Genomic DNA, 56,852 nt, shown 5'->3' on the forward strand with positions numbered 1-56,852 from the left:
ACCACCGGGTGGCTTTGCTCGGCGACGTTGGGGCCTTGACCACCGATGGCTCCGACCCCGTACTGCAGTTGCTCGAACAATGGCAGCAGGAAGCCGGCCCGGACGGAACGGTGGTGCTACTCGGCGACAATATTTATCCGGTGGGGCTGCCGGCTCCTTACGCCTCCGGCCGGGCTGCTGCCGAGGCCCGCTTCAATGCCTTGTTGGCAGCGTTGGGCCGGTTCGAGGGCCGGGTAGTTATGCTTAGCGGCAACCACGACTGGAACAAGGGCCGCTCTGATGGCTGGGAGTACCTGCGCCGCCAGGAGGCCTATGTACGCGAGCATCTACCTACGGCCCACTACCTGCCCGTTGATGGTGCCCCCGGCCCGATAAGCCTGCAGCTGGCCGAGGGCCTGCTTCTTATTGTGCTCAATACCCAGTGGTGGGTGCAGAACGGTCCCCGGCCGGCGGCCGATGCCTGGCGGCCTTTCCGCCAGCTACGGGCGCTGCTGCAGGCCAATCGGCACCAGCAGGTGCTGGTGGCCGGGCACCATCCGCTCTACTCAAATGCGCTGCATGGGGGCAAGTTTACCGCCAAGCAGCACGTGTTTCCACTCACTACGGTTAATAAGCGGGCGTATGTTCCGCTGCCGTTTATTGGCTCGCTGCTGCCGCTGTACCGCAAAACAGTGGGCGCGGCCGAAGACATGGCCCACCCCCGCTACCGCCGAATGCGCCGCCGGCTGCTGCGGGTACTCCACGAATTCCCCGGCGTTATCTATGCCGCTGGCCACGACCATAACCTGCAGTATTTTGAGCGTTGCGGGGGCCACTACCTGGTGAGCGGGGCCGGCAGCAAAACGGCCTTTGTGCAGGCTGGGGGCCAGGCTACGTTTGTACACGAGCACCAGGGGTTTTTCGGGCTTGACTTTTATGGCCCCCACGAAACCTGGCTTCGTACCTATGAGCCGCCCACTGGCACGCCCGAGGTGTTCCGGCTACAGCTCAGCCCCGGTTCGAGCACTGCCCCCGAACCAGCGGCCGGTGCTACAGACGCGGCTGAAGTACCGCGGCCGTAGCGGGCGGCACCAGCACCAGCAAGCTGCGCGGCTGCAGGCTGATTTCGACCGGACACGGGAGCATGTACGGCTCGCCATCCAGCTGCACCAGCACTTCGCTGGCACCGGGCACCGTAATGCGGGCACGGTGGCAGCTTAGGCGGCGGGTGTAGTCCGAACTATCGAAGTCGCTGGTGTACAGGCGGTAAAGCAGGCCAGGGGCTGCTCTTCCCGGGAAGGGCGCAATCAGGCATATTTCGAACTGGCCATCGTCCAGCTCCCGGTTGGGGTTGATAACCACGTTGCTGCCAAAGGTATTGGCGTTGGCAATGGTGAGCATAAAAGCTTCACCCTGCCAGTTTTCGTGCTCGGTTTCGATGTGGTAGGTACCGGGCTTGTAGCCGGTATACTCCTGGGTGGCAATGCGCACGTAAGCGCCGGGGCCACGCACGTCACCATCGGCAAAGCGCTTTACCACGCAGGCATTAAAGCCCATATCGGCTAAGTGTATTGTAAACCGCCCTCCTACCCGCAGCGTGTCCAGCTGCCGGATGTCGTGCTGCCAAGTGAGGGCCAGCGCTTCATTTAGGGCGAGCGGAATAGCCAGGTCTTTAGCCATTCCGTTACCCGAACCCAAGGGCAGAATACCCAGCGGCACGGTGCTGCCCGCCAGCGCCTCGGCTACCATACTCACCGTGCCGTCACCACCGGCGGCAAACACGGCATGGGGCGGCGGGGTGGTATCCAGCAGGTCGCGCAGGCGGTCCAGGTCCTGCTCGCCGGTCGTATCGAAAAACTCGGCCTGGCGGCCCCGCTCGGCGCAATATGCAGCAATGGTATCGCGAAGCTGGGTCTTGTTGATGTCGCCCGATATGGGGTTGAGCACGAACAGCAGCCGCTGCAACGGATCCGAATAGGCAGTTTCCATAGCGTACAGGTAGCAGAGGCCGCTGGCAGATACCAAGCGGCTGTTGGCTTATATGCACATAGCCGGCTAGGCTGCCGGCTATGTGCATATCAAGTAGAAAAGAGCAGTGGGCGCGCCGTATTAGGGCTTGAGGCCGGCCGGCAGTCCTTGCGGGAAATCGGCCTCAATATCGCGCTGAATTTCCTGGATGCGGTTGCCGGGGTTGGGGTGGGTGCTCAGGAACTCGGGCGGGTTGCTGCTGCCGTTTCCGCGGTCCAGCACTTCCATTACCTGCAGCATGGCGCGTGGGTCGTAGCCGGCGGCAGGCGTGAAGTCTACGGCCAGCCGGTCGGCTTCCAGCTCATCTTCGCGGCCGTAGCGCATCGTCAGCAGCTTGCCCACCATGGCAGCAGCGGCGGCGCTGGCAGCCGTGCCGGGCCGCTCGGGGTCGTAGAGGCCAATGGCGGCGGCGCCGGTCAGACCGTTTGTCAGCTTCGATTTGGCTACCTGCTCGGCCGAGTGCCGGGCCACTACATGCCCTATTTCGTGGGCCAGCACCCCGGCCACCTGGCCTTCAGTGGTCAGGTTTTTCAGCAGGCCAGCCGTAATGAAGATCTGGCCGCCGGGCAGGGCAAATGCGTTGATGGTCTTCTCATCGGCAAGCAGATGAAACTTGAACTGATAAGGCGTCTGGCGGGCCTTGGTACTCTGCACAATTTTCTGCCCGATGCGCTCCACTGCGGCGCGGGCCTCCTGGTCGGGGTGCAGGCCGCCGTACTGGGCGGCCATTTCGGGAGCAGCCTGCAGGCCGAGGGCAATTTCCTGCTCGGCCGACATATTAACGTGCTGCACCTCGCCGGTCACCTCGTTTTTCTGGGTGTTGCAGTAATAGGGAATGAAAGCAAATGCGGCCATCAGCAGGGCCAGCAGGTAGCGGATGTTACCACGCATAGCAGGAAGGAAAAAGGAATGGAAGAAAGGGAGGTTGTTGGCGTTTCGTAACGCGGCCGCGCGGCTAGGGTTGCGCCCCTGGCCTAAACCTTATACTACCCGGGCCACGTATCAGGCTCCGTACCGACCTCTCTCCCGTTCGGGTTTCCCCTCCTTCACCCTTCTTCTCCCCGATTATGAATCAGAAACGCACTTTTGGCACCATTCTTACCATCCTGGGCATCGTTGGCATTATCTGGGCGGCACTGGCTTTCCTGCAGATCGGGGGCATGGGCCTGAGCAAAATGAATTCACTGGTACCGTTTGTTGTGGGCCTTATTTTCTTCTTTGCCGGCATCAACCTGGTACGCACAACCAGCGACCGGGCCTAAGCAGCCGCACGTCGTTCAACATAAAGCCCGCCGCCGGTACATACCAGCGGCGGGCTTTGTGTTGAGGAAGAAACTTCATCAACTGCTTCGGTCGGGGTTAGCCCGGCTGCGAAGTCAGGCGCTGCTGCCCACGGGCAAAAGCCATCAGGGCGGCATCCAGCTCCAGCAGCGCCGAGCGGTAACCAACCTGCGCCGGCCCGTGAATGTAGAGCACCGTGCCATTCTTTATGGTCCGGATAATAGCGGCCGATTCGGGAGCCGGTAGCGCCGGGCAGCCTTGGCTGCGGCCCAGCCGGCCGTGTCGGCTCACAAAAGCCTTGCTCACGTAGTCGGCCCCATGCACTACAATGGCCCTGGTGCGGGCATTGGTGTTGTAACCCGCATCTACGCCTCGCAGCCGCAACGACAGGCCGTGCTTGCCTTGGTAGGTGGGGCCAGTAACGTAGAAACCCAGGCTGCTTTTCTCGGAGCCTTCTACGTTGGAGAAATTGCGGGCGAATTCTTCTCCTGTGTTCTTGCCGTGTGCCACCAGCGTGTGGTGCAGCAGCCGGCCTTCGGTTACATCCACCACCCACAGCCGCTCGCGGTTGCTCGACTGGCTGAAATCGGCAATGGTGAGGGTGCGGGTACCGGCCTCAACATGGCCCTGCTGCTGCAGGTTATAGAAGCCCAGCAGCGCCTGCCGGTACACGGGCAGCGGCAGTGCGGCCCCCGTAAGCCCGGCCCGGACGTAGGTGTGGGCTACATACTGCTCAAACGCCGCCAGGTAGCTTGTGCGCTCAGCCGGCGTTAGCAGTGCCAGTACCGGCAGCCCGGAGCCGGCGGGTACCGTAGCCACAACTTCGGCAGGCGCAACGCCTAGCCCGATTAGGACCCGCCCGGCGGGGGTAAAACTGCTAAATAAGGTCAGGATAAATCCGGCGGTCAGCGTCGGCAACTTCGTCATGGGCCTACAGTAAGCGTTACGGGAAGCAGAGATTTTGGCGGTACCTTGCAAGGGGCTTCAGTTGGGGCCAGACCAAAATTAGCATTTTTTCCGCAGACCCACCACCAACCGCCTGGCTTTCCTGCTCATGAACATCTCTGCTTCACGCTTATCCTGGCTGCTTTTCCCAGCAGCCATGTTCGCTCTTTCGGGCTGTGGCCACGCGCTGCCAAGCCTGCCCGGTTTCGATACGGCTGTTTGGCGGGCCGACCCTTATGGCTGCCGTGGGCAGCGGGCTACGCTTGTACCAATCCTTGAAAAGCACCGCTCCGACCTGTTTGAGGCACGTATCAATGATATAACAGAGCTTCTGGGCCATCCGGATGAGGAGGAGCTGGGCGAGCAGAGCGACAAAATATATATCTATTATGTAGCCCCGGGCGCGCAATGTGCCTCCGGCAACCCGCGGGCCACTACTAACCGCGTAATGTTGCGTAGCGGCGCTACCGGCACTGTTACGGAGGTTATACTGCCAGTGCACCTCCAATAGCCAAACTAGACTATTCTTCTACGGCGCCCCCACCCTGCCGTTGCCCCGAACAATGCCGGGCCAGGAGTTCGCCTCGCTACGTACACCAAAACGAACTCGCAACATCGCTGTTAACCACACTAGCAAACTGCCCATTTTACGCCCAACGCCATTCCGGCCGCTCCTGAGCTAAATCGGGAGCGGCCGGAATGGCGTTGGGCGTAAAATGGGTAGGCTACTGCCGGGCTTATGTTTAGCCGAGCCCGCCTTCGGTATCTGGTTGCGGTGCCGGGGTCGGCTGCGGTCCACGCATAAGGCTAAGCTGCGTAGGCGTCAGGATGCGGCTGCACTCGGCATCGTAGTGCGACTGCAGCTCCGAGAGGGCCTGTTGCATCCGCATGGGGTTTTCGTGATGCTGCCACTCAATTTCGTCGGCCTGCGCTACTTTAATGCTATTAACTTTATATAGGCGGACTATCTGGCCTTCGTTCAGATGCAGTTGTTCTGTCATCTGCCGGGTCAGCGCCTCAGCCTGCACAGCCGTCCGGTCGATTCCATCGGGCCGTTCGGCATGGTGCTCTTGCTTTTGGGCCTGTGCTACCAAGCTCAGGCTACCGAGGAAGAGGAGAGTGAAGAAGAGCGCTTTCATGGTTGGTGCTTGCTATACTGCGGGGAGGCTGATGAACCCAGTTGACAGCAGAACCAATCGATTCTGCGGAAAATTCCATCAACCCCATATCCATCATACAATAATATAAAAAAAAAGCCACATTAGCGACTTGTAATATCATTTTAAGCAAACTATATATTAGAATAATGTATTTGTTATATCTTCCTGTAATAACCCATTATGCTGTTTCTGCCAGCGTCTGACCTGCATCAAACAGAATACAAGGCCCTGTAAGTCAATTCATTAAAATAAAAAAAGGCAATACAAGCCATTGCGCACAGCTTGCATTACCCGCTTTGTATGAACACCGGCCTACTCCAGGCCCGTCATAGGTTGGTGTTCGGGGCTTTTGAAATACTGCATAGCAATAAGCGAGATAATCATGCCCGACATGGCTCCCTGCAGGATGATGGCTAGGAATGCAATGGTTACCGACAGGTCGTAACCGAACAGATCCTGGGCCTGCAGGCCATCCATGATGCCGGGGTTGATAACACCGGCGTACACGATGAAGAAGAAAGCAAAGGCGACAGAAGCAATAAGTGCCGTGATAATACCAGTACCGAAACCCGCCAGATAAGCCATCCGGCCGTCGCGGCTACGTTTGAAGCGCGCAATGGAAAAGCACACACCTACGGCCAGTATCAGGCCGTTCAGGAAGCTGAATTCGATGCGTTCGGTCAGGTTGAAGAAGGAGGCGCCAACGAAGTACACCATCATGCCGACCGATGTATAGAGGCCGTAACGGACGCCATTGGTTTCGGGAGTAATCGTGGAATCAGCCATAGATGAAGCTTAAAAAAGGGTGGATGTATCAACAGGACCAGCAGACTTTGATAAGGCTGCGTCGGAACCAGTCGGACCGGGCGGCGTGTTGGCCTCCTGCAGCCCGTAAGGCCCTGTTTCACTTTATACAAGCTTGTAGGGCGGCTGGTTGTCATTTGTCACACTTTTTTGTCCTATCTGCTACGTCGTGCTACTTGCTAGTTCAACGGCGAGGGCAATTTCCGTACTTTTGCGGCCGGCTACGCGGCACCCAGTGCCACAGACCGCTTGTTGCTTTCTTTTTTGCCTACTTCTCTCTATGATTAGCACCTCCAACGTAAGCCTGCGCTACGGCAAGCGCGTTTTGTTTGAAGACGTTACCATCAAATTCATGCCGGGCAACGTGTACGGCCTCATCGGGGCCAACGGCGCCGGCAAGTCCACGTTTCTGAAAATCCTGTCGGGCGAAATCGAGGCCAACACTGGCTCGGTGGACATGCCCAAGGGTTCGCGCCTGTCGGTGCTCCGGCAGGACCAGTTTGCGGCCGACGCCTTCCCGGTGCTCCAGACCGTGATTATGGGCCATACCCGCCTCTGGAAGGTGATGGAGGAGAAGGATACGCTGTATGCTAAAGCCGACTTCTCGGACGCCGACGGCGAGCGGGCCGCCGAGCTGGAAGGCGAATTTGCCGACCTCGAAGGCTGGAACGCCGAGTACGAGGCGGCCGAGCTGCTCTCGGGCCTGGGCATTGCCGAAAACAAGCACCAAACCCTGATGGGCGACCTGGGCACCTCCGATAAAGTGCGGGTGCTGCTGGCCCAGGCCCTGTTTGGCAACCCCGACGTACTGCTGCTCGACGAACCTACCAACGGCCTCGACGCCGAAACGGTCTTGTGGCTCGAAAACTTCCTCGACTCGTTCCAGAACACGGTGATTGTGGTTAGCCACGACCGCCACTTCCTCGACGCGGTGTGTAACTACATGGCCGACGTTGACTTCTCGAAGATCACCATGTACCCCGGCAACTACTCGTTCTGGTACGAGAGCAGCCAGCTAGTACTGCGCCAGCGCCAGGACGTGAACAAGAAAACCGAGGACAAGCGCAAGGAGCTGGAAGAGTTTGTGCGCCGCTTCTCGGCCAACGCCTCGAAAAGCAAGCAGGCCACCTCGCGCCAGAAACTGCTCCAGAAGCTCACGCTGGAAGAAATCAAGCCCAGCTCGCGCAAGTACCCCTACATTGCGTTCAAGCCCGAGCGCGAGGCCGGCAACCAACTGCTGACCGTGGAAAACCTAAGCGCCAAGGTGGATGGGCAGACCATCTTCCGCAACGTGTCGTTTATGCTCGACAAGGGCGACAAAGTGGCCCTGGTGAGCCGCGACGACCGGGCCGCTTCCCTCCTCTTCGACATCCTGTTCGAGCAGGTGAAACCGGCCACCGGCAGCTTCGCGTGGGGCACCACCATTACCCCCAGCTACTTCCCTAAGGAGAACACCGAGTTTTTTGACACCGACCTGAACCTGGTGGACTGGCTGCGCCAGTACAGCACCGAGAAGGACGAATCGTTTATTCGCGGTTTTCTGGGCCGGATGCTGTTTTCGGGCGAGGAGTCGCTCAAGAAAAGCAACGTGCTGAGCGGCGGCGAGAAAGTGCGCTGCATGCTGAGCAAGATGATGATGGAAGGCGGCAACGTGCTCACGCTCGACGACCCGACCAACCACCTCGACCTGGAAAGTATTACCGCCCTCAACAACTCGCTGCAGGAATTCAATGGCACGCTGCTGTTTGCCTCGCACGACTTGAAGGTGATTGAGACCGTGGCCAACCGCATTATCGAACTCACGCCCGGCGGCGTTATCGACCGGCGCATGACGTACGAGGAGTACTTGGCCGACGACAACATCCGCGAGCAGCGCCGGCGCATGTACCAGCTGGTTTCGTAGCTTTAGCAGCTTTCAGTTTACATACGGGAAAGAGGAAATGGTGCGTTATTGAATAGCAGTGACGCACCATTTCGCATTCTTGCCCGTTGCCGGTTACCTACTCTCCTATCTATTTCAAAACATGAAACGATTTCTGTTTTCGCTGGTGCTGGGCGGAACCGGCCTCGCGCTGGTTCCGGCCGCTGCCCGCGCCCAGACGACAACGCCGACCGACACGGTTCGTACCGTGAAGCCGCAGCTAAACACGGCTCCTCCCGGCTCGGCACCCGCCCGACCCCGGCGCGAGCCCGCCACGGCCCCCAACGAGCCGCAGCCAGCGCCCACCACGCCGCCCGTGTACCAGCCCGCCCCCAACGTACCGGCCTCCAATGCCCCCTACGACCCCAACCGGCCTTCGGGCATGGATTTACCCCAGCGGGCGGGTGTGGCACCGCCCCCACCGCCGCTGCGCAAGTACTTTCTGTATACCAACTTCGGGTTGGGCTACAGCAGCTACGCCGGCGACGGCCAGTTTAATGCGAGTATTGCCCCGGCCATTGGCTACCGGGTAACGGAGAAGTTCGCCATCGGACCGGGCATCAGCTACTCATACATCAACGTGAGCTATTCGCCCTTCAACCAGCAGTTCGGCTACCCCGAAAAAATCCGGTACAACAACCTTGGGCTGAAGGCATTTGCGCAGTACATGGTGTACAAGCAGTTTTTTGTACACGCCGAATACGAGGTGACCCGCTTGCGGGGTGAGGCTACGTTTGCGCAGGGCAATATGATAACCAGCAATACCACAGCCACCACGCCGCTGGGCGGTGCCGGCTACCGCAGCCAGTTTGGCGAGCGGTTTGCCGCCGATATTGTGGTGCTCTATAATTTCAACGATGGCATCGACAACCAGGGCAACCGGAAGTCGCCTTACGGGCAGCCGGAAATACGCTTCAACTTCCTTTTCGATCTGAAGTAGGCCCTCGGTTTGTCCAGGCCACAACCACAAAGAAGCCCCGCTCAATTGCTTGAGCGGGGCTTCTTTAGTTTTTTCGGAAAGCGTATGTTTCCAGCTGGCTGAGTGCCGGGCGGTACTTATACCGCGCTACCGCCTCGAATGACGCGCAGCAGCACTACGATAATGGCAATTACGAGCAGGACGTGAATGATGCTGCCGGAGAAGAAGCCGCCGAAGAAGCTGATAGCCCAGATGATGACCAGAATGACGGCGATAATGTACAACAGATTACCCATGATTGAAAAGGAAGAGAGTGGGGAAAAAGGGGAGAGAGAAAACAGCGTTTCCGGTTCGCAGTTAAAGATTAGCGGGGCCGGAATACACTCTGCGGGTTTGTACGCGCACCTTCACCCAAAAGGTTTTATTAGGCTTCATCTATTTTTCATACTTCGGCAAAAAAACGGCCTTCTGAGGTTCCTACACCACATTTAGGCTACACAAAAAAAGCGCGTTACCCAGCCCATCCGTGTTTGCCCGATTGGGCGGGGCCGGGTTTCGGTGTAGCTTTGCCAAGGCCTGCCCCCACCCCGGATTTGGCGCGCTTTCGTTTCTTCCCACCCTGTTTTCACTTACTTCTATGAACGTTGCCGTTATTGGCTCGGGCACGATGGGCAATGGTATTGCCCACGTATTTGCCCAGCACGGATTCGCCGTTGCCCTCATTGACATCAACCAGCCGGCCCTCGATAAAGGCATGGCGACCATCGGCAAAAACCTCGACCGGCAGGTGAGCAAAGGCAGCCTGGCCGAGGCCGACAAAACGGCCACCCTGGGCCGCATCACCACCTACACCAGCCTTTCGGAGGGAGTTCTGCAGGCTGATCTGGTGGTAGAAGCCGCCACTGAAAACGTGGAGCTCAAGCTCAATATCTTCCGCGAAATCGACCAGTACGCGCCCGAGCAGGCCATTCTAGCCACCAACACTTCCTCCATCTCCATTACCCGCATTGCCGCTGTTACCAAGCGCCCCACCCAGGTTATTGGCATGCACTTCATGAACCCGGTGCCGGTAATGAAGCTCGTGGAGGTGATTCGTGGCTATGCCACCTCCGACGAGGTAACGGCTAAAGTGATGGAGATGTCGCGGCAGCTGGGCAAAACGCCCACCGAAGTCAACGACTACCCCGGCTTCGTGGCCAACCGCATTCTGATGCCCATGATCAACGAGGCTATCATCTCGCTGCACGAAGGTGTGGCCGGCGTGGAGGAAATTGATACGGTGATGAAGCTGGGCATGGCCCACCCTATGGGTCCGCTACAGCTGGCCGACTTTATCGGCCTCGATGTATGCCTGGCCATTATGCGGGTGCTGCACGACGGCCTGGGCAACCCCAAATACGCCCCCTGCCCGCTGCTGGTAAACATGGTAACGGCCGGCCGCCTGGGCGTAAAGTCGGGCGAAGGCTTCTACTCCTGGACTCACGGCACCAAAGACCTGGTGCTGGCCGAGCGGTTCCGCAAGTAGAGTACAGCGTATGCGTTGCAGCTGAAAGGGATAACGCCAACTGGTTCTGGGTGGACAATGCCACCTGCTGGCTTTATGCCGGGGTTTGTGAACAGCTACCGGCCCTAAAGCGTTATAAGAATAACGCGGGACGAATCTGCGTTATCCCTTTCATCTGCAACATCTGTGATTTTATGGAACAAGCTACATTTGGCGGCGGCTGCTTCTGGTGCACCGAAGCCGTATTTCAGAATCTGAATGGCGTCGAAAAAGTAGTATCGGGCTACACTGGCGGGCGCATCGCCAACCCGACCTACAAGGAGGTTTGCAGCGGCCTGACGGGCCACAACGAGGTCATCCAGGTCAGCTACGACCCTACTGTTATCAGCTACGAGGACTTGCTGGAGGTGTTTTGGAAAACCCACGACCCTACCACCCTCAACCGCCAGGGCAACGACGCGGGCACCCAGTACCGCTCGGGCATCTACACCAACTCCGATGAACAGCAGCGCCTGGCCGAAGCCTACAAGCAGAAGCTTGCCGATGCCAACGCCTTCGATGGCCCTATTACCACCGAAATCCTGCCCCTGCCGACGTTCTATCCTGCCGAGGCTTACCACCAGAACTACTACAACCAGAACCGCAGCCAGCCCTACTGCCAGTTTGTAGTCAAGAGCAAAGTGGATAAGGTAAAATCGGTGTTCGGCGACAAGCTGAAAAGCGAAGTAGCATAGTTTAAAAGCGAACAGCAACAGAAAAGCGGTCATCCTGAGCTCAGGATGACCGCTTTTCTGTTGCTGTTCGCTTTTGTGCTTATCCCTGCTGCACGCCCATTTCAATTTGGAAAGGGCCCTGGTCGCGGCCGAGTGCATAGAACGTAGCCACCTGGTTCATCAGGGTGCGGGTATAGAGGTCGAGGTCGCGGGTTTCGATAATCTGGTCGTTGCGCACGATGATGAAGCTCACCAGCTCGCCGGGGTAGGCCCCGTCTTCGCCTACTTCGGGCAGGGCCTCGAAAGGTGAGTGCGAGCGAACCGGAATGAACTCCTGCTTGGGCAGCGTCATCAGGGTTTTGTCGCCGAAAGGCACGAAGCCTTTAACGGCCGAGTAGTAGTAGTGCGGGTTCCAGACCCAGCTGCCGTTGAAGATATAGTACTCGTCGGTGCCCAGGCGCAGGAACTCGCGCAACGAAACATTGACGGCTACACGCCAGTTGCTGCGCTCCTGCAGGCTCTGCTTGATAACGGCCAGCCGCGTGGGGTCGGGCACATCGGTAAGCGTTTGCGTGAGGCGGGCATGCACGACCAGCTCGCAGCCGGCGTACAGGTTGAGCAGCTGCTGACGCCAGGCATTTTGAGCACCCAGCTGATACGCATCGGCACGGGTAAACTCGAAAAAGTTGTGCGTGTAAGGCCCGGCCAGGGCTACACCATCGCGGCCGTTGGGCTCGGCCCACTCCACCAGAAAGCAGGGCCGGGTGCGGCCATCTACCCAAGGAAGCTCGCGGTTGAAAACAACGCGGGTCTGAACAGTTTCAGGTTCGAGGCTCAGCTCCTGGGCCACATAGTCGCGCACTTCCTCGCGGGCCTGCGCAGCCGATACTACATTCTTAATCACGGATGTTGCTGATGTTGCCGATAGCGCAGATTCGTTCTGGGCTTCAGATGAAAAGATGATTTGATGATGCAGCTTCCTGACATGCCCTCCAGCTACTGAATTGTTGCATTGGCATAGAGGCAGGCAGGAACTAGTTCATCAAAACTACCCAAATATAGGAGGCCAGCCAATAAGACAGTCATCAGCCTACCCAACTGACTTTTTCCAACCAATCCACGTCATCCAAAACCCGGAAAGAACCCTCTGTATCGGCAACATCAGCAACATCTGTGATTAGATGGCCACGTTGTGCTCGCGCAGGGCGTCGTTGAGGCTGGTTTTGAGGTCGGTGCTGGGTTTGCGCTGGCCGATGATGAGCGCGCAGGGCACCTGGTACTCGCCGGCCGCGAACTGCTTGGCCACCGTGCCCGGAATCACCACCGAGCGGGCCGGCACATGGCCCCGGTACTCCTTGGGCTCGGCGCCCGTTACATCAATAATGCGGGTGCTGCCCGTGATGGTAACGCCGGCCCCGATGACGGCCTCGCGGCCCACAAAGCAGCCTTCTACCAAAATGCTGCGCGAACCCACGAAAGCACCGTCCTCGATAATAACCGGGGCGGCCTGCACAGGCTCCAGCACCCCACCGATGCCCACGCCACCGCTCAGGTGTACGCCGGCCCCTATCTGGGCGCAGGAGCCCACAGTGGCCCAGGTGTCTACCATCGTGCCCTCACCTACCCAGGCGCCGATGTTCACATAGCTGGGCATCAGGATAACGCCCGAGGCGAGGTAGGCGCCGTAGCGGGCCACGGCGGGCGGCACCACGCGCACGCCCTGCCCCTGGTAGTCGGTTTTGAGACGCATTTTGTCGCGAAATTCGAAGGGGCCGACTTCGATGGTTTCCATCTGGCGGACGGGGAAATAAAGAATCACGGCCTTTTTCACCCAGTCGTTCACCAGCCAGCCGCCCTCGGCGTTGGGCTGGGCTACGCGCAGGCGGCCCTTGTCGAGCTCTTCGATAACGTGCTCAATGGCTTGCAGCGTGGCAGGCTGCTGCAGCAGGCTCCGGTCGTTCCAGGCAGCTTCAATCAGTGGTTGCAGGTCGGTCATTGGGGTGTTGGTTGCTGGGGTTGATTTGAGGCTTAAAGGTAATGGATACCGGCTGAGGGCACGATTACACCGCTCGTAATTACACTCCACCGAAATTGAAACCCACCTTTGAAGAGCTAAAAAACCGCATCTTCGCCCCCGCTATGCCGCCTACCATCACCATTCTACTGGCCTCCGCACTAAAGCCCCTCGATGATACGCGGATGCTGGGCAAGTTCGGGCGCACGCTGGCCCGGCGGCCCGGCACCCAGGTGCACGTAGCGGGCCGCGCTGCCCCCCGGCCACCCGATTTGCCGCCCAACCTGCAGGTACACGAGTTGCTGCATGGCTCCCGCCTGAGCCTGGCGCGGCTACGGGCGCAGTGGCGCTACTGGCAACTGCTGCAGAAGTTGCAACCGTCGGTGGTATTTGTGCATGCCCCCGAGCTGCTGCCTGCCACCGTGCTCTGGCAGTGGCTGGGCCGGGGCCGCCGCTTTGTATATGATGTGCGCGAAAACTACGCCCTCAACATCCGGACGCAGGCCGTGTACCCGCCCTGGGCGCGTGATGTGCTGGCCGGCCTGGTGCGCCGCCTCGAAACGCTGGCCGCCGCCCGCGCCACTGCCATACTGCTGGCCGAACGCAGCTACGCCGCCGAACTGCCCTTCGCGTCCGGGGCTTTGGTTTCCGATGCAGTGCCCACTACCGCCGGAGCCTCCACTCCTTTCCGCTCCAAAAACCACAAGCCAAAAACCACAAGCCAAAAACCTGTCATCCTTATTGAAAACAAGTACCAGCCTTATGATGCAGTGCCGGCCACCTGCCCGCGGCGGCTGCCCAACATTTCGGAGCCGCTGCTACTGGTGTATTCGGGCACCATTTCGGAGCTGAACGGGGTGTGGGAGGCATTACGGTTTGCGGCTCACCTGCGCACGGTGTGGCCTCTGGCCCACCTGACCATTATTGGGGCATGCCAGCAGCCGGCGCTGCTGGCGCGGCTGCAAGCGGCCGTGGCCGCAACCAATGGGGCCGTTACGCTGGTGGGCGGGGCGGCGCTGGTACCCCACGCGGCCGTGGTGGCCGATCTGCGCCGCAGCCACCTGGGGCTGTTGCCCTACCGGCCGCACCCCAGCACGGCCCGCTGCATACCCACCAAGCTGTTCGAGTACCTGGCCCTAGCCCTGCCGCTGGTGCTGCCACCCAACCCGCTCTGGCAGCCGCTGGCCGAAACTGCCGGTGCCGGTCTGGCCTTCGACTTTCAGCAGGCCACCTACCCGCCGGCCGCCGAACTGGCAGCAGGGTTGCAGGCGGGCGTATATTACCCGCAGGGTCCACCGCCGCTGGCCTTTTGGGAGCCGGAAGCCAAAAAAATAGTGGCACTGCTGGATTCTATCGGGTAACTACCGACCTTAGCAGCCCGTTTACGGAACCGGCACCGTTTTTCTTTACCTTCGGCGTCTGCTATATTTTGCACTGCTCCGCAAATCCCTCCCCCGATGAACAACTCTCTCCGCAACTCTGAAATTGCCGGCGTCGGCCATTACGTGCCCGAGCGCGTGGTTACCAATGCCGACCTCATCACCCTGATGGATACCACCGACGAGTGGATACAGGAACGCACCGGCATCAAGGAGCGGCGCTGGTTCACCGAAGGCGTCGATACGACCTCCAATATGGGAGCTAAGGCGGCCCGCCGCGCCCTCGAAATGGCCGGCCTTGAGCCCGACGACGTGCAAATGATTGTGTTTGCCACGCTTTCGCCCGACTATTTCTTTCCCGGCTCGGGCGTACTACTGCAGCGCGAGCTGGGCATCAAGGCGCCCGTTCCGGCCTTTGATGTGCGCAACCAGTGCTCGGGCTTCGTGTACGCGCTGAGCATGGCCGACCAGTTCATCAAAACCGGCATGTACGACAACGTGCTGGTGGTAGGCTCCGAAATTCACTCTTCGGGCCTCGATATCAGCACCCGCGGCCGGGCCGTGTCGGTTATTTTTGGTGATGGCGCCGGAGCCGTGGTCATGCGCCCCTGCACCCGCGAGGGCCATGGCGTGCTGAGCACCCACCTGCATTCGCAGGGCGAACATGCCGAGGAGCTGATTGTGAAGGAGCCCAGCTCGAACCGCCAGGACCGGACCGCGTTTATCCAGAACCTGGAGAATGAAGTTGAGCTCTACCCCATCATGAACGGCCAGAACGTGTTCAAGCATGCCGTGGTACGCTTCCCGCAGGTGATCAAGGAGGCGCTGGATGCCAACGGCTACCAGCCCCAGGACCTCGATATGCTCATTCCGCACCAGGCCAACTTGCGCATCACCCAGTACGTGCAGCAGAAAATGGGTCTCCCGGACGACAAGATATTCAGCAACATCCAGCGTTACGGCAACACCACTGCCGCCTCCGTGCCCATTGCCCTGAGCGAAGCCGTGCAGGAAGGCCGCATCAAGCGCGGCGACCTGGTGTGCCTGGCCGCCTTCGGGTCGGGCTTCACCTGGGCCTCGGCGCTCATTAAGTGGTAGATTCCAGAGTGAAGTAAAATCTAAAAAGCCAAAGGGTAGAAGCCCGCTACTTCGGTTGAAGCAGCGCAACTGGCTTCGCACTTTGGCTTTTTATCTTTGACTTTTGACCTTCAACACGCATGCCGAGCTTCACTGAGGAAAACTATCTGAAAGCCGTTTACAAACTCTCGGAGTTTCAGCCGGGTACGGAAGTGAGCACCAACAGCGTAGCCGAGGAGCTACTTACCCGGCCCGCTTCGGTAACTGATATGCTGCGGCGCCTCGGCGAGAAGGGCCTCGTCAACTACACCCGCTACCGGGGCGTCACGCTCACCGAGGCCGGGCGGCGGGTGGCGCTGGCCACCATCCGCAAGCACCGCTTATGGGAAGTGTTTCTGGTTCAGCACTTCGGATTTCACTGGGATGAAGTGCACGATGTGGCCGAGCAGATGGAGCACATCGACTCCGAGCTGCTGGTGCGCCGCCTCGACGAGTTCCTGGGCTTCCCGCAGCTCGACCCCCACGGCGACCCCATCCCGACGGCCGACGGCGTGTTGCACCGCCCCGAGCACCGCCTGCTGGCCGATCTGCGCCCCGGCGAGCAGGGCCGCGTGGTATCCGTCCGGAACACCTCCGCCCCCTTCCTGCAGTACCTCGACAAGGTGGGTGTGGGCCTAGGCACCCATATTGAAGTACTGGATAAAGCCTTGTTTGATAATTCCCTGGAAATCAAAATAAACCAGGAAGTAGTCAAGCTAATTTCGGCCGAGGTAAGCCGCAACCTGATGCTGACGGATTGACGTTGACAGTCGAAGAACTGTCCTTCTGACGAAGAAGGAATCTAGGGTAAGGACATAGGACGATTCTGTTCAATAACCTGCCCCGGATTCCTCATTCGTCGGAAGGACAGTTCTTCAACTTTATGGCCGAGGCTCCCTGCCGTACCTTTGCGGCCCTATCACACCCAACCGCCGTGGCCGCCAACCTGCCCCTCTCCCTTTCCGATACTATCGTTGCCCTGTCCACGCCGCCCGGCGCCGGGGCCATTGCCCTGGTGCGCCTTTCGGGGCCCCGTGCCATTGCCATCACCGATGAGGTGTTTGCCGGCAAGCGCCTAGCCGAGCAGCCCGGCCACACGCTGCACTACGGAACGCTGCGCGACGACGCGCAGATTCTGGATGAAGTCGTTGTGTCGCTTTACCGCGGCCCCAACTCCTACACCCGCGAAGACGTGGTGGAAATCAGCACCCACGGCTCCGACTACATCGTGCGGCAGGTGCTGGCGCTGCTGCTGCGCCACGGTGCCCGCCTGGCCGAAGCCGGCGAGTTCACCAAGCGCGCCTTTCTGCATGGCGCCCTCGACCTGGCCCAGGCCGAAGCCGTAGCCGACCTGATTGCCGCCGACTCGGCCCTGAGCCACCAGGTGGCGCTGCGCCAGATGCGGGGTGGCTTCTCGCGCGAGCTACGGGAGCTGCGCGGCCAGTTGGTGCATTTCGCAGCGTTACTGGAACTGGAGCTGGATTTTGGGGAAGAAGACGTAGAGTTTGCCGACCGGACCGGGCTCGTAGTGCTACTGCAGGAAGTGCAGGCGCTGGTGCGCCGGCTGCTGCGCTCCTTCGAACTGGGCAACGTCATCAAAAACGGCGTGACCACCGTTATTGCAGGCCGGCCCAACGCTGGCAAAAGTACCCTGCTCAACGCCCTGCTCAACGAAGACCGGGCCATCGTATCGGAGGTAGCCGGCACCACCCGCGACCTGATAGAAGACGAGGTGAGCATCGAGGGTATTCGCTTCCGGTTCGTGGATACGGCTGGCCTGCGCGACACCACCGATGTGGTGGAAGCCCTGGGCGTGGAGCGCACTCGCCAGCGGGTGCAGCAGGCCGCGCTGGTTGTGTATCTGTTTGATCTTTCGACTACTTCAATTACTGAACTTCAAGCGGAAATTGAAGCGCTAAACCTACCTGCTGGTGTGGGCGTGCTGGCCGTGGGCAACAAGCTCGACCTGGCTTCCGAAGCCCAGGCCGCTCCCTTCCGGGCCCGGCCCGATACGCTGCTGCTGGCGGCTGGCCAGGGTGTTGGCATCGAGGAGTTGCGCGCCGCGCTGCTGGCCCGCGTCCGCCTCGACGGCCTCGACCAGACCGGGGCCAGCACCATCGTCACCAACCTGCGCCACGCCCGCAGCCTGGAGCAGGCCGACCGCCACCTCGACGCCGTACTGGTGGGCCTGAGTACCGGCGGCGGCACCGAGCTGCTGGCCGCCGACCTGCGCCATGCCCTGGGGGCGCTGGGCCAGATAACCGGCGAAATCAGCTCCGACGACCTGCTCACCAGCATCTTCACCCAGTTCTGCATCGGCAAGTAGGAGCTGCGGGCCTAGCGGTGCTCCTGATACGTGTTGGCCGGCGCGGCCTGCAGCAGCTCTTGGCGGGCATCGGGCGGCAGCGGCGCACTACGGGCCAGTTGCAACGCCTCGGCTAGTTGCGCCTCGTTCCGGATGCCGAGTATGGCGGCCGTTACACCTGGCGTATCGAGCACGAAGCGCCCGGCCACCTCGGCGGGCGGGCGCTGCAGGCGCTTTGCCACAGCGGCCACGGCAGCAGCTACCGCCTGAACGGTCCCGGCCGGATGGCCCAGGTACTCGCGGGCAGGCTTGCCGGCCAGCAGGCCTTGGGCCAGCGCCCCACGGGCCAGCACACCTACCCCATGGGCATCCAGTTGAGGCAGCACGGCTTCCAGGGGGCGCTGATCGAGCAGGCTTAGCTGCAGCATTATGCTACTGAGGCCGGTTTCGGGCACGTAGCGCCGGATGACGTTGGGCCGGATGGAGGAAATACCGTAGTGCCGGATTTTACCCTGCTCCCGCAGCCTCTCGAAGGCTTCGACTACCTCATCAAGCGGGTCGTCAATAGTGCCACCATGCAATTGGTACAGGTCGAGGTAGTCGGTTTGAAGGCGACGCAGGCTGGCCTCGGCAGCCTGGCGGATGTAGGCACCCGAGGGGTTCCAGTCCCAGCCCTGGCCATCGGGCCGCCGCTGGTTGCCTACTTTGGTGGCCAGTACCACCTGGGTGCGGCAGTGGCGGAAGGCAGCCCCCAAAAGCTCCTCATTACGGCCGTGCTCATACAGGTCGGCCGTATCGAAAAGGGTGATGCCGCCGGCCCGCGCCGCATCAAGTAAGCGGCGGTCGGCAGCCACATCAGCCCCCAACGACATACCGCCGAAACCCAGGCGGCTCACTTGCAAATCGGTAGTATCCAGGTAAGCGTAATGCATAGCGTGCGGAAGTAGATAGATGGCGCAGTTTGGGCGTCATGCTGCGAAAAAAAGGCCAGACAAGTCGTAAAAAAACGGGCTTTATATCGCACTTAAGCGCCTCACGGCGTTTCTTTGCGTCAGGTGAAATGGCAAACAACCGCCCTACCCGGTTTGTACTATAGCCAGTAACCACCGGTCGGGTTGCCCGCTTGCCGGTTATTATCTTTAAATTCGCCCTGTACCCCCACTTTTCAACCTACGCTTTATGGCAGAATCTGCTGAACTGACGCTCAACGGGCAGTCGTACACACTCCCCGTAATTGAAGGCACTGAGCACGAGAAGGCCTTCGACATCAGCAAGCTCCGCGACCAAACGGGCTACGTAACCATCGACCCCGGCTACAAGAACACGGGAGCCTGCAAAAGCGCCATCACCTTCCTCGACGGCGAAGAAGGCATCCTGCGCTACCGCGGCTATCCAATTGAGCAGCTGGCCGAGAACTCCACTTTCATCGAAGTTGCTTACCTGCTGATTTACGGTAAGCTGCCTACCCGGGCCGAGCTCGATACATTCAGCGAGAAAATCACGCAGCACACGCTGGTGCACGAAGACGTGCGTAAGATTTTCGACGGCTTCCCTTCGGCGGCCCACCCGATGGCCATCCTGAGCTCCCTTATCTGCTCGCTTACCGCTTTCTACCCCGAAAGCGTTTCGCCCGACCTGAGCAAGGAGGAAACCGACCTGAATGTTATCCGGTTGATGGCCAAGATTTCGACCATCGCGGCCTGGACCTACAAGAACAACATGGGTCACCCGCTCAACTACCCGCGCAACGACCTCGACTATTGCTCCAACTTCCTCTACATGATGTTCAGCTTCCCCACGGAGAAGTATGAAATCAACCCCGTGGTAGTAAAGGCCCTCAACAAGCTGCTCATCCTGCACGCCGACCACGAGCAGAACTGCTCCACCTCGACGGTACGCCTCGTAGGTTCGGCCAATGCCTCGCTATACGGCTCGGTTTCGGCTGGCATCAACGCCCTGTGGGGTCCGCTGCACGGCGGTGCCAACCAGGAAGTGGTGGAGATGCTCGAAAGCATTGAGCGCGACGGTGGCGACACCCAGAAGTGGATTGACAAAGCCAAGGACAAGGACGATTCGTTCCGCCTGATGGGCTTCGGCCACCGGGTGTACAAGAACTTCGACCCCCGCGCCACCATCATTAAGAAGGCCGCCGACGACGTGCTCAAGGCCCTGGGCCTCGAAGCCAGCCCCCTACTCAAGATTGCCAAGGAGTTGGAGCAGGCTGCCCTCACCGATGAGTACTTCGTACAGCGCAAGCTTTACCCGAACGTAGACTTCTACTCGGGTATTATCTACAAGGCCATTGGCATCCCTACCGAGATGTTCACGGTGATGTTCGCTCTGGGCCGCCTGCCCGGCTGGATTGCCCAGTGGAAAGAGATGCGCACCAACAAGGAGCCCATCGGCCGCCCCCGCCAGATTTACGTGGGCGAAACCGAGCGCGACTACGTGGCCATCGACCAGCGTAACGCCTAAGCTACAGTGTTGCAGGCCGGCCCAGCCGGTTTGCAATGCCTGTACTATCGCAATAAAAAAGCCCGCATATGCGGGCTTTTTTATTTTCAATCAATTCGAGTGTTACCTAAAGCAACACCTGATAATAAGCTGTCAATCAACGAATATTGACGGCTGTGAATTCGGATTTAAGACCATCGTAGACGGCGAGTTGCTTGGGTTGCAGCAAGGCTGCTACATCCCATTCGTAGCGCTGTAGCAAGTCGGATAGCGCTTGGTCGAGGTTTGCAGGCTCGGCCTTAAGCTGGTTACGTAGCGCGGCCATCTCGGAGAGCAGCCCCACGTTGAGGCGGCGGAGCTTGATGTACTGGCCTTCGCTGAGCTGAGTGCGCTCAGCAATGCGCCAGGTCATGGCCGTAGCCCGCTCGCCCATCGTTGTCCCCCCGCCATCGGCCTGGGCCGCAGTAGGAGTTCCAGAGGACATGAGTAGTACCAGACCGAGTAGAGTAAGCACGTTTTTCATAGTTGTAGGAGGTTTGGTGGAAAAATCAGCACCCATCCAACTTCACTGTCCAAAATTGTCTTATCAAGATACTAAACAAATATGACATAAGCAATATTTGTTTTATTTCGGATGCTGTTGTCAGCTTAGCCCACGGCCCAACTCCAGGGAGTCGAGCCGTGGCAGCTCAAACTTACTATTTCGACAGCGTACCCATAGCTGTCATGCTGGCGCGGTGCTGGTCGAACAAAGACCGTTGGGCGGGCCGCAGCATATCAAGCAGGGCCATTTCGTAGTAGAGCTGGGCATCGGCCAGGCGCTGGTCGAGCATTGGCTGCTCAGCGGCGAAACGGGACTTCAACTCCTCCTGCTCGCTCAACATACGGATGTTGAGTTGCTTGAGCCGCAGGTACTGGCCTTCATCGAGCCGGATACGGTCGGAAATGGCGCGGGTGAGGGCCGTAGCACGGGCCGTAATGCTGGTGGGGTTGTCGGCGCGCGAAGCGGCCAGGATAACACCTGGAGCGGCAATAAGCAGGCAAACGAAAAGTGCAACTTTCTTCATGGTAAAAAGGGAGAAAGGGTTGGAAGATGAATGATTAGGGCTGTTAGTAGCGGCCTGTATCCTATTAAGGGGTGATACCACTACTCCCGCAAGCGCCGTTTGCTTTGTGGGAATAATCAAATGTACACCGAATTATTAAACTATAAAATGTTTTTTTATCACTATTCTGATCAATAGCTTTTATGAATATTGGTTAAATATCTCATTATCAGATTAATGATCGTACTATAAAAAAGAAAAACTCCAATCAAAAAAAGTGCAATTACTCGCGTAATTATCCTTTTTTTGATTGGAGTCGGGGGCAAAAACGGCTGGCGGTGGCCAGTTGCGCGGGCCTGCTACAGAATCCGTAGCTCGATGCGGCGGTTCTGCTGGCGGTTTTCTTCGGAGTCGTTGGGAGCCAGCGGCCGGGCCTCGCCGTAGCCTTTGTAGCGCAGGCGGGCCGCCTCAACGCCCTGGCTCAGCAAGTAGCGGTAGACTGATTTGGCCCGGTTCTGCGACAGCACCAGGTTGTCATCATCGGAGCCCACATCATCGGTGTGGCCCGATACTTCTACCTGAATGGTAGGGTACTGCTTCATGAAGCTCACCAGCCGCTTGAGCTCGGTGCGCGACTTGGGCTTAAGCTCGTACTGGCTCACATCAAAGAACAGATTGTTGAGCACTATGCTGCGCCCCGCACCCACCGGATCGAGGTAGAGGTCGAGGGTGAGCGGGTTGAAGCTGCGGCGGCTGCTGTAATCGAAGCTCAGGCTACGGAGCAGGTATTTGTCGGCGGCGGCGTACATGGCGTACTGGCGGCCCTCGTTGAGCACCACGGTATAATCGCCGGTTTCGGCATCGGAGTTCACGTACTGCACCAACTCGTTGGTATTGAGGTCGTAGAGCTGCACGTCGGCGGCAATGGGCTTTTTGGTCACGGCATCGAACACCCGGCCCTGGGCGTACGTGCTGGTTTCGCGGGCACGAATGCTGGCAGGCGTCTCAAACGAGTACAGCTCTACCGGCTGGTCGCGCTGGCGCTTCACGCCCGGCTCGGCCGTACGCCAACGCGAACAGAAGCCCCGGCGGTTGTCGGAGCTGATAAATAGCGACGCTTCGTTCTCAAACGTATTGAGCGGGTAGCCCAGGTTGCGGGGCGCGTCCCATTTACCATCGGACGACAGTTCGCAGCGGTAAATGTCGAGCCCGCCCATGCCTACCAGTCCGTCGGTTACATAGTAGAGCGTAGTGCCGCTGGCATGGATGAACGGGGCCATGTCTTTGCCGGGCGTGTTCACGGGTGTGCCCAGGTTGCGGGCAGGCGTCCAGTTACCCTGCTCGTCGAGCGTTGTTATATAGACATCCTCCTGGCCCTGCCCGCCGCGCCGGGTGCTGGTGAAATACAGTGTGCGGCCATCGGCCGAAAGCGTGGGCTGCGAGTCCCATTCGGGCGAGTTTACGTTGCGGCCCAGGTTTTCGGGCTTGCTCCAGGCATTGCCGGTGCGCCGCGAGATGTACAGGTCGCAGTTGCCCACCGAGTTGGCCCGGTCGCAGGAAGCAAACACCAGGGTTTTGCCGTCGCCGGAAATAGCCCCGGCCCCCTCGTTGAACGAGGTATTGATGGCCGGCGAGATAGAGGCCGGCTCGCCCATGGTACCATCGGGGTTCTGGCGGCTCACATACAGGTTTTCGTCGCTGGCAGCCGTGGGGCGGCCGGTAAAAAGCAGAAAGCGGCTGTCGGCCGTGAGTACCGGGAAGTACTGAAACCGGTAGGTATTGAGCGGCTCGGGCAGCCGGGTTGGCTCGGGTCCGGTGGGTGCGGCTATGGCCTCGGCAGCAAACGCGCAGTTGAGCAGCTGGCGCTTGGCCTGCGGAATGTTGCGCTGGCCTTTAGGAGCCGTTTTAATAAACTTCGGGTACGCATCGGCCGCCGTGGTGTAGTCGCCGAAGCTCATGGCCAGCTCGCCCAGCATAAAGTAGTCGTTGCTCCGGGCCGCATCGACGGGCAGCTTGGGCAGGCCCGTCCGGTAGGCCTCGAAAGCCGCCTGGTTTTCGCCCATAGCCTTGAGCAAGGAGCCCCGCAGCAGGTACGGCTCCCCCAGCGACGGGAATTTCTGCGTGAGCTGGTCGAGCGTTTCGAGGGCCTTGGTGAAGTCGCGGCCCTTGGCCTGCGCCTGCGCTTTATCCCACAGCCCACGGGCCTTGGTATTGGAAGAGCTAAGCTGCGCCTGAGCAGCTGCCGGCCGCGGCGAAAGGCTACCAGCGGTTAGTAGCAGCACCAACGGCACGAAAAGCGAACGACGCATACAGAACGGGCTAAAAGGTGAAGACGCTAGGGAATATCGAGGTACTTATGGGTCTGCAAGGACACCTGCCAGCGCGGGTTAGCCTTCACGTACTCCACAATAAGCGGGGTCATGCGGTCGGCCTTACTCCACTCGGGCTGCAGGTAAAGGCGGCACTCGGGCCCTACCTGTGCGGCATGCTCTTCGGCCCAGGCAAAGTCGCTTTTATTGAACACCACAATTTTCAGCTCGTGTGCCGCGGCCAGCACCGCAGGCAGCGGCGCCTTGAACTTCTTAGGCGATACGCAAATCCAGTTCCAGTTTCCGCTGAGTGGGTAGGCGCCGCTGGTTTCAATCCAGGTTTGGCAGCCGGCCTGCTGCAACGCGGCCGTAAGCGGGCCCAACTCGTGCATAAGCGGCTCGCCCCCGGTTACCACCACATTGCGGCCCGGATGCGCCGTTACAGCCATTACCAGGTCGGTAAGGGCGTGGCGCGGGTGGGCATCCAGGGGCCACGACTCCTTCACATCGCACCATACGCAGCCCACGTCGCAGCCACCGAGGCGGATGAAGTAGGCAGCGCGGCCGGTGTTGTAGCCTTCGCCCTGAATGGTATAAAATTGCTCCATCACGGGCAGCGAAGTGCCGGCCGGCGTAGCTGGAGTAAGCGGAAGTTGGTGTAGCAAAATGGGTAACCTTCTGAAAAAAAACAAGTCGGGCCGCCGGGAAATCCAACTACCGCAGTAATTGGTGCTTTTCCCGGCAGACCGACTTTAAAAGTACTACAACGTGCCTGATTCTGAAAGCCCGGGCAAGACTAATTGGACTTTAGAGTTTTACATGCCCGGTCCTCGACTAATACACCTCCCCTTTTGCGGCTCGCAGCGTGTTCAGCAGTAGCATGGCGATGGTCATGGGGCCAACGCCACCGGGTACAGGCGTGATATAAGAGGCCAACGGGGCGACCTGCTCGAAGTTCACATCGCCCTTCAGCGCCCAGCCAGCCTTCCGACTGGCGTCCTCTACCCTGGTTGTGCCCACGTCAATCACTACTGCGCCGGGCTTTACCATGTCGGCCGTTACAAAGCCGGGGCGGCCCAGGGCAGCTACCAGAATATCAGCCGTGCGGGCTATTTCGGGCAGGTTCTGGGTACGCGAGTGGCATAAAGTAACGGTGCAGTTGCCGGGCTCCAGGTTCTTGGCCAGCAAGATGCTAACCGGTGTGCCCACGATGTTGGAGCGGCCGATAACCACGCAGTGTTTACCGTCGGTGGGCAACTCGTAGCGGCGCAGCAGCTCCACAATACCCGAGGGCGTGGCCGGTAGCAATGCCGGCAACCCGGCCACCATCCGCCCGATATTCATCGGGTGGAAGCCATCCACGTCCTTCTCAGGACGCACGGCCTCAATCACCTTGTTGGTGTCGATGTGGGAAGGTAGCGGCAGCTGCACAATGAAGCCGTCGATTTGCGGGTCCTCGTTCAGCTCGGCCACCTTGGCCAGCAGCTCGGCCTCCGTGATGCTGTCTTCGTAGCGGAGCAGCGTGCTCTCGAAACCGACCCGCTCGCAGGCCAGCACCTTGTTGCGCACGTAGGTTTCCGAGCCGCCGTCGTGGCCCACCAGAATGGCGGCCAGGTGAGGGGTTTTGTGGCCGGCCGCCTTACGGGCAGCAACTTCGGCCGCAATTTCAACTTTGATGTCCTCGGCGGTTTGCTTGCCGTCGATGAGGCGGTAGGTTGTGGCGTCGGGGGCGGTCGTCATGCAGCAGGCAGGGGTTGGTTAGGCAGAAGGCTTATCAACAGCAGTGGCAGCCGGCGAAGATTCGGCGGCAACCGACGCTTCATAAGCCGTAATGGCTTCGGCACCGGCGGCGAGCAGGGCTTTTTCCATCACCGGCCAGTCGTCGCGCCAGCGAAATTTACGCTCCTGGCCCCGGCGGATTTTCTCCAGCTGGTCGTAGCTGCGACAATTCTTTACGAGGTGATGATCAGACATGGTATGAGGGAAAGCAACACACGCCCGGTTAAGAAGTGCATCAGGTGAAAATGATTGTGTACGCAAAAAAACGCGCCTGTGGCAGGCGCGTTTCACTTATCAGTCAAGCTTCAGAACGGCCAGGAAGGCCTCTTGTGGTATCTCAACGGAGCCAACCTGACGCATGCGCTTCTTGCCTTCCTTCTGCTTTTCGAGCAGCTTACGCTTGCGGCTGATGTCGCCACCGTAGCACTTGGCAATTACGTTTTTGCGCAGGGCTTTCACCGTTTCGCGGGATATGATTTTCTGGCCAATACTGGCCTGGATGGCAATTTCGAATTGCTGGCGGGGCAGCAGCTCGCGCAGTTTTTCGCACAGGCGGCGGCCCCACTCGTAGCTCTTACTGCGGTGTACAATAGCCGACAGCGCATCGACCTTCTCGCCGTTGAGCATGATGTCGAGCTTCACCATGTCCGACTCGCGGAAGCCGATCAGCTCGTAGTCGAGCGAGGCGTAGCCGCGGCTGATGGTTTTGAGCTTGTCGAAGAAGTCGAACACGATTTCCGACAGCGGCAGCTCAAACGTCATTTCCACCCGCTCGGAAGTCAGGTAGCTCTGGCCTTTGATAACGCCGCGCTTTTCCATGCACAGCGTGATGATGGGACCCACGTAATCGGCGGCCGTGATGATCTGGGCCTTGATGAAGGGCTCCTCGATGTACTTGATCATGTTCGGCTCGGGCATTTCGCTCGGCGCGTTGATGGTCAGCAGCTGGTCTTTGGTGCCGGTTGCGTGGAACTGCACGCTGGGCACGGTGGTAATCACTGTCATGTTGAACTCGCGCTCCAAGCGCTCCTGCACGATTTCCATGTGCAGCATGCCCAGGAAACCGCACCGGAAGCCGAAGCCCAGGGCCACCGACGTTTCGGGCTCCCAGACCAGCGAAGCGTCGTTGAGCTGGAGCTTTTCCATGCACGAGCGCAGCTCTTCGTACTCGGTGGTATCGACGGGGTAAATACCGGCGAAAACCATCGGCTTCACATCGGCAAAGCCTTTAATGGCTTCCTTAGTGGGGTTGGCGACGTGGGTAATCGTGTCGCCCACTTTCACTTCGCGGGCTTCTTTGATGCCCGAGATGAGGTAGCCCACGTTGCCGGCGCCCATTTCCTGGCGGGGTTCCTGGTTGAGGCCCAAAATGCCAATTTCATCGGCCCCGTACTCCTTGCCGGTGGCCATAAAGCGGAGCTTGTCGCCCTTGCGCATGGTGCCGTTCTTGATGCGGAACAGTACCTCAATACCGCGGTAGGAGTTGAAAACAGAGTCGAAAATAAGGGCTTGGAGCGGGGCTTCGGGGTCGCCTTTGGGAGCCGGCACCCGCTCGATGATGGCGTTGAGGATGCCTTCGATGCCGAGGCCGGTTTTGCCGGAAGCGTGCAGGATGTCTTCGTACTCGCAGCCGATGAGGTCCACGATTTCGTCGCTCACCTCCTCGGGCATCGCGTGGGGCAGGTCGATTTTGTTGAGGACGGGGATAATTTCCAGGTCGGCCCCGATGGCGAGGTAGAGGTTGGAAATTGTCTGGGCCTCGATGCCCTGAGAGGCATCCACGATGAGCAGTGCGCCTTCGCAGGCGGCAATGCTGCGGCTTACTTCGTAGCTGAAATCGACGTGGCCGGGGGTGTCAATCAGGTTGAGCGTGTAGATTTCCCCTTTGTAGGGATACTGCATCTGAATGGCGTGGCTCTTGATAGTGATGCCTCGCTCCCGCTCCAGATCCATATTGTCGAGCAGCTGAGCCTGCATGTCGCGCTTGGCCACGGTGCTCGTGAATTCGAGCAGGCGGTCGGCGAGCGTGCTTTTGCCGTGGTCGATGTGGGCAATGATGCAGAAATTGCGGATGTTCTTCACAGAGGGCAGTTTTTTCTAGGTTCAAAGGTACGCAACACCGCCCGGATATGCTACCCGGCCGCAGCTGCAACAGGCTCTACGCACAGTTCGGCCGGTACGTAGAGCCTGTTTTCCCCGTTTAATTTCAGTTCTTCAGCACCTGCGCACACCTATCCTGCTTTGCAGCAGGCGTGCATAGGCCTCGGCCATTACGCTTCAGTTGCTCCCCTCAATTTGGTTTGATGATGGCCGTCGCTGAACACGACGAACGGCCCGGCCGCCGCTAACTCCGGGTAAACCAATCCGTCCTTCTGTGCTTATACCTGCGTACAACCTCACTCACCAAAACCGTTCTCATGAGCTCTATTAACCTCCAACAAGCCCAGCAGATTATTGAAGCCGCCCGCCAGAAGTCGCAGGAAATGGGCGTAAAAATGAACATTGCCGTGGTCGATGCCGGAGCCAACCTCGTGGCGTTTGCACGCATGGATGGGGCATGGCTCGGCTCGCTCGACATCTCCATCAAGAAAGCCAAAACGGCCCGCTTCTTCGATATGCCCACCGGCGACATTGGTGGCCTGTCGCAGCCCGGCGGCTCGCTCTTCGGCATTGAGCACTCCAACAGCGGCCTCATTACGTTCCCCGGCGGCATTCCGCTCAAGCAGGGCGATGAAATCGTGGGCGCCATTGGCGTGTCGGGCGACTCAGTAGAGAACGACCACATCGTGGCCGAAGCCGGCATGAAGGCGCTGAAGTAGCCGGTTGCGGCCGGCCCGCCTTGGTGCCGCCGCAAACCTTACGACTCCAATCGTCCTTGTATTGAAACACCAAACGGCGGTCTTCCTTTATGGTGAAGGCTGCCGTTTGGCGTTTCGCACTTTATCTACCACTCCCAAAACCCACTAGTATGGCTAACAACAGAGGCGTAGTTTATCTGGAACCCGGCAAAGTAGCCGTTCAGGATATCGACTTTCCGGAGCTGAAAAATCCGAAAGGCAAGAAAATCACGCACGGCGTGATTCTTAAAGTAGTATCGACCAATATCTGCGGCTCGGACCAGCACATGGTGCGCGGCCGGACCACGGCGCCGGCCGGCCTGATATTGGGCCACGAGATAACCGGCGAAGTGATTGAAGCGGGCGCCGATGTGGAGTTCCTCAAGAAAGGCGACCTGGTATCGGTGCCGTTTAATGTGGCCTGCGGCCGCTGCCGCACCTGCAAAGAGATGAAAACCGGCATCTGTTTGAGCGTGAACGAGGGCCGCGCCGGTGGCGCCTACGGCTACGTGGACATGGGCGGTTGGATTGGCGGGCAGGCCGAATATGTGATGGTGCCCTACGCTGATTTCAACCTGCTCCGGTTCCCGAACAAGGACCAGGCGATGGAGAAAATACGCGACCTAACCATGCTGAGCGACATTTTCCCGACGGGTTTCCACGGGGCGGTGAAGGCCGGCGTGGGCCCGGGCACCACCGTGTACATTGCCGGCGCCGGCCCGGTGGGGCTGGCCGCGGCGGCTTCGGCCCAGCTGCTGGGCGCGGCCGTGGTAATTGTGGGCGACATGAACAAGGCCCGCCTCGCGCACGCCCGCTCGTTCGGCTGCGAAACCGTGGACCTGACGCTCGACGCGACCCTGACCGAGCAGATTACCCAGATTCTAGGCGTGCCGGAAATCGACTGCGCCGTTGACTGCGTGGGTTTCGAGGCCAGCGGCCACGGCACCGACTCGAAGAAGGAAGTGCCGGCGGCCGTGCTCAACTCGCTTATGGAAATAACCCGCGCCGGGGGCTCCATCGGCATCCCCGGCCTCTACGTAACCGAAGACCCAGGTGCTGAGGATAAGGCGGCTCAGAAAGGCAGCCTCTCCATCCGGTTCGGGCTGGGCTGGGCTAAAAGCCACTCGTTCCATACGGGCCAGACGCCCGTAATGAGCTACAACCGCCAGCTCATGCAGGCCATTCTGTACGACAAGGTGCAGATTGCCAAGGCCGTAAATGTGGAGGTCATCAGCCTCGACGATGCGCCCCGCGGCTACGAGGAGTTCGACAGCGGCGTGGCCAAGAAGTTCGTTATCAACCCCCACAACCTGATTCCGGACGTGAAGCCCAAGGCTAAAACGAAGGAGCCGGTGGAGGCGTAAGCGCTGTTTGGTTTACATGGAAATGCTCCGGCGGATTCGTCGGGGCATTTTTTTGTGTCTTTAGAGTTCACAGAGAGGAGCCGCTAGCCTGTAGCGCGAAGCTCCAGCTTCGCGTATCGTTGCTGACTATAGAACCACCTGTAAGCGTGCTGCGAAACGCGAAGCCGGAGCTTCGCGCTACATCTCAAGTGCGTAAGCGCTGGCTACTACACTGCTTCGGCAGCGTCTTCTGCAGCCATAGCTGTTATTACCGTTCGTTGAATGCTCGCATATATCCTGCCCGCAGAACAAGCATTAGGTAGAAGAACAGCAGCGCAGCGGGAATCGTCAGATGGTCGCCATCGATAACAGTGAATATAGTATAAAGGGCAGTAAACATGAGTGGTAAGAACAGCACCGCATCGATCAGCACGGTCGGCCAAGAGTTGTATTCGGGCTTCTCAAACAGTAGTGCGGGCAGGCGCGCCGGCCACAAAGCGAGCAGAAATACCGCATTGCTGGCGAGCCAGCCTCCAAACAAGGCTATCTGCCCATACATCAGTGGAATGGCAGTAGTATCGGCCATGGGCCGGAAGTCGCCGCGCAGGCTCCGGTAATGGTAGTACCAGTAAAGGGCGGCAAACAACAAAGCCCAGCCGGCGTTCAGCCAGATAACAAACGCACTTTCACCAACGGTTTTTATCCGCCGGAAACGTGTCCAGGTTTGTACCCGGTTGGCGCGTAGAAACAACAGAATCGTGAGGCTGCTGATAGCTACGCCAGAGCCGAAATCGAGCCAGGAGTTGCGGCTGGTGCGCCAAGCTTCTTCGGTTGCGTAGTAGGCTTTTCGGGCTTCTGCTGCATTACCTGAACTGTACTCCGGCTGCAGGGCGTACAAGTCATTGGCACTCTTGCCGGGTATGAAGGCCGGCATAAAAAACCCCATCAGCCAAGCAAGTAATCCGAGCAGTAGTAAGCTTGCGCATATCGTCTGCAAATTCCGGGTCATTCGTTTCGGCATGGCGTAAAACTACCGTGTTTGAGTAAATGCCGACCTGCTACTTTTGCGCATTACCTCCGGTTTCGGGCGCTTGCAACGCGCCCTCGCCGCCTGTTTCGTACCTTAGCCCTACCAAAACCCACCCAACTGCCCCCCGATATGCAAGCTCCCGTAGCGCCTTATAAACCTAAAAATCACGTCCGCATTGTAACGGCCGCCGCGCTGTTCGATGGGCACGATGCCGCCATCAACATCATGCGCCGCATCATCCAGAGCAGCGGCGCCGAAGTTATCCACCTGGGCCACAACCGCTCGGTGCAGGAAATCGTGGATTGCGCCATTCAAGAGGATGCCCAGGCCATTGCCATTACCTCCTACCAGGGCGGCCACAACGAGTATTTTAAGTACATGCACGATTTGCTGAAGGAGCGGGGCGCGGGCCACATCAAGCTCTTCGGCGGCGGCGGCGGCGTGATTCTGCCCTCCGAAATCGAGGACCTGATGGCCCACGGCGTCACCCGCATTTACTCGCCCGACGACGGCCGCGCCATGGGCCTGCAAGGGATGATCAACGACCTGCTCGAACAGGCCGACTTCCCGACCGGCCAGAACCTCAACGGCGAGGCCGACCACCTCAAAGACAAGAACGCCCGCGACATTGGCCGCCTGATTTCGGCCGCCGAAAACTTCCCCGAGGAGTTTAAAAAAGCTTTTAGCCATCAGCTGTTAGCTGATAGCTCTCCAACCGCTGATAAGGACGGAAAGCTAACAGCTAACAGCTCTCAGCTAACAGCTCCAATATTAGGCATCACCGGCACGGGCGGCGCGGGCAAGTCGAGCCTGGTGGATGAGCTGGTGCGGCGGTTTCTGATGGACTTCCCCGAGAAGACCATTGCCATCATTTCGGTGGACCCGAGCAAGCGTAAAACCGGCGGGGCGCTGCTGGGCGACCGAATCCGGATGAACGCCATCAACAGCCCCCGGGTGTACATGCGCAGCCTGGCGACGCGCCAGAGCAACCTAGCCCTGAGCAAATACGTGCAGGATGCCGTGGATGTGGTGCGGGCCGCCGACTTCGACCTGATTATCCTCGAAACGTCCGGTATTGGTCAGTCCGACACCGAAATCATCGAGCACTCCGACGCCAGCCTCTACGTGATGACGCCCGAGTACGGCGCGGCCACCCAGCTGGAGAAAATCGACATGCTCGATTTCGCCGACGTCATTGCCCTCAATAAGTTCGACAAGCGGGGCGCCCTGGACGCGTTGCGCGACGTGCGCAAGCAGTACCAGCGCAACCACGGCCTCTGGGACAAGCAGACCGATACCATGCCGGTCTTCGGCACCATCGCTTCGCAGTTCAACGACCCGGGCATGAACCGGCTGTACCGCGCCGTGCTGGCCACCATGGAGGAGCGCACCGGCCACGCCTTCGCCTCGAAGCTCGAAACTTCGGTCGAGGACTCCGAGAAGATTTACATCATTCCGCCGCATCGCACGCGGTACCTTTCCGAAATAGCCGAAACCAACCGCCAGTATGACCAGTGGGTTCAAAAACAGTCTGCCACAGCGCAGCAGCTCTATGGAATCCGACAAGCCGTCGGAGCCGTTGAAAGCCTCGCCGGAAACAGTGCCGGAGCAATTGGTAGTGGCGGCGGCGCAAGCCCTGCCGGAGTCGAGCCCGGAACACTCGTGGCCGGCCTGGAGAGCACCTTCGAGGAGGTCAAGCTTCGGCTGGACGGGCAGAACTGGAAGCTCCTGGAGAACTGGTCGCAAACGGTAGCCGCCTATAAGGCTCCCGAGTTCGTGTTCAAGGTACGCGACAAGGAGCTACGCCTCCAGACGCACACCCAGAGCCTTTCGGGCACCCAGATTCCCAAAGTGAGCCTGCCGCGCTACACGGCCTGGGGCGACCTGCTGCGCTGGCAGCTCCAGGAAAACGTGCCCGGCGAGTTCCCGTACACGGCCGGCGTGTTCCCCTTCAAGCGTGAGGGCGAAGACCCCACCCGCATGTTTGCCGGCGAAGGCGGCCCCGAGCGCACCAACCGCCGCTTCCACTACGTGAGCATGGGCCTGCCCGCCAAGCGCCTCAGCACGGCCTTCGACTCGGTGACGCTCTACGGCGAAGATCCCGACCATCGGCCCGACATCTACGGCAAAATCGGCAACGCCGGCGTGAGCATTGCCTGCCTCGACGATGCCAAGAAGCTCTACTCGGGCTTCAACCTGGCTAACCCCAGCACGTCGGTGTCCATGACTATCAACGGGCCGGCCGCTACCATTGCCGCCTTCTTCATGAACGCCGCCGTTGACCAGCAGTGCGAACTCTATATTAAGGAGCACGGCCTGGAAGACGAGGTCAGCCAGAAAATCGACGCTATATACACGCAGTACGGCCAGCCCCGCCCCCACTACCAGGGCCCCCTGCCCGAGGGCAACGACGGCCTCGGCCTGCTGCTGCTCGGCGTAACCGGCGACCAGGTGCTGCCCGCCGACGTGTACGCGTCCATCAAAACCCGCACCCTCACGCAGGTGCGCGGCACGGTGCAGGCCGATATTCTCAAGGAAGACCAGGCCCAGAACACCTGCATCTTCTCCACCGAATTTGCGTTGCGCCTCATGGGCGATGTGCAGCAGTACTTCATCGACGAGAAGGTCCGCAACTTCTACTCGGTGTCGATTTCGGGCTACCACATTGCCGAGGCCGGCGCTAACCCCATCACCCAGCTGGCCCTCACGCTGAGCAACGGCTTCACGTTCGTGGAGTACTACGTGAGCCGGGGCATGGACGTGAACGACTTCGCGCCCAACCTCTCGTTCTTCTTCTCCAACGGCATCGACCCCGAGTACGCCGTGATTGGCCGGGTGGCCCGCCGCATCTGGGCCAAGGCCATGAAGCTGAAGTACGGCGCCAACGCCCGCTCGCAGATGCTGAAGTACCACATCCAGACCAGCGGCCGGAGCCTGCACGCCCAGGAAATCGACTTCAACGACATCCGCACCACCCTGCAGGCCCTGTACGCCATCTACGACAACTGCAACAGCCTGCACACCAACGCCTACGATGAGGCCATTACCACGCCCACCGAGGAATCGGTGCGCCGGGCCATGGCCATCCAGCTCATCATCAACCGCGAGCTGGGCCTGGCCAAGAACGAAAACCCCCTCCAGGGCTCGTTCATCATCGAGGAGCTGACCGACCTGGTGGAGGAAGCCGTACTGCTCGAATTCGACCGCATTACGGAGCGCGGCGGCGTGCTCGGGGCCATGGAAACCATGTACCAGCGCGGCAAGATTCAGGAGGAGAGCATGCACTACGAGATGCTCAAGCACACGGGCGAGTACCCCATTATCGGCGTCAACACTTTCCTCTCGTCGAAGGGCTCGCCCACGGTGATACCCGCCGAGGTAATTCGGGCCACCGAGGAGGAGAAGCAGTACCAGATTACGATGCTGGAGGCCCTGCAGGCCCGCAACGCCGCCGAGGCTCCCGCGCGCCTCAAGCACCTGCAGCAAGTAGCCGTGGCCAACGGCAACCTCTTCGAGGAGCTAATGGACACCGTTAAGTTCTGCTCGCTGGGTCAGATTACGAATGCGTTGTTCGAAGTTGGCGGGCAGTATAGAAGAAATATGTAAGGCAAGGCATATTTCTTCTATTTAAAAAGGGTGCTATCTTGCAAGAGGTAGCACCCTTTTTCTATTTAACAGATTGTAATATGAAATACTATTTAGGAGGATATTACCTTATGCAAATTCAACCGATTGAGTTTGGGTCAGAAAAAAACCAACGCGTTTTGACTTGTAGCACCTGCATCAACAATAGCCTTTTTGATTCATGGTCATTCTCATGGGCCACTACATTCAAGAGAGATTTAAAAAAAGTAAAACAGGACTACTTGATAGATGAAGAAGCAATAAACTCAATACGCCTTTGGGTGGATAGCAATTTTGATGGCGAGCCAAAAAACGTTGGATGGCCCAATGTTTTTTCCACTATCCAAGCTGCAAAAACGTATCACAAAGTTTATTTCTCTCATTTGAGAGATATTAAATTGTTTGCTCTTTACTTTAATGAATCAGAGGCGACGGCGTTAATTGAAGAGTTTAAGCCTACTTTTGAAAATCAAGGTTTGATTGGCTTAGTTGATACATTACAAAATCGCATCGTTGAAGACCAATCAATAAATCAGCAAATAGTTGGTTATGATTTAATTGGTGTGGAGATTGGTGGCGACTTTCACACTTTCCATTGCCACACTAATGAAGTGGACTTGATTACCATGTTTAAGCTTGAAATGAATGAATATGGTCTTTTTGAAGAAAATGAAAATTTATCTAACGCATTAAATTATATGAATGATGAGGACAATGGTTTTGAGCCTGTACCTTGGTTCTTAGTTAAGGTAAAAGCACTTTGTGAGTTGGCTTGAGCTACCTCGCGTAAGCCTCAGTATCCCCAGCCGTCCCAGCGGCCAGCCGGTTCCGCGCCACGCCGGTCAACCCAATCGGCGCACCCATTTCCGCCGCTACCGCCCCACCCGCCGCTGCCGTTACGGGCCGCTTCGGCTGGGGCCGGGGGCGTACGGCGGGGCGTCGGGGGCGGATGGCTGGAACGGGTAGGTCGGGCGATGCGGCTGGTTGAACCAACGCCTGTAATGTCAAGTTGTCTGATTGGACTACTTCGCTTATCTTTGGTTCATGCCGAAAAAGCGCAGCCTGTTCTTCTTTAAAAACTACTTTCGCGACTTTTATCAGGCGCAAACGGAGAAGGTCAAGAAGAAGATTCTGTGGACCTTGCGCGTCGTAGAAGACCTGGAGCAGCTACCGGAAACGTACTTCAAGCACCTCACTGGCTCCGACGGCCTCTATGAAATCCGGGTGCAGGTCGGCAGCGACATCTTCCGCATCTTCTGCTTTTTCGATAAGGGCAACGTCGTGGTCATCGGCCACGGGTTCACCAAGAAGACACAGAAAACGCCCAAATCCGAACTGGAACGGGCGCACACTATCAAAGCCGAATACTATGAAAGCCGCTAAAAACCTCACCAGCCTCAGCGAGTTCGTCGACCAGGAGCACGGCCCCGTTGGCAGCAAGCCCCGCGAGGAGTTTGAAGCGGGCTACGAAGTGTTCAAGCTCGGGGCCATGCTCCAGCAGGCCCGGCAAGCCAAAGGCCTCACCCAAGCCCAACTGGCCGAGCTAGCCGGCACCGACAAATCGTACATCTCGAAGCTGGAAAAGGACCTGAAAGACGTGCGTCTATCCACCTTGCAGCGCATTATCGCCGAGGGCCTGGGTGGCCACCTGGAGTTCTCCATTAAGTTTTAGCTCGGCTCCATCTCATAAAACCGCGCCGCCTGGACCACTCCGGGCGGCGCACCTGTTTCCGGCGCTACCGCCCCACCCGCCGTTGCCGTTACAAGCTGCTTCGGTTGGGGCCGGGGGCGCACGGCGGGGCGGCGGGGGCAGTTGAACAGGAAACTACTCCGCAGCTAGCAGCGCCAATACTTCCTGCTTCAGTTGCGGCAGATGACGCACTACGATACTCCACGTCATCTCATCCGAGACCGTGTCGTAGCCGTGGATAATCCGGTTGCGGGTGGCTATGGTCTGGCGGGCGTTGGAGAGCTGAAAATCCGGGGCCAGCTTCATGATACGGCCCACTGCTTCGCCCATTATTTCGAGGTTGCGCTCAGTGGCGCGGCGGGTACGCACGTCGCGCTGGTAGTGCGTGAAGTCCAGCGGCCGCCCGGCGAAGAAGCTTTCCGTTTCCTCGATGGCTTGCAGTACATCATACAGGCAGGCGCGAATCTCAGGCTGCATACAGAAGTTGCCGGGTAGCTTCGAGTTGCTGGCGGAAGTACGGATTGCGCACGGCCTGGGCTTCCAGCAAGTCCACCGGCCGGCCGAATAGCTCCTCCAGCGCAAACTTGAAGCGGAAGTAATTGTCGGCGTACTGCTCCAGCGGCATGGGCTCAAACTCCGCCACTAAGTCCACGTCGCTGTCGGGCCCAAAGGCCGGAGTCAGGGCCGAGCCAAACCCAAACAGTTGCCGCACCCGATGCTGCTGGCATAGCTCTTCGATGGCGTTCAGGTTTAGATTAAATACTTGCATGGTGCGTGTAAGATAGGACCTTGAGGCAAATGTCACCTTTTGGCAGCGTTTTGTTATTCACGAAAGCTCGACTACCTACTCCGATTTTGATTTTCCGCCATCGCGCCGCCTGAACCACTCCGGGCGGCGCACCTGTTTCCGCTGCTACTCCCCGGCCCGCCGTTGCCGTTACGGGCCGCTTCAGTTGGGGCCGGAGGCGGGCGGCGGATGGCGGGGGCGTGTAGTGCAACCAGCCAAACTGCCCCATACACTCGTTCATGGCGTCAATTACCCCGTTCGTCGGCACGCTGTTTATCCGCGCCGGGCAAATGGCTAGCTTTGACTCATGCGTATAGTTTTCTACAAGTGGCGAATGGGGCTGCTGTTTCTGCTGCTGCTAACTGGACAGACGGCCTGCTCCTCCCCTTCGGCCGAGGTAGCGGCGCAGGAGGTGCAGGAACCCACCGAAACCTTTACCCAGCGCCGCGTGGTAGTGGGCGCCGACTCGCTCGTGCGCGGCCGCCTGCTCGACCGCAACGACTCGGTGCTGGTAGCAACCGGCACCTTACACCTGCTGAAACTGCCGCGCAAGGCCCCCCTCGATACCCTGGCGTTGGCCAAGCTGCTGGGCTGGGGGCCCCCCACCGTTAGGCAGCGCATCGCCAACGCCCTCCCCTACGACAACGCCCCCGCCGGCTACCCCGTGAACCTGCGGCTGACGGCGGCCGAAGCCGCACGGGTACGCAAGGCTCGCAAGGAGTGGCCGACCCTAGTGCTCAGCACCCAGGTGGGCCGCCGCTACACCGCCAACGCCGGCGCGGCCGTGCTGGGCTACCCGGCCAACGAGGCCCAGGCGTTTTTCAAACAGGCCCAACGCACCAAGCGCGGCCGCTTCTACAAACTGCGCAACGGTGGCGTCGAGGGCTACTACAACGGCCTGCTGACGGGCCGCGTGGGTTACCTGCACCCGCTCATCGACTCGGCAGGCAACAACCGCGGCAGCTGGGCCACCGATACCACCTTCCGCCAGGGCCAGGACCTGCACCTGACCATCGATACCAAGCTGCAGGCCTACGCCGAGCAGCTCATGGGCAACCGCAAGGGCTACCTGGTGGCCCTCGACCCGAAAACCGGCGAAATCCTGGCCTACGTGTCGGGCCCCGTGTACGACCCGGCCACCCTCACGGCCCCCGACCAAGCCAAGGTGCGCTCGGAGATGCTCTTTGATGAGAACAAGCCGCTGCTTAACCGCCCGGCCATGCTGGCCAACCCGCCCGGTTCGGTGTTCAAGCTGGTGAATGCGGCCGTGGCGCTGCAGCTGGGCGCCATCACGCCTACCACCGGCTTCAAGTGCGACCAGACGCTGATCAAGTGCGTGCACGACCACCCGCGGCCCGGCAGCCTCACGGTGGGTCTCAAGTACAGTTGCAACCCCTATTTCTACCAGACCATGCGCAACCTCATCCAGCGCGTGCCCGATAGTCTGGTGGCCGATACCGTGGCCGCCCGCCACGCCAACCTGGCCGAGTGGCGGCGCTACGTGCGCTCGTTTGGGCTGGATTCGGTGCTGGGCGTGGATATCCCCCGCGAGGCCCCCGGCTTCCTGCCTACCCCTGCCTATTACGACAAGGTCCGGAAGACCCGCAACTGGACTTATCGCTCCATCTATTCGCTAAGCGTGGGCCAGGGCGAAATCAATATGACCGGCCTGCAAATGGCCAACATGACGGCCATTATCGCCAACCGCGGCTGGTACTACCCGCCTCACCTGGTGCGCGGCATCGGCGACAATGGGCCACTGCCCCGCTTCACCCAAAAGCGCTATACCCTTATCGACAGTGCCAATTTTGCGGCCCTGCTGCCCGGCATGCTAGGCGTAATGCAGCGCGGCGGCACGGCCGAAACCTCCAGCCTCGCCGACGTGGGTATTACAGTGGCTGGCAAAACCGGCACCGTAGAAAACGGCGGCGACGATGACGACGACCACGCCGCCTTCGTTGGTTTCGCCCCCGCCGACAACCCCAAAATAGTAGTAGCGGTGTACCTCGAAAACGCCGGTTTCGGGGCAACTGCCGCCGCGCCCTGCGCCGTTATGGTGATGGAAAAGCATTTGCGCGGCTCCATTGCTCCCAAGCGCAAGCGCTGGGAAGCCCGCGTGAAGCACCGCGCCCGCAACGGGTACTAATCGTCCGCCAGAACGCTGCTACTGTATATTCGGCACGGCGTTCCGGCGTTTCAGCGGCGCTTTCCTGGCTGCTGGTTTTTAGTTGAGCGATGAACTACACGCTGCTTTTGCTGACTTTCCTGCTGCCGCCAGCGGCATCTGTAGCACCGTTTCGGCCCTTATGGCTGGCCCCGGCGGCCTCCTGGGAGCCAGGCCGACTTCCGGCGCCCGACTCGCTACGCTGGCCCTACCGCCCCCTGCGGGTGAACGAGACGATGGTACTCGATGCCGTGCTGTTTCAGCTGCGCACTGCCGAGCTGCTGCCCGAATCAAACCCGACGCTACAGCTACTGGCAGCGGAATTACTAAGCCGGCCCACTCTGAGGATTCAGCTTGCCGGCCACACCGACCGCATTGGCCGCTCCAAAGAGAACATGAAGCTCTCGGAGCAGCGGGCCGAGGCAATAAGGGCCTACCTGATTCGGGCCGGCGTGGCAGCCGCACGCCTCATCATGGTGAGCTACGGCGACGCCCGCCCGCTCTACCCCGCCCCCAATGAGCGCAACCGGCGCGTAGAAGTGCGAGTGGTAGAATGAGGGCCGCTACCAGCTAAAAGCCACTGCTCTGGATGCAAAAAAAGCCCGCTTCCGGCTATCGGAAGCGGGCTTTCAGCAGGTATAATGGCGGCTTTTTACTTGCCCTTGGTAGCCGGGCCGGGCGCGACGGCGGGTACGGGTACGGGTACGGGTACGGGTACGGGTACGGGTACGGGAGTGGTACGGCGGGCCTCCTCGTACTGATAAAAACCCAGTTCGTGCTGGTAGGGGGCGAAGTTCCAATTGTAGCGCGCCGCGGCCGCCCGGCGGGCTACTGCGCGGATGGCATCGAGCTGAGCAGCGGGCAAAAACGACTGCAGAGAGTCGGCCAGCAGCGCCTGGTGGGTTTGCTCCAGAGCCTCTTCCAGGGCCAGGATTTCGGTTACGCCTTTGCCCTTTATGTCTGTCGCCGTAGTACGCTGGCGCGCAATGCGCTGTCCATGGTAAGCAAACTCGCTGTTTGAAGCGGGTGGAACGGGCGCAACATTCGGTATAACAGCAGCGGCGGCCGCTGCCGCTGCTGCTGCCGCTTCAGTTGTAGCCGTTACGTGAGGCATGGGAGACGCTTTTTCTTTGCTGTTGCGCACGACCATAACTCCCAACTGGGTAGCTAATCGAACACCGTTGATCAGCAGGCTGGCCTGAGCCTGGGCCACATGTACTGTGATGAATAAGAGTAGTGTAAACAGGTATTTCATCCGTAAAATCTTATACTGAAAAGATGGCGTGAAAGTAGCCAACCAGAATGAAAACCCAGCTATACAATGTGCTAAATGATTTTATGGGCTGCTTGCTGCTCCCCGGTCAAGCTGTTCGATATACATATAGTGCAGCATTGCCTGCACGCCGATTACCCCAGGCCGCTCATGCTTATGGCCCAAGCGTCATCAATTTATTATGCTTGCATAACAATTTAGTAATTCAGGTGTAGTATCTTTGTGGTCAATCAGCTGATTGACACTTATCTAACCTTAGTACCATGAAAAAGAGCACCGTCACCTTTTCGTCGCTGCTGCTGCTGGGCAGCTTCGGCTCCTTCCGTTTCCTGGCTGCGCAATTGCGCGACCTGAGCCTCCATTTCGACCTGCGCGACGAAGAAGAGCTACACTTCTGCTAAGCTTCTCCCGTCTATTCTGTTACCGCAAGCCTCGCCCCTCCGGCGGGGCTTGCGTGTTTTTGGGCCTCAGAAACCGGGCTTCATAGTCAGCACCTTAGCGGCCGGACCGGAAAAAACAACATCCATTCGCGGCGGTTTTCGGTACTTCACAGTAGCGCCGGCCCGTGCGGGGCCGCGCATCTTGTTTTTCACCAGTTGATTTCAACCCTGACTGCCAGCCAGAACTGGCCGCGGCAGCAGTTCGAAATCAGCCTAAATCAGTGCTTTATGGAATTGAATGGCTTGAAAGAGCAAATCAGCTACATCATCGGCCGCGACATGGCCAACAACTTCGCCCAGCAAGGCCTCGACCTGGACATCGATATTTTCGCCCAGTCGATGAAGGAGGCCCTTACCAACGAGCCCAGCCGCCTCACGCCCGAGCAGATGCAGAGCGCTATGCAGCAGCTGCAGGAGCAGCTCGGCGGCGGCATGGAAGAAGACAACGACGACGACAACCAAAACTCCAACGATATGGGTAACAGCAAAGCCGAAGGCGAAGCCTTCCTGCAGGAAAACGCCAACAAAGCCGGGGTAACCACCCTACCCAGCGGCCTGCAATACGAGGTGATTACGGAGGGCAGCGGCCCTAAGCCCGGTCCCGGCTCGTCGGTTACCACCCACTACCACGGCACGCTGCTCAACGGCACCGTATTCGACAGCTCGTACCAGCGCGGCCAGCCCGCTACGTTTGGCGTAAACCAGGTAATTGCCGGCTGGACAGAAGCCCTGCAACTGATGCCCGAAGGCTCGAAGTGGCGCCTTTACATCCCCTCCGACCTTGCCTACGGCAAGCGCGGTGCCGGCCGCGACATCGGCCCCGATACTACGCTCATCTTCGATGTGGAGCTGGTAAAGGTGAACAAGTAGCGTGTAAACGAAGCGAAAGATGAGCCGGCAAGCGGAATGTCATCACCTTTGCCGCCTCATCTGGTTGCTTCGTTACCTAAACCTACCCAAACCATGCAAGCCCCGCTGCCTCCCCTGCGCCACGTTCCGCCCTACTGGGTACGAACCAGCACGGGTGGCGGCGGGGCTTTTGCCGATGGTACCCATCGGCCGGAGCCGGCCACTACGCCGCTACCCACTCCGCCCCCGGCAGAGCCAGTGGCAGAATCCCTGCCAGAGCCCTTGCCGGAGCAGCCCGCCGAATCGTTCGAGCCGCTGCTGCCCCCGCCACCAACACCCGAGTTGTTTGCCACGCTGCGAAGCGAGGACGGCCGGTTGGAACTGACCAATGACGGGCTGGAGCTGAATACCGAACAGTTTAGCTGGCGCGAGCTGGAGGGTGTGGATGTGCAGCCGGTCCGCTGGCTGCTGGGCGTGTTGCTGGGCGCTTTCCTCTTCTTAGGCTTTCTATCGGCCTACCTGCAGTTTTGGCTGAAAACGGTTCCGGCAGCGCTGGGTATCGGGCTGGGCCTGGCGCTACTGGCTTGGGGCCTGCGCGGCACCAACCGCTGGCGGGTACATCGGCCGGGCCGGCAAACTCGCTATTTCTCGCTTGGTGGTCCGGCCAACGGCTGGCTGGCGCTGGCCCGCGAGGCCAACCGGCGCATCGGGCAGCGCCACCACGAAACGGCTACTGCCGCCGGGTACTGGCTGCAGCAAACTGCCTTCATTGCCCCCGCTGCCGCCTCCACCGAAGAGGCCGGTCCTGACACGCACGCCCCGGTCTGAGCCGCCGGCCGCCGCACTTATTGGCCCGGTTTGCCTACGCACCGCAGCCAGTGCACCGCCGATTACGGGCCGCCTGTTACCTTCGGCCCCGCTTACCGCATTTCTGCCTCTTTCCAGCCGTTTCCTTATGGACGCCAAACACCAGCACTCCGCCATTTCGACGGCCGGTTTGCTCATTGCCCTGGGTATCATCTACGGCGACATCGGCACTTCGCCACTCTACGTGATGAAGGCTATCGTATCGGGCCAGATTGACCCGCTGCTCGTGTACGGCGGCATCTCCTGCGTCATCTGGACGCTCACGCTCCAGACCACCGTTAAGTACGTGCTGCTCACCCTCAATGCTGATAACAACGGCGAGGGCGGCATTTTTTCGCTTTATGCCTTGGTACGGCGGCGCGGGGCCTGGCTCTCGGCCGTAGCCATTATCGGGGGCGCAGCCCTGTTGGCCGACGGCGTAATTACGCCGCCTATTTCGGTTTCATCAGCCATTGAAGGGCTGGAGGCCGTGTATCCGGATATCCCAACAGTACCCATCGTCATTGGCATTATTGCGGCGCTGTTTCTGCTCCAGAGCTTCGGCACCCAGATTGTGGGCAAAGCATTTGGTCCCATCATGTTCGTGTGGTTCGCCATGCTGGGCATCCTGGGCGTGAGCGGGGTGATGCACCACCCCGAAATCCTGAAGGCTTTCAACCCCTACTACGCCTACAACCTACTAGTAAACTACCCCGGTGGCTTCTGGCTGCTGGGCGCCGTGTTTCTGTGCACAACCGGGGCCGAGGCGCTGTATTCCGACCTGGGCCACTGCGGCAAGGGCAATATTCGCATCAGCTGGATTTTCGTGAAATCGTGCCTGGTGCTCAACTACCTGGGCCAGGGCGGCTGGCTGATGTCGCAGCAGGGCCAGCAGCTCAACGGCCGCAACCCGTTTTATGAGCTGATGCCCGAGTGGTTTCTGCTCATCGGCATCGGCATTGCCACGCTGGCCGCCGTTATTGCCTCGCAGGCCCTCATTACGGGCTCATTCACGCTCGTAGCCGAAGCCATTCGCCTCAACATGTGGCCCAAGGTAAAGCTCAACTACCCCACCGACGTAAAGGGCCAGCTGTTTGTACCCAGCATGAACCGGCTGCTGCTGCTGGGTTGCATCGGGGTGGTGCTGTACTTCCGCCGCTCCGAGCACATGGAGGCCGCCTACGGGCTGGCCATCACGCTTACCATGCTCATGACCACGATTTTGCTGAGTGTCTGGCTGCGCTCGAAGAAGGTGCCACTGGCCGTTATCGGATTGTTTGTGGTAGTATATGGCGCTATTGAGGGTTCTTTTCTGGTGGCCAACCTCATCAAGTTTCCGCACGGCGGCTGGGTGTCGCTGCTGATTGGCGGGCTGCTGATGAGCGTGATGTACGTGTGGCTGCGGGCGTACTACATCAAGCGCCGCCTCACCGAGTTCGTGAAGATTGACCCCTACATTGAGGCCCTCAAAGAACTAAGCGCCGACGAGTCCGTGTCGAAGTACGCCACCCACCTCGTGTTCCTGACCTCGGCCGAGCGGGCGTCGGAAATAGAGGCCAAAATCATCTACTCCATCTTCCAGAAGCGCCCCAAACGGGCCGACATCTACTGGTTCGTACACGTCGATACCACCGACCAGCCCTACACCATGGAGTACAAGGTGACCGAGCTGGCCCCCGACGATGCTTTCCGCATTACATTCCGGCTGGGTTTCCGCGTCGAGCAGAAAATCAACCTCTATTTCCGCAAGGTGATTGAGGAGCTGGTGCGCAACAAGGAGGTCGATATCACTTCGCGCTACGAGTCGCTGAGCAAGCAGCACGTAACCGGTGACTTTCGCTTCGTAGTGATGGAGAAGTACCTCTCGGTCGAAAATGACTTCCCGACGGTGGAGAAGCTCGTGATGCAATCTTATTTCTACATCAAGCAGTTTATCGCCTCCGAAGCAAAGTACTTCGGCCTCGATACCAGCTCAGTGAAAGTGGAAAAGGTACCGCTGGTGATTGCGCCTGTGCGTGAGATGTCGCTGCAACGGATTTTTTAGAACAGGATTTACGCAAAGAGACTGTAGCGCGAAGCTTCCCTCCCGCTGGTTTGCGCACTGACAGCAAATCGATCCTGAGTACAACCAACCCAATTCCATCAATGCGGCAGGACATGGCTTTTACCAGCAGTATATTTTTGCTTTCCAATCATTCCATTCGGTGATAGTAGGAAAGTAAAAACACACTGCTGGCAGGCATATTACCTACCTTTAGTTCATGGAATTACTCATTATTCTGCTGTTGGTCTTGCTCAACGGCGTTTTTTCCATGTCGGAAATTGCGCTGATTTCCTCGCGCAAGGCCAAGCTGGAAGCCCAGGCCAAGCAGGGTAGCCGCCCGGCCCAGGCTGCCCTGGCGCTGGCCCAGCAGCCCACCCGGTTTCTCTCCACCGTCCAGATCGGCATCACGCTTATCAGCATCCTCACGGGCGTGTTCAGCGGAGCGGGGCTTACCACCCAGCTTGAGGGCGTAATTGCCCAAGTGCCCGTGCTGGCTCCTTTTGCCCACAATATTGCCGTAGTCCTGATGGTTGTCTTCATCACTTACCTCTCGGTGGTGATTGGGGAGTTGCTGCCCAAGCGCATCGGCCTGACCAACCCCGAGAGCATCATCAAGTTTATGGCCGCGCCCATGGCGTTGCTTTCCCGGCTTACTTCACCCTTTATCTGGCTATTAACCGTTTCCAGCGACTTTCTTATCCGGGTTCTGGGCATCAATACCCAGGAAAGCCCGGTAACGGAGGAGGAAATCAAGGCCATGATCCGGGAAGGAGCTACGGGGGGAACGATTCAGGAAATTGAGCACGACATTGTCAAGAACGTCTTCAGCCTGGGCGACCGGCGCCTGGGCTCGCTCATGACCAGCCGCCAGGACATAGAGTGGCTGGACCTGGAAGCTGACCTGGACACGACCCGTCAGACGGTGCTTGCCCGCAAGCGCTCGGCCTACCCGCTCTGCCAGGGCAGCCTAGACGAAGTGCGGGGCATGGTGTACCTGAAAGATCTGGTAAACGAAATACCGCTGGATACGCAGCTACGGCGCTTGGGCGAGCTACAACGCGAGCCATTGTTTATGCCCGCTTCCAGCAAAGCCTACCATGCCCTGGAAATGTTCCGGCTGCGGCGCGTGCACCAAGCCATTGTGGTGGATGAGTTTGGCGGGGTGGTCGGGATGGTGACAATCGACGATATACTCGACGCGCTGGTGGGCGACATTTCGCCCGATACGGAAGGCGAACCCGCTATTGTGGAACGCAGCGACGGCTCGTTTCTTATCGATGCACAACTGCCTTTCGCCGAGTTTGCCGAGCGTTTCCACATTTCGCTAGCGGCGCGGCGCGGCCTGACGGGCTTTCATAGTATCGGCGGCTTTGCACTGCACATTCTAAACTCATTACCTCGCGCCGGCGAGCATTTCAACTGGGAGGGCCACTACTTCGAAATCGTGGACGTAGACCGCAGCCACATCGACAAAATCCTGTTCAAGCCCAAGCTCGATTAGCTCGCCCCACTGCTTGCACCCTACGGGCCGGCCAGTTGGCTTAGCAGAACGAGTATGCCCAGGGCCAGGTAAATACCGAAGCGCTGGAGCTGCTGTTTGGGTTGATGACGCGCACACAGACCCGCCCAACACCGGCGCAGGGCTTTCCGGTTCGGGATGGGGCATTTCTGCCAGCGTGCGGTTGCCGCGCGAAGCTTCTGCGTCGCGCATCGTTGGACGAAACCGTTGGGCAGTAGGCAGCAATGCGCGACGCAGAAGCTTCGCGCTACAAGCCCCCGGTTCTGGCGTATCAGAACTTCATGCGCTGAATCCGCACGGCGTTGAGGATGGCCAGCAGGGCCACGCCTACATCGGCAAATACAGCCTCCCACATGGTGGCCAGGCCGCCGGCGCCCAGTGCCAGCACCACGCCCTTTACGATGAAGGCCAGCCAGATATTCTGCCAGACTACGGTGTGGGTGGCGCGGGCAATGCGGCGGGCGGTGGCAATCTTGCTCGGGTGGTCGGTCTGGATAACCACGTCGGCGGTTTCGATGGTAGCATCGGAGCCCAGGCCGCCCATAGCAATGCCTACATCGGCCAGCGCCACTACCGGGGCATCGTTCACGCCGTCGCCCACAAAGGCCAGCTTGCGGCCTTCATCCAGGTACTGCTGCACGTAGCGGGCTTTGTCTTCGGGTAGCAGGCCGCCGTGGGCCTCCGTGATGCCCAGCTCGGCGGCCACGCGCTGCACAATGCTGTCTTTGTCGCCCGAGAGCATCACGAGTTTGGTGATGCCGTCGGCGCGCAGCTCCTGCACGGCCCGGGCGGCATCGGCTTTGGGGGCGTCGGCCACGGTGAGGTAGCCGGCGTACTGCCCGTCGAGGGCCAGCACCACGATGCTGTCGACCACGGCATCCACTTCGGGCGGGTACGTCACGTCGAATTTGCGCAGCAGCTTGGTGTTGCCGGCCAGCAAGGTGCGGCCGGCCACTTGGCCGCGCAGGCCGTGGCCGGCAATTTCCTCCACACTTTCCACGGCGGCAATAGCGGTGGCGGAGGGCTGGGCGTGCTGCACCACAGCCTTGGCAATAGGGTGGGTTGATTTGGTTTCGAGCGCGCCGACCAGCCGCAGCAACTCGGCCGCCTCGGTGCCGGGAGCGGCCACTACTTCGCGCACCGCAAACACGCCCTCGGTGAGCGTGCCGGTTTTGTCCATCACCACGGTATCAATCGCGCGCAACACATCCAGGAAGTTGGAACCCTTGAACAGGATGCCGTTTTTGGAGGCCGCCCCGATGCCGCCGAAGTAGCCCAGCGGAATGCTGATAACCAGCGCGCAGGGGCAGGAAATGACCAGAAACACCAGCGCCCGGTACAGCCAGTCGCGGAACACATAGTCATCAACCACCGCTAGCGGCACCAGCACCAGCACCACGGCCAGCAACACCACAATGGGCGTGTAGATTTTGGCGAAGCGGGTGATAAACTGCTGGGTTCTGGCCTTGCGCCCCACCGCGTCCTGCACCATAGCCAGGATGCGGCTGAGCTTGGTATCGGCGAAAGCAGCCGTGACGCTTACCTGCACCAGCGTATCGAGGTTGATCATGCCGGCCAGCACCATCTCGCCCGCCTGCTTGGTTTGGGGGGCCGATTCGCCGGTGAGGGCGGCCGTATTGAACGAGGCCGGGCCGGCTACCAGCGTGCCATCGAGGGCCACTTTCTCGCCGGGCCGCACTTCCATCAGGTCCTCCAGCTGCACCTCTTTCGGGTCGATGACCAGGCGCTGGCCGTCGCGTAGCACGGTTACTTCGGTGGCCTGGATTTCGAGCAGCGCCCGGATGCTGCGCTTGGCCCGGTTCACGGCGGCATCCTGAAACAGTTCGCCCACGGTGTAAAACAGCATTACGGCCACGCCCTCAGGGTATTCGCCAATGGCAAAGGCGCCAAGCGTGGCCAGGCTCATCAGCAGAAACTCGTTGAATACGTTACCCGTGGGCAGGCTCACGGCAGCGGCCCGCAGCACCTTCCAGCCTACCAGCAAAAACGCCACCCCGTACCACAGCGGCCGCACCAGGCCCACGAAAAACGGCACATCAAAGTAGTCGAGCGCAATGCCGCCCAGCAGCATCGCCAAGCTCACGGCCGGCCACAGGTAGGGCCACTCGCCGGCCGGGCCGTGGTCGTGTCCGTGCCCATTGTCAAGGCCGTCGTGCGAGTGGCCGGCGTGCTCGTCTGCCGATTCGTTGTGGTGGTCGACCGTATCGGTGGGCGGGTGGTCCTGGCCGCGGGGGGCGGTGGCGGCTTCGGGCGTGAGCTGCTGGCGGTTGAGGGCCCCGACGTTGGCCAGGTCTACCTGCTTGGCGGTATTGAGCTCTTCGTCGGTGTTATCGGAGTACGGATCGGGCATCAGGAACGGGGCTGGGGTGGGCCCGGCAAACCACCGGGCTGCAGGTATCAAAACGGACTGGTGCCCCTGGGGTTACCCTGCCAAGTCAGGGCAACCCCAGGGGCACCAATGTCTGTAGCCTGGCTGGGCTGGGCGTCGCGACCCTACGCAGGGCGGGCCTCGAAGCCGGCCTCCACAATCAGGGCCATTACCTGTTCGGCAGACAGGTCGCCGCTGACGGTGAGAACTTTATTGGGGTTTTCGGTATCTACCTGCCAGCTGCTGATGGCCTTTTCGCCGTTGAGCGTGGGCGTGATGGCGCGCACGCAGTTGGCGCAGTTGATCGTGGTATTGAAACGGAGCGTTTTCATGGTTGGAGCAGTTGAAAGTGAAGTTGGCCGAACAAACCGGCCGGCGGTATCTACCACAAGGATACGGCCTTAAACGGCAGGCGGTGGTACAGGATTTCCCAAAAAACCAGCAAAACCCGGGGCCGGCAAACGCCCGCCCCCCACAGCCCGGTTGCGCCGGCCGCCGAATGTTGTAGGCCCGGAGAGGGAATCGTGTACATCTTTCGGGCCGGTTTTGGGGTTTAATAGGTACGTAAGCCCCCGGGCTTCCCTCCTTCCGTCTGCCTTAGCCCAACTGCCTTGAAAACGACTCCCGCCACTTCAGCTGCCCCGCCCAATGCTCCAACCGGGGCGGCCCCGCGCACCGAAACCCTCCACATTGAGGGCATGACCTGCGCCTCCTGCTCCAACTTCGTGGAGAGGGCCCTGATCCGCACGCCCGGCGTGCTGCGGGCCACCGTGAACTTGGCCGCCGAGAAGGCCACCGTCGAGTACGCCCCCAACCAGGTAGACCACGCCGGGCTGAAGGCGGCCGTAGAGCAGGCCGGCTACCAGGTGTTCGAGCCCCAGGCCCCGGCCGCTCCCAACGTACTGACCGCCGATGAGGAACTAGCTGATCGAAAAGCCCGGACGTATCTTGACCTAAAGCGTCGCTTTCAGGTGGCGGTAGTGCTGGCCGTTATCATTATGCCGCTGAGTATGCTGATGCTGTGGCCCGCGTTGATGGCGCGGATTTCGATGCCGGTGCTCAATTACGGGCTGCTGCTGCTCACGCTTCCGGTGCTGCTGTACAGCGGCCGCGAGTTCTACGTGTCGGCCTGGAACGGCCTGCGCCACCGTACCGCCAGCATGGACACGCTGATTGCCGTGGGCACCGGCGCGGCTTTCCTGTACAGCCTGGCCGCCACGATAGCGCCCGGTTTTTTCCAGCGCCAGGGCCTCGTGCCCGATGTGTACTACGACACCACGGCCACCATCATTGCCCTTATTCTGCTGGGCAAGGTGCTCGAAAGCCGCGCTAAGGCCAAAACCTCGGCCGCCATCAAAGCCCTCATCGGCCTGCAGGCCAAAACGGCCCGCGTGATGCGCGACGGACAGGAAGTGGATGTGCCGCTGGAGCAGGTGCGCCCCGGCGATGAGGTGCTGGTGCGCCCCGGCGAGAAAGTGGCCACCGACGGCATCATCCTGGAAGGCCGCTCGGCCCTCGACGAATCCATGCTTACCGGCGAGAGCCTGCCGGTTGATAAATCGGTGGGCGACGCGGTGTTCGGGGCTACCATCAACAAAACCGGCTCCTTCCGCTTCCGCGTGAGCCAAGTGGGCACCAACACCGTACTGGCCCAGATTGTGAAGCTAGTGGAAGATGCCCAGGGCAGCCGCGCGCCCATTCAGCGGCTGGCCGATAAAATCAGCGCCGTGTTTGTGCCAATAGTGATTATGCTGGCCATTGCCACGTTTGTGGTGTGGTTTGCGGTGGCCCCCGCCGGGCAGCGCCTGCCCCTGGCGCTGGTCAACTTTGTGGCCGTGCTCATCATTGCCTGCCCCTGCGCGCTCGGGCTGGCCACGCCCACGGCCATTATGGTGGGCACCGGCCTGGGAGCCAGCCACGGGGTACTCATCCGCAACGCCGAGGCCCTCGAAAAGGCTTACCAAGTGGATACCGTGCTGCTCGATAAAACCGGCACCATTACGAAGGGCGAGCCGGCCGTTACCGAGTTCATCACCGCCACGGGCACCGAACCATCCGCCCTGCTGCCGCTACTGGCGGCGGTGGAGCGCCGCAGCGAGCATCCGCTGGCCGCCGCCGTGGTGCGCTATACCGAGCAGCAACAGGTCCAGACGGCACCGGGCGAAGCTGCCGAAGCAACTGACTTTGTAGCCTTTGAGGGCCGCGGGGCCGGGGCCACGGTGGCCGGGCGGGCCGTACTCATCGGCAACCGTCGCCTACTCGAAGAAAACAACATCATGCTTGGCCCCGAGCTGGAGCAGGCTGCCGCCGGGCTGCTGGCCCAGGCCCGCACCGTGCTCTATGCCTCCGTAGATGGGCAGGCCCTGGCCCTGGCAGGCGTGGCCGACACCGTGCGCGACACTTCGGCCGCTGCCATTCGCCAGCTCCAGAGCAAGGGGCTTACCGTGGTAATGATGACCGGCGACAACCACCAGACGGCCGAAAAAGTGGCCCACCAAGTGGGCATCACCCGCTTTTACGCCGAAGTGCTGCCTGCCGACAAGGCCGGCAAAGTGCAGGAACTTCAGGCCGAGGGCCGCGTGGTAGCCATGGTGGGCGACGGCATCAACGACGCGCCCGCCCTGGCCCGCGCCGACCTGGGCCTGGCCATGGGCGGCGGCACCGATGTGGCCATGGAAGCGGCCGGCATCACGCTCATGCGCTCCGATTTGCAGGGCGTGGTCACGGCCATTGCCCTTTCGCGCCAAACGGTGCGTACCATCCGCCAGAACCTGTTTTTTGCTTTCGTATACAACACACTGGGCATCCCCATTGCGGCGGGCCTCCTCTACCCCTTCACCGGCTGGCTGCTCTCGCCCATGCTGGCCGCCGCCGCCATGGCTTTAAGCTCGGTGTCGGTGCTCACCAACTCGCTGCGTCTGCGCGGTTTCAAGGTAAAAGGCTGAATCTGCCTATCAACCTGAACATGCTACGCCTTGGCCAACAAGCTCAGCATAACAGGCAGCCGGTTTCCCCTCTTCCCTCCCACTTTTGACTTACCCCTATGGATACTTCTCAAATCATCGTTACACTGCTCGGCACGGGCCTGATTGGCTTTGTGGGCTGGTTTTTCTTTGCGGCCCCGCACCGGGTGGCGACGGCCGTAGCCGGCAATGGCGGGCTGCAGCAGGCGACTATTCAGGTGAAGGGCGGCTACTCGCCCGACGTGGTGGAGGTGGCCCTGGGCCAGCCGGTACAGCTCCACTTCTACCGCGACGAAACTGCCGGCTGCTCGGAGGAACTGCTGCTGCCCGACTTCGGCATCCGCCGCGAGCTGCCGGCTTTCCAGACCACCACCGTGGAGCTGCGGCCCGACAAAGCCGGCACCTATCCCTTCACGTGCGGTATGGGAATGTTACGCGGCAGCCTAATAGTGCGGTAGCGCGCCTGAAACGGGCATTTACCACTTGTCAGGCGACCGGTTTATACTGTATCCAACCCTATATGACCTGTAAAACCCTGCTTTCCCGGGTGCCTCTACTAGCGCTTAGCCTGCTTTTCGTCGTCAGCCTGAGCCACACCGGGATGCTAGCAGATACGGCGGCCCGGCAGACCGCCGCTGCCGCCACGGTACCGGTTGGCGGCACAACGACGGGCGTTTTGCGGCTGGTAACGGCTAACGGTCGGCCAGTTGATTTGAACAAGTTCCGGGGCAAGGCCGTGTTCGTGAACCTATGGGCCACCTGGTGCGCACCCTGCCGGGTTGAGATGCCCGGTATTGAGGCGCTGGCCGCGCGCACGGACACCAGCAAAGTAGCCTTCGTGCTGATTTCGCTGGATAAAAACCCGGAAAAAGCCCTCAAATTCATGCAGCGCCAGGGCTTCCGGCTGCCGGTGTACTTCCCGGCCGCGCCCCTGCCCCCGCCCTTCAACTCGCAGACGATTCCCAATACCGTTATTCTGAGCCCCGACGGGCACGTGGCGGCCCGCTACGAAGGCCTGGTTGATTATGACACCCCCGAGTTCAGGCAGGCCCTGGAGAAGCTAGCGGCGCGGCCGTAAGCCCCGGCGCAGTAGTTTACACCGCTTGCTTGGGCATAGTTGGGCCGGAGAGCGGCTGGCTTCATCCGGTTGCTAGTGAAGTGCTTACTATTCTTCCTTTTTTGGGATTTAGCGGCGGGACGCTCTCTAATTAGGATAATACTGACAGGAAACTTACCTTTCCTCATGTTCCGTTCTCTGCTGTGGGCTTTTCTGCTAACAAGTCTGCTGTTGGGGCCGGTAGCCGGACAGGCCCAGAGCCCGCAGACGCTGCCGTTGCAGCAGGCCCTGGCCCGTGCAACCACCGATACGGCCCGGGTGCTGCTGCTGGCCAATCTGGCCGCTACCTACCGCTACTCGCGCTTCGACTCGGTGAGCTTTTATGCCCACCAGGGCCTGCGCCTGGCCCGCCAGCTGGGCTATACCAAGGGCGAGGGCCGCTGCCTGTCGCGGCTGGCCATTCTGCCCGGCGAGCGGGGTAACCTGCCGGAAGCATTGCGCCTGAACCTGGCTGCCCTGCGCCTCAACGAGGAAAGCCACGACCTGGAAGGCACTGCCCGCACGCTTAACCAGACCGGGCTGCTCTATTTCGCCCTCGACGACTACCGGCCGTCGTTGCGGTACTCGCTGCGGGCACTGGACAGCTACCGGCAGGCTGGCACCACCGATATGTCGCAGCTCATCAGCGTAATTGCCAACCTGGGGGCCAGCTACGAAGGCCTGCACCGCTACGATTCGGCCGCCTTTTACCTCAACAAGGCCTGGCAGCTGACGGTCCGCCACCGCCCCCGGGCCTGGAGCTGCTGGGGTAACCCCGCCCCCTACGTACTGCGCGAGCTGGGCCTGCTGCAACTGGCCCAGGGCCACCCGCAGGCCGCGCTGGCGTATTACCAGCGCAGCGCCCAGGCAGCCGCGCCCGAAAACGACCTGCGCAGCGTCAGTCGGGCCTTTCAGTACCTGGCCGAGCTACATAACCAGCAAGGCCGGCCCGATTCCAGCATTTGGTACGCCCGGCGGGCGCTGGCGCTGGCCGCCAGCCTGCCCTATGTGGTAGGCGTGGTGCGCAACAGCGCCCTGCTGATGGATGCCTACGAAGCCCGCCAGCAGCCCGACAGCGCCCTGTACTACACGCACGTGCTGCTTGCCGCCCAGGATAGCCTCTTCAACCCGCGGCGCATCAAGCAGCTCGATGCCATTGCCTTCAACGAGCACACCCGACTGCTGGAGCTGGAGGCCGAACGCGGCAAGCTGCTGACCCGCATACGCACTGGCGCGCTGCTGGCCGGGGCCGGGCTGCTGCTATTGGCGCTGCTGCTGCTCTGGCACCGCCACCGCCGACAGCAGGATGCCACCCGCCGCCTCGAAGTGCTGCACCGGCAGCTTGGCCAGCAGGCCAGCGAGCTAACCACCCAGCGCGACGATTTGGTGAGGACGCTGAAGGAGCTTAAAGTAACCCAGGGCCAGCTGGTGCTACGCGAAAAAATGGCGTCGTTGGGCGAGCTGATGGCTGGTATTGCCCACGAAATACAGCGCCCCGTCAGCCTGCTCCGGCGCTACGCCGCCGCCAGTACCGAGCTCTGCGACGAGCTGCGCCAGTACCTCACCCAGCTGTGGCTGCCCCCCAGCCAGCAGGCAATGGCCGATAAGCTGCTCGACGCGCTGCACCAGAACCAAACCCACATTGTGCAGTATGGGCAGCGGGCCGAGTCGGTGGTGCGCGGTATGCTAGAGTACTCGCAGGGCGGCGGCGGGGCCCGCCAGCTCACCGACCTCAACGCCCTGGCCGAAGAATACCTGCGGCTGGTGTACCACGATATGCGGGCCAAAAACCGCCACTTCAGCGCCGCCCTGCTGCTTCACCCCGACCCCACGCTGGAGCGTATGATGGTGGTGCGCCAGGACCTGGGCCGGGCGCTGGTGGGCGTGTACAGTGCCGCCCTGCAGGCCGTGGCCCAGCGCCAGCGCCAGCCCGATGAAGACTACGTGCCTCAGATAGAGCTGACCACCCGTCGCACTGCGGCCAGCATCGAAATACGGGTGCGCGACAACGGCGAGGGGCTGCCCCCCGAAACGCTGGTTACGTTGTTCCAGCGCTTTCCGGCCGGGGCCGAAACCGGCCTGAGCCTGGCCCTGAGCCACGACCTGATTACCCGCGGCCACGGCGGTGCGCTCAGCGTTAGCAGCCAGCCCGGCCGCGGCACCGAGTACTGCATTATTTTACCACTGCCCCAAAACGCCCAGAACGGGTAGGGCGCGGGGCTTGCCCCCGCCTGCCGTTGAACGGCGCAGTTTGAATCGTCCAACGGCGGGCGGGGGCAAGCCCCGCACCCTACCCGTTCTGGGGAAACCCGGTTGCGCTTACCCGACGGCTCCGGCCTACCCAATCCTAGATGCGGAATCCTCGGCCCCCTGCTTAGCTTTGGGCACGGCCGGCCCTACCATTCCTGTCTGGTCCGTGCCCTACCCATGCCCGATTCTGCCGCCTCTTCCTACGCCGAAGACACCGAAAACCAGGAGCCCGCTGCCCCCATTGCTGTGGAGGCCCCGCCCGTTGAAAGCCAGGTGAGCCCCCGCCAGCTACGCCTGGCCCAGAGCCAGGAAAATACCACCGATAAGTTCCCGATTGTGGGCCTGGGCGGCTCGGCGGGCTCTTTGCAGGCTTTCGAAGCCATTTTCCGGGCCCTGCCGCCCACTCCCGGCATGGCCTTCGTGGTGGTGATGCACCTGGCCCCCGACCAGCCCAGCGAGCTGCCGGCCGTGCTGCAGCGCTTCACGCCCATGCCCGTGCACGAGGCTGCCGACGGCCTGAAAGTGCGGCCCAACCACGTGTATGTGATTCCGCCCGACGCCGACATGAGCATGCTGCACGGCACGCTGCTGCTGTTTCAGCCCACCCAGGCCCGGGGCCGCCGCCTGCCCATCGACTTCTTCTACCAGAGCCTGGCCAAGGATGCGCGCGAGCGGGCCATCTGCATTATCTGCTCGGGCATGGGTTCTGATGGCACCGTGGGCCTGAAAATGGTGATGGAGAACTTCGGCATGGTGATGGTGCAGAGCCCCGAAACAGCCGAGTACGACTCCATGCCCCGCTCGGCCATTGCCACCGAATTCGTCGATTACGTGCTGCCCGCCGGGCAGCTGCCGGCCAAGCTGCTCGAATACATGCACAAACCGCTGTTTGCCCGGCCCCGCCGCGAGCAGGCCGAATCGGACGCGCAGCCGGCGCACGCGCTGCAGAAAATCTTTATCCTGATCCGGGCCCAGACCGGCCACGATTTCAGCTTCTACAAGCGCAACACGGTGTTCCGGCGCATCGAGCGGCGCATGAACGCCCACCAGATTCAGGAGTTTCCGCAGTATGTGCGCTACCTACAGGAGAACCCGGCCGAGGTGGAAGCCCTGTTTCGGGAACTGCTGATTGGCGTTACGAAGTTTTTTCGCGACCCCGAGGCCTACCTGGCCCTGCAGCGGCAGCTGCCGCCACTGCTGCGCGGCAAGCCCACCGACAGCACCGTGCGGGTGTGGGCGCCCGGCTGCTCGACCGGCGAGGAGGCCTACTCGCTGGCCATGCTGCTGCTCGAAAGCCTCGACGCCATCGAACCGGCCCGCTACCTCAAAATCCAGATTTTCGCCACCGACATCAACCCGGCAGCCATCGATTTTTCGCGCGCCGGCCTTTATCCGGCCAACATTACGGCCGATGTAAGCCCGGAGCGGCTGCGGCGCTTTTTTGTGCGCCAGGCCGATGGCAGCTACCAAATAACCAAGGAGGTGCGCGACGTGGTGATTTTTGCCGTGCACAACCTCACCAAGGATGCGCCCTTCACCAAGCTCGATCTGCTGTGCTGCCGCAACCTGCTGATTTACCTGTCGGCCGAGCTGCAGAAAAACCTGCTGCCCGTTTTTCATTACGCCCTCAACCCCAGCGCGCTGCTGTTTCTGGGACCCAGCGAAAACCTGACCGGCTACCAGGAGCTGTTTATTCTGCTTGATATGAAGTGGAAGATTTCGCGGCGCAACGACGCCTCGCCTTCCATCACCCGACTCGTCAACTTCCCCTTCGCCATCTCGCAGCACTCGGCCACGGCGGGGGCCAGCGCTACTGCTATGAGCACTTCCTCGCCCCGAAAAAGTGGGCCCTTCGCGGCCTTGGTCCAGCAAACGCTACTGCAACAGTATGCGCCCCCGGCTGTAATCATCAATGCCCGGGGCGAAATTCTGTATGTGAACGGCCGCACCAGCCGCTTCCTCGAACCGGCCCCCGGACTGGGCGGGCTCAACCTGTTTGAGATGGCCCGCGAGGAACTCAACTATGAGCTGAGCGCCGCCGTGCATAAAGCC

Annotated in this window: 52 protein-coding genes (2 of these 52 cut by a window edge); 30 read left to right on the forward strand and 22 right to left on the reverse strand. The window is 60.2% G+C overall.

Features of this window, described 5'->3' with window-relative positions; genetic code table 11:
* Nucleotides 1–1,061, forward strand: partial view of a metallophosphoesterase gene (locus HW554_RS00795; protein WP_176906446.1) — the 3' portion only. The gene continues 163 nt to the left of window position 1, outside the view; 1,061 of the gene's 1,224 nt are visible here — the last part of the coding sequence; its start codon lies off the left edge, out of view; the stop codon is at nt 1,059–1,061.
* Here the strand turns inward: HW554_RS00795 and HW554_RS00800 are convergent.
* Nucleotides 1,030–1,968, reverse strand: a complete 939-nt coding sequence (locus tag HW554_RS00800; protein WP_246285021.1) for a diacylglycerol/lipid kinase family protein — start codon at nt 1,966–1,968, stop codon at nt 1,030–1,032. The two genes, HW554_RS00795 and HW554_RS00800, sit on opposite strands and share 32 nt — an antisense overlap.
* 120 nt (nt 1,969–2,088) lie before the next feature.
* Nucleotides 2,089–2,898 (reverse strand): M48 family metallopeptidase, encoded by an 810-nt coding sequence (locus tag HW554_RS00805; RefSeq protein WP_176906447.1) that lies wholly within the window; start codon nt 2,896–2,898, stop codon nt 2,089–2,091.
* Between the two features lie 176 nt (nt 2,899–3,074).
* Between HW554_RS00805 and HW554_RS00810 the strand changes: the two genes are divergently transcribed.
* Nucleotides 3,075–3,269, forward strand: a complete 195-nt coding sequence (locus tag HW554_RS00810) for a hypothetical protein (RefSeq protein WP_176906448.1) — start codon at nt 3,075–3,077, stop codon at nt 3,267–3,269.
* 97 nt (nt 3,270–3,366) lie between these two features.
* Here the strand turns inward: HW554_RS00810 and HW554_RS00815 are convergent, their stop codons facing one another.
* Complete coding sequence (locus HW554_RS00815; protein ID WP_176906449.1) at nt 3,367–4,215, reverse strand: murein L,D-transpeptidase catalytic domain family protein; 849 nt, start codon at nt 4,213–4,215, stop codon at nt 3,367–3,369.
* Between the two features lie 175 nt (nt 4,216–4,390).
* Between HW554_RS00815 and HW554_RS00820 the strand changes: the two genes are divergently transcribed.
* Nucleotides 4,391–4,744, forward strand: a complete 354-nt coding sequence (locus HW554_RS00820; RefSeq protein WP_176906450.1) for a hypothetical protein — start codon at nt 4,391–4,393, stop codon at nt 4,742–4,744.
* Nucleotides 4,745–4,976: 232 nt separating this feature from the next.
* Here HW554_RS00820 and HW554_RS00825 read toward each other — a convergent pair whose 3' ends face one another.
* Both HW554_RS00825 and HW554_RS00830 read right to left on the reverse strand, forming a co-directional pair.
* Nucleotides 4,977–5,372, reverse strand: a complete 396-nt coding sequence (locus tag HW554_RS00825; RefSeq protein WP_176906451.1) for a hypothetical protein — start codon at nt 5,370–5,372, stop codon at nt 4,977–4,979.
* A 333-nt stretch (nt 5,373–5,705) separates the two neighbouring features.
* Nucleotides 5,706–6,179, reverse strand: coding sequence for a DUF4199 domain-containing protein (locus HW554_RS00830; RefSeq protein ID WP_176906452.1), 474 nt, complete (start codon nt 6,177–6,179; stop codon nt 5,706–5,708).
* Between the two features lie 298 nt (nt 6,180–6,477).
* Here HW554_RS00830 and HW554_RS00835 point away from each other — a divergent pair, with 298 nt between their 5' ends.
* The gene (locus HW554_RS00835) at nt 6,478–8,100 is read left to right on the forward strand and encodes an ABC-F family ATP-binding cassette domain-containing protein (protein ID WP_176906453.1); all 1,623 of its coding nucleotides are present in this window, start codon (nt 6,478–6,480) and stop codon (nt 8,098–8,100) included.
* Nucleotides 8,101–8,221: 121 nt separating this feature from the next.
* On the forward strand, nt 8,222–9,058 hold the full coding sequence (locus HW554_RS00840; protein ID WP_176906454.1) for a hypothetical protein: 837 nt from the start codon (nt 8,222–8,224) through the stop codon (nt 9,056–9,058).
* Between the two features lie 116 nt (nt 9,059–9,174).
* Here HW554_RS00840 and HW554_RS00845 read toward each other — a convergent pair whose 3' ends face one another.
* Nucleotides 9,175–9,333 carry a lmo0937 family membrane protein gene (locus HW554_RS00845; RefSeq protein WP_116941567.1) on the reverse strand — a complete coding sequence of 53 codons (159 nt, stop codon included), beginning with the start codon at nt 9,331–9,333 and terminating at the stop codon, nt 9,175–9,177.
* Between the two features lie 341 nt (nt 9,334–9,674).
* Between HW554_RS00845 and HW554_RS00850 the strand changes: the two genes are divergently transcribed.
* Together HW554_RS00850 and msrA are read left to right on the forward strand one after the other, a co-directional pair.
* Nucleotides 9,675–10,562, forward strand: coding sequence for a 3-hydroxyacyl-CoA dehydrogenase family protein (locus HW554_RS00850; protein WP_176906455.1), 888 nt, complete (start codon nt 9,675–9,677; stop codon nt 10,560–10,562).
* Between the two features lie 173 nt (nt 10,563–10,735).
* Entirely contained in the window at nt 10,736–11,275 is a 540-nt protein-coding gene (gene msrA / locus HW554_RS00855) for a peptide-methionine (S)-S-oxide reductase MsrA (protein WP_176906456.1), read from the forward strand.
* 79 nt (nt 11,276–11,354) lie between these two features.
* Here msrA and HW554_RS00860 read toward each other — a convergent pair whose 3' ends face one another.
* Nucleotides 11,355–12,158, reverse strand: a complete 804-nt coding sequence (locus HW554_RS00860) for a hypothetical protein (RefSeq protein ID WP_176906457.1) — start codon at nt 12,156–12,158, stop codon at nt 11,355–11,357.
* Nucleotides 12,159–12,431: 273 nt separating this feature from the next.
* Nucleotides 12,432–13,250, reverse strand: a complete 819-nt coding sequence (locus HW554_RS00865; protein ID WP_176906458.1) for a 2,3,4,5-tetrahydropyridine-2,6-dicarboxylate N-succinyltransferase — start codon at nt 13,248–13,250, stop codon at nt 12,432–12,434.
* Between the two features lie 95 nt (nt 13,251–13,345).
* Here HW554_RS00865 and HW554_RS00870 point away from each other — a divergent pair, with 95 nt between their 5' ends.
* The 4 genes from HW554_RS00870 to mnmE all read left to right on the forward strand — a co-directional run bounded on the left by HW554_RS00870 (nt 13,346) and on the right by mnmE (nt 18,089).
* Entirely contained in the window at nt 13,346–14,629 is a 1,284-nt protein-coding gene (locus HW554_RS00870; protein WP_176906459.1) for a glycosyltransferase family protein, read from the forward strand.
* Nucleotides 14,630–14,725: 96 nt separating this feature from the next.
* Complete coding sequence (locus HW554_RS00875) at nt 14,726–15,745, forward strand: 3-oxoacyl-ACP synthase III family protein (RefSeq protein WP_176906460.1); 1,020 nt, start codon at nt 14,726–14,728, stop codon at nt 15,743–15,745.
* Nucleotides 15,746–15,864: 119 nt separating this feature from the next.
* Nucleotides 15,865–16,524, forward strand: a complete 660-nt coding sequence (locus HW554_RS00880; RefSeq protein WP_176906461.1) for a metal-dependent transcriptional regulator — start codon at nt 15,865–15,867, stop codon at nt 16,522–16,524.
* A gap of 122 nt (nt 16,525–16,646) precedes the next feature.
* Nucleotides 16,647–18,089 carry a tRNA uridine-5-carboxymethylaminomethyl(34) synthesis GTPase MnmE gene (gene mnmE / locus HW554_RS00885; protein WP_246285022.1) on the forward strand — a complete coding sequence of 481 codons (1,443 nt, stop codon included), beginning with the start codon at nt 16,647–16,649 and terminating at the stop codon, nt 18,087–18,089.
* A gap of 11 nt (nt 18,090–18,100) precedes the next feature.
* On the opposite strand, the gene HW554_RS00890 is transcribed toward mnmE, so the two are convergent.
* A complete protein-coding gene (locus HW554_RS00890; protein ID WP_176906462.1) occupies nt 18,101–19,000 on the reverse strand; it encodes an aldo/keto reductase in 900 nt (299 codons plus the stop codon).
* Between the two features lie 247 nt (nt 19,001–19,247).
* Between HW554_RS00890 and HW554_RS00895 the strand changes: the two genes are divergently transcribed.
* Nucleotides 19,248–20,543, forward strand: coding sequence for a citrate synthase (locus HW554_RS00895; protein ID WP_176906463.1), 1,296 nt, complete (start codon nt 19,248–19,250; stop codon nt 20,541–20,543).
* Nucleotides 20,544–20,679: 136 nt separating this feature from the next.
* On the opposite strand, the gene HW554_RS00900 is transcribed toward HW554_RS00895, so the two are convergent.
* From HW554_RS00900 to lepA, 7 genes are all read right to left on the reverse strand, one after another.
* Nucleotides 20,680–21,006 (reverse strand): hypothetical protein, encoded by a 327-nt coding sequence (locus HW554_RS00900; RefSeq protein ID WP_176906464.1) that lies wholly within the window; start codon nt 21,004–21,006, stop codon nt 20,680–20,682.
* A 214-nt stretch (nt 21,007–21,220) separates the two neighbouring features.
* Nucleotides 21,221–21,589 carry a hypothetical protein gene (locus HW554_RS00905; RefSeq protein ID WP_176898573.1) on the reverse strand — a complete coding sequence of 123 codons (369 nt, stop codon included), beginning with the start codon at nt 21,587–21,589 and terminating at the stop codon, nt 21,221–21,223.
* 338 nt (nt 21,590–21,927) lie between these two features.
* A complete protein-coding gene (locus tag HW554_RS00910) occupies nt 21,928–23,877 on the reverse strand; it encodes an OmpA family protein (RefSeq protein ID WP_218134535.1) in 1,950 nt (649 codons plus the stop codon).
* Between the two features lie 26 nt (nt 23,878–23,903).
* The gene (locus tag HW554_RS00915; RefSeq protein ID WP_176906517.1) at nt 23,904–24,485 is read right to left on the reverse strand and encodes a 7-carboxy-7-deazaguanine synthase QueE; all 582 of its coding nucleotides are present in this window, start codon (nt 24,483–24,485) and stop codon (nt 23,904–23,906) included.
* 226 nt (nt 24,486–24,711) lie between these two features.
* Nucleotides 24,712–25,617, reverse strand: coding sequence for a bifunctional 5,10-methylenetetrahydrofolate dehydrogenase/5,10-methenyltetrahydrofolate cyclohydrolase (locus tag HW554_RS00920; protein WP_176906465.1), 906 nt, complete (start codon nt 25,615–25,617; stop codon nt 24,712–24,714).
* A gap of 18 nt (nt 25,618–25,635) precedes the next feature.
* The gene (locus HW554_RS00925; RefSeq protein ID WP_176906466.1) at nt 25,636–25,851 is read right to left on the reverse strand and encodes a hypothetical protein; all 216 of its coding nucleotides are present in this window, start codon (nt 25,849–25,851) and stop codon (nt 25,636–25,638) included.
* Nucleotides 25,852–25,950: 99 nt separating this feature from the next.
* Entirely contained in the window at nt 25,951–27,738 is a 1,788-nt protein-coding gene (lepA, locus tag HW554_RS00930; RefSeq protein WP_176906467.1) for a translation elongation factor 4, read from the reverse strand.
* 335 nt (nt 27,739–28,073) lie between these two features.
* Here lepA and HW554_RS00935 point away from each other — a divergent pair, with 335 nt between their 5' ends.
* Complete coding sequence (locus HW554_RS00935) at nt 28,074–28,475, forward strand: GlcG/HbpS family heme-binding protein (RefSeq protein WP_176906468.1); 402 nt, start codon at nt 28,074–28,076, stop codon at nt 28,473–28,475.
* Between the two features lie 149 nt (nt 28,476–28,624).
* Complete coding sequence (fdhA, locus tag HW554_RS00940; RefSeq protein ID WP_176906469.1) at nt 28,625–29,857, forward strand: formaldehyde dehydrogenase, glutathione-independent; 1,233 nt, start codon at nt 28,625–28,627, stop codon at nt 29,855–29,857.
* Between the two features lie 247 nt (nt 29,858–30,104).
* Here fdhA and HW554_RS00945 read toward each other — a convergent pair whose 3' ends face one another.
* The gene (locus HW554_RS00945) at nt 30,105–30,857 is read right to left on the reverse strand and encodes a hypothetical protein (RefSeq protein ID WP_176906470.1); all 753 of its coding nucleotides are present in this window, start codon (nt 30,855–30,857) and stop codon (nt 30,105–30,107) included.
* 138 nt (nt 30,858–30,995) lie between these two features.
* Here HW554_RS00945 and HW554_RS00950 point away from each other — a divergent pair, with 138 nt between their 5' ends.
* The 4 genes from HW554_RS00950 to HW554_RS00965 all read left to right on the forward strand — a co-directional run bounded on the left by HW554_RS00950 (nt 30,996) and on the right by HW554_RS00965 (nt 36,162).
* Nucleotides 30,996–34,472, forward strand: coding sequence for a methylmalonyl-CoA mutase family protein (locus HW554_RS00950; RefSeq protein WP_176906471.1), 3,477 nt, complete (start codon nt 30,996–30,998; stop codon nt 34,470–34,472).
* 80 nt (nt 34,473–34,552) lie between these two features.
* Nucleotides 34,553–35,266, forward strand: coding sequence for a hypothetical protein (locus HW554_RS00955; protein ID WP_176906472.1), 714 nt, complete (start codon nt 34,553–34,555; stop codon nt 35,264–35,266).
* A gap of 268 nt (nt 35,267–35,534) precedes the next feature.
* Nucleotides 35,535–35,873 (forward strand): type II toxin-antitoxin system RelE/ParE family toxin, encoded by a 339-nt coding sequence (locus tag HW554_RS00960; RefSeq protein ID WP_176906473.1) that lies wholly within the window; start codon nt 35,535–35,537, stop codon nt 35,871–35,873.
* The gene (locus HW554_RS00965; RefSeq protein ID WP_176906474.1) at nt 35,860–36,162 is read left to right on the forward strand and encodes a helix-turn-helix domain-containing protein; all 303 of its coding nucleotides are present in this window, start codon (nt 35,860–35,862) and stop codon (nt 36,160–36,162) included. The genes HW554_RS00960 and HW554_RS00965 overlap by 14 nt, the downstream gene beginning before the upstream one ends.
* Nucleotides 36,163–36,315: 153 nt before the next feature.
* On the opposite strand, the gene HW554_RS00970 is transcribed toward HW554_RS00965, so the two are convergent.
* Together HW554_RS00970 and HW554_RS00975 are read right to left on the reverse strand one after the other, a co-directional pair.
* Complete coding sequence (locus HW554_RS00970) at nt 36,316–36,657, reverse strand: HepT-like ribonuclease domain-containing protein (protein WP_176906475.1); 342 nt, start codon at nt 36,655–36,657, stop codon at nt 36,316–36,318.
* A complete protein-coding gene (locus HW554_RS00975; protein WP_176906476.1) occupies nt 36,647–36,949 on the reverse strand; it encodes a nucleotidyltransferase family protein in 303 nt (100 codons plus the stop codon). Before HW554_RS00975 ends, HW554_RS00970 begins: the two co-directional genes overlap by 11 nt.
* Nucleotides 36,950–37,274: 325 nt before the next feature.
* Between HW554_RS00975 and HW554_RS00980 the strand changes: the two genes are divergently transcribed.
* Together HW554_RS00980 and HW554_RS00985 are read left to right on the forward strand one after the other, a co-directional pair.
* Nucleotides 37,275–39,113, forward strand: coding sequence for a peptidoglycan D,D-transpeptidase FtsI family protein (locus tag HW554_RS00980; protein ID WP_176906477.1), 1,839 nt, complete (start codon nt 37,275–37,277; stop codon nt 39,111–39,113).
* An 89-nt stretch (nt 39,114–39,202) separates the two neighbouring features.
* Complete coding sequence (locus HW554_RS00985) at nt 39,203–39,688, forward strand: OmpA family protein (RefSeq protein WP_176906478.1); 486 nt, start codon at nt 39,203–39,205, stop codon at nt 39,686–39,688.
* A gap of 95 nt (nt 39,689–39,783) precedes the next feature.
* Here the strand turns inward: HW554_RS00985 and HW554_RS00990 are convergent, their stop codons facing one another.
* Nucleotides 39,784–40,386 carry a hypothetical protein gene (locus tag HW554_RS00990; RefSeq protein WP_176906479.1) on the reverse strand — a complete coding sequence of 201 codons (603 nt, stop codon included), beginning with the start codon at nt 40,384–40,386 and terminating at the stop codon, nt 39,784–39,786.
* 281 nt (nt 40,387–40,667) lie between these two features.
* Here HW554_RS00990 and HW554_RS00995 point away from each other — a divergent pair, with 281 nt between their 5' ends.
* The 5 genes from HW554_RS00995 (at nt 40,668) to HW554_RS01015 (ending at nt 46,084) form a co-directional block, all read left to right on the forward strand.
* The gene (locus tag HW554_RS00995) at nt 40,668–40,805 is read left to right on the forward strand and encodes a hypothetical protein (RefSeq protein ID WP_176906480.1); all 138 of its coding nucleotides are present in this window, start codon (nt 40,668–40,670) and stop codon (nt 40,803–40,805) included.
* A gap of 267 nt (nt 40,806–41,072) precedes the next feature.
* Entirely contained in the window at nt 41,073–41,714 is a 642-nt protein-coding gene (locus tag HW554_RS01000; RefSeq protein WP_176906518.1) for an FKBP-type peptidyl-prolyl cis-trans isomerase, read from the forward strand.
* A 93-nt stretch (nt 41,715–41,807) separates the two neighbouring features.
* Nucleotides 41,808–42,521, forward strand: a complete 714-nt coding sequence (locus HW554_RS01005; RefSeq protein ID WP_176906481.1) for a hypothetical protein — start codon at nt 41,808–41,810, stop codon at nt 42,519–42,521.
* 127 nt (nt 42,522–42,648) lie between these two features.
* Entirely contained in the window at nt 42,649–44,583 is a 1,935-nt protein-coding gene (locus tag HW554_RS01010; protein ID WP_176906482.1) for a KUP/HAK/KT family potassium transporter, read from the forward strand.
* 217 nt (nt 44,584–44,800) lie between these two features.
* On the forward strand, nt 44,801–46,084 hold the full coding sequence (locus HW554_RS01015; RefSeq protein ID WP_176906483.1) for a hemolysin family protein: 1,284 nt from the start codon (nt 44,801–44,803) through the stop codon (nt 46,082–46,084).
* Between the two features lie 289 nt (nt 46,085–46,373).
* On the opposite strand, the gene HW554_RS01020 is transcribed toward HW554_RS01015, so the two are convergent.
* Both HW554_RS01020 and HW554_RS01025 read right to left on the reverse strand, forming a co-directional pair.
* Nucleotides 46,374–48,473: a heavy metal translocating P-type ATPase gene (locus HW554_RS01020; RefSeq protein WP_176906484.1), complete on the reverse strand. Its 2,100-nt coding sequence runs from the start codon at nt 48,471–48,473 to the stop codon at nt 46,374–46,376.
* Between the two features lie 143 nt (nt 48,474–48,616).
* The gene (locus HW554_RS01025; protein ID WP_176906485.1) at nt 48,617–48,823 is read right to left on the reverse strand and encodes a heavy-metal-associated domain-containing protein; all 207 of its coding nucleotides are present in this window, start codon (nt 48,821–48,823) and stop codon (nt 48,617–48,619) included.
* Between the two features lie 279 nt (nt 48,824–49,102).
* On the opposite strand from HW554_RS01025, the gene HW554_RS01030 reads away from it, so the two are divergent.
* The 5 genes from HW554_RS01030 to HW554_RS01050 all read left to right on the forward strand — a co-directional run.
* Nucleotides 49,103–51,436: a heavy metal translocating P-type ATPase gene (locus HW554_RS01030; protein ID WP_246285025.1), complete on the forward strand. Its 2,334-nt coding sequence runs from the start codon at nt 49,103–49,105 to the stop codon at nt 51,434–51,436.
* 98 nt (nt 51,437–51,534) lie between these two features.
* Nucleotides 51,535–51,912 carry a cupredoxin domain-containing protein gene (locus HW554_RS01035; RefSeq protein WP_176906486.1) on the forward strand — a complete coding sequence of 126 codons (378 nt, stop codon included), beginning with the start codon at nt 51,535–51,537 and terminating at the stop codon, nt 51,910–51,912.
* Between the two features lie 62 nt (nt 51,913–51,974).
* Nucleotides 51,975–52,532 (forward strand): TlpA family protein disulfide reductase, encoded by a 558-nt coding sequence (locus tag HW554_RS01040; RefSeq protein ID WP_176906487.1) that lies wholly within the window; start codon nt 51,975–51,977, stop codon nt 52,530–52,532.
* A 165-nt stretch (nt 52,533–52,697) separates the two neighbouring features.
* The gene (locus HW554_RS01045) at nt 52,698–54,761 is read left to right on the forward strand and encodes an ATP-binding protein (RefSeq protein ID WP_176906488.1); all 2,064 of its coding nucleotides are present in this window, start codon (nt 52,698–52,700) and stop codon (nt 54,759–54,761) included.
* Between the two features lie 216 nt (nt 54,762–54,977).
* On the forward strand, nt 54,978–56,852 hold the 5' portion of the coding sequence (locus HW554_RS01050) for a chemotaxis protein CheB (RefSeq protein WP_176906489.1). It continues 297 nt past the right edge of the window; the window shows 1,875 of its 2,172 coding nt (coding positions 1–1,875); its start codon is at nt 54,978–54,980; the stop codon falls past the right edge of the window.

Origin of the sequence: Hymenobacter lapidiphilus, from assembly GCF_013377885.1 — a bacterium.
GTDB lineage: Bacteria > Bacteroidota > Bacteroidia > Cytophagales > Hymenobacteraceae > Hymenobacter > Hymenobacter lapidiphilus.

Bases quoted from the DNA above. Each gene is read 5' to 3' on its own strand.
- HW554_RS00800 (WP_246285021.1), bottom strand. From the start codon at position 1,968: ATGGAAACTGCCTATTCGGATCCGTTGCAGCGGCTGCTGTTCGTGCTC.
- HW554_RS00805 (WP_176906447.1), bottom strand. From the start codon at position 2,898: ATGCGTGGTAACATCCGCTACCTGCTGGCCCTGCTGATGGCCGCATTT.
- HW554_RS00810 (WP_176906448.1), top strand. From the start codon at position 3,075: ATGAATCAGAAACGCACTTTTGGCACCATTCTTACCATCCTGGGCATC.
- HW554_RS00815 (WP_176906449.1), bottom strand. From the start codon at position 4,215: ATGACGAAGTTGCCGACGCTGACCGCCGGATTTATCCTGACCTTATTT.
- HW554_RS00820 (WP_176906450.1), top strand. From the start codon at position 4,391: ATGTTCGCTCTTTCGGGCTGTGGCCACGCGCTGCCAAGCCTGCCCGGT.
- HW554_RS00825 (WP_176906451.1), bottom strand. From the start codon at position 5,372: ATGAAAGCGCTCTTCTTCACTCTCCTCTTCCTCGGTAGCCTGAGCTTG.
- HW554_RS00830 (WP_176906452.1), bottom strand. From the start codon at position 6,179: ATGGCTGATTCCACGATTACTCCCGAAACCAATGGCGTCCGTTACGGC.
- HW554_RS00835 (WP_176906453.1), top strand. From the start codon at position 6,478: ATGATTAGCACCTCCAACGTAAGCCTGCGCTACGGCAAGCGCGTTTTG.
- HW554_RS00840 (WP_176906454.1), top strand. From the start codon at position 8,222: ATGAAACGATTTCTGTTTTCGCTGGTGCTGGGCGGAACCGGCCTCGCG.
- HW554_RS00845 (WP_116941567.1), bottom strand. From the start codon at position 9,333: ATGGGTAATCTGTTGTACATTATCGCCGTCATTCTGGTCATCATCTGG.
- HW554_RS00850 (WP_176906455.1), top strand. From the start codon at position 9,675: ATGAACGTTGCCGTTATTGGCTCGGGCACGATGGGCAATGGTATTGCC.
- msrA (WP_176906456.1), top strand. From the start codon at position 10,736: ATGGAACAAGCTACATTTGGCGGCGGCTGCTTCTGGTGCACCGAAGCC.
- HW554_RS00865 (WP_176906458.1), bottom strand. From the start codon at position 13,250: ATGACCGACCTGCAACCACTGATTGAAGCTGCCTGGAACGACCGGAGC.
- HW554_RS00875 (WP_176906460.1), top strand. From the start codon at position 14,726: ATGAACAACTCTCTCCGCAACTCTGAAATTGCCGGCGTCGGCCATTAC.
- HW554_RS00880 (WP_176906461.1), top strand. From the start codon at position 15,865: ATGCCGAGCTTCACTGAGGAAAACTATCTGAAAGCCGTTTACAAACTC.
- mnmE (WP_246285022.1), top strand. From the start codon at position 16,647: ATGGCCGAGGCTCCCTGCCGTACCTTTGCGGCCCTATCACACCCAACC.
- HW554_RS00890 (WP_176906462.1), bottom strand. From the start codon at position 19,000: ATGCATTACGCTTACCTGGATACTACCGATTTGCAAGTGAGCCGCCTG.
- HW554_RS00895 (WP_176906463.1), top strand. From the start codon at position 19,248: ATGGCAGAATCTGCTGAACTGACGCTCAACGGGCAGTCGTACACACTC.
- HW554_RS00900 (WP_176906464.1), bottom strand. From the start codon at position 21,006: ATGTCCTCTGGAACTCCTACTGCGGCCCAGGCCGATGGCGGGGGGACA.
- HW554_RS00905 (WP_176898573.1), bottom strand. From the start codon at position 21,589: ATGAAGAAAGTTGCACTTTTCGTTTGCCTGCTTATTGCCGCTCCAGGT.
- HW554_RS00910 (WP_218134535.1), bottom strand. From the start codon at position 23,877: ATGCGTCGTTCGCTTTTCGTGCCGTTGGTGCTGCTACTAACCGCTGGT.
- HW554_RS00915 (WP_176906517.1), bottom strand. From the start codon at position 24,485: ATGGAGCAATTTTATACCATTCAGGGCGAAGGCTACAACACCGGCCGC.
- HW554_RS00920 (WP_176906465.1), bottom strand. From the start codon at position 25,617: ATGACGACCGCCCCCGACGCCACAACCTACCGCCTCATCGACGGCAAG.
- HW554_RS00925 (WP_176906466.1), bottom strand. From the start codon at position 25,851: ATGTCTGATCATCACCTCGTAAAGAATTGTCGCAGCTACGACCAGCTG.
- HW554_RS00935 (WP_176906468.1), top strand. From the start codon at position 28,074: ATGAGCTCTATTAACCTCCAACAAGCCCAGCAGATTATTGAAGCCGCC.
- fdhA (WP_176906469.1), top strand. From the start codon at position 28,625: ATGGCTAACAACAGAGGCGTAGTTTATCTGGAACCCGGCAAAGTAGCC.
- HW554_RS00945 (WP_176906470.1), bottom strand. From the start codon at position 30,857: ATGCCGAAACGAATGACCCGGAATTTGCAGACGATATGCGCAAGCTTA.
- HW554_RS00950 (WP_176906471.1), top strand. From the start codon at position 30,996: ATGCAAGCTCCCGTAGCGCCTTATAAACCTAAAAATCACGTCCGCATT.
- HW554_RS00955 (WP_176906472.1), top strand. From the start codon at position 34,553: ATGAAATACTATTTAGGAGGATATTACCTTATGCAAATTCAACCGATT.
- HW554_RS00960 (WP_176906473.1), top strand. From the start codon at position 35,535: ATGCCGAAAAAGCGCAGCCTGTTCTTCTTTAAAAACTACTTTCGCGAC.
- HW554_RS00965 (WP_176906474.1), top strand. From the start codon at position 35,860: ATGAAAGCCGCTAAAAACCTCACCAGCCTCAGCGAGTTCGTCGACCAG.
- HW554_RS00970 (WP_176906475.1), bottom strand. From the start codon at position 36,657: ATGCAGCCTGAGATTCGCGCCTGCCTGTATGATGTACTGCAAGCCATC.
- HW554_RS00975 (WP_176906476.1), bottom strand. From the start codon at position 36,949: ATGCAAGTATTTAATCTAAACCTGAACGCCATCGAAGAGCTATGCCAG.
- HW554_RS00980 (WP_176906477.1), top strand. From the start codon at position 37,275: ATGCGTATAGTTTTCTACAAGTGGCGAATGGGGCTGCTGTTTCTGCTG.
- HW554_RS00985 (WP_176906478.1), top strand. From the start codon at position 39,203: ATGAACTACACGCTGCTTTTGCTGACTTTCCTGCTGCCGCCAGCGGCA.
- HW554_RS00990 (WP_176906479.1), bottom strand. From the start codon at position 40,386: ATGAAATACCTGTTTACACTACTCTTATTCATCACAGTACATGTGGCC.
- HW554_RS00995 (WP_176906480.1), top strand. From the start codon at position 40,668: ATGAAAAAGAGCACCGTCACCTTTTCGTCGCTGCTGCTGCTGGGCAGC.
- HW554_RS01000 (WP_176906518.1), top strand. From the start codon at position 41,073: ATGGAATTGAATGGCTTGAAAGAGCAAATCAGCTACATCATCGGCCGC.
- HW554_RS01005 (WP_176906481.1), top strand. From the start codon at position 41,808: ATGCAAGCCCCGCTGCCTCCCCTGCGCCACGTTCCGCCCTACTGGGTA.
- HW554_RS01010 (WP_176906482.1), top strand. From the start codon at position 42,649: ATGGACGCCAAACACCAGCACTCCGCCATTTCGACGGCCGGTTTGCTC.
- HW554_RS01015 (WP_176906483.1), top strand. From the start codon at position 44,801: ATGGAATTACTCATTATTCTGCTGTTGGTCTTGCTCAACGGCGTTTTT.
- HW554_RS01020 (WP_176906484.1), bottom strand. From the start codon at position 48,473: ATGCCCGATCCGTACTCCGATAACACCGACGAAGAGCTCAATACCGCC.
- HW554_RS01025 (WP_176906485.1), bottom strand. From the start codon at position 48,823: ATGAAAACGCTCCGTTTCAATACCACGATCAACTGCGCCAACTGCGTG.
- HW554_RS01035 (WP_176906486.1), top strand. From the start codon at position 51,535: ATGGATACTTCTCAAATCATCGTTACACTGCTCGGCACGGGCCTGATT.
- HW554_RS01040 (WP_176906487.1), top strand. From the start codon at position 51,975: ATGACCTGTAAAACCCTGCTTTCCCGGGTGCCTCTACTAGCGCTTAGC.
- HW554_RS01045 (WP_176906488.1), top strand. From the start codon at position 52,698: ATGTTCCGTTCTCTGCTGTGGGCTTTTCTGCTAACAAGTCTGCTGTTG.